This is a genomic window from Enterococcus sp. 1001283B150225_161107_E12 (assembly GCF_015556925.1).
In the GTDB taxonomy this organism is placed as follows: Bacteria; Bacillota; Bacilli; order Lactobacillales; family Enterococcaceae; genus Enterococcus_B; species Enterococcus_B mundtii.
Map to the genome: position 1 here is coordinate 60,763 of NZ_JADNNI010000011.1, position 43,961 is coordinate 104,723.

Here is a 43,961-nt window from a genome sequence, read left to right on the forward strand (position 1 = left end):
GGTGCTTATGGAGATAAGTACTGAAATCAAGGAAAGGAGAAGCCTTTTGTCTGTTGAAACAGCGTTAGGGCTAATGATTAGTTTCGGTTCATTTACCGCTACTTTGATCTTTGGTATCCTAGCCTTGACCAACAAAAATGACAAAAAGAAATAGCCGTCACTTTAGCGAGGGTCGGCTATTTCTACAAAAAATATCTAATTCTTGCCACTAGCTTTTAGCGGTGCTGTCAAAAGGGAACTGTTGACGCAGTTCCTTTTTCGTTTTTATTATAGCACAACTTCGGCTTCTTCTTCAATTCTGATTGATAGATAAGAAGGATTTATGGAGACAACTAATTGGCTGGACCAATAGATTCCGACTTAAAAACGATTACTCAAAATTTATGACAAGCTTTTTATCCAATCCTTGTGCTAGCTCGATCACTAACTCAATACTAGGATTCATTTCACCTGTTTCAACTCGTGAAATGGTTGATTGAGGTTTCCCAATTTTTTGCGCTAATTGTTTTTGTGTTAATCCAGCACTTTTCCTTAATTCTGCTAGTTTTAACGCAATATCTAATTTAGCTTCTTCAATTTCCATTAGATGCAGAAATTCTTCACTTTTTTCCGCTCTTTTTTTTATATAATTTTGTACTTGACTCATCATATCCACCTCTCGTTCTTACTTAAAAAATTGTCTCGCAACTTTCTACCTTTTTCTAACTCTCGTCTGGAAAGCTTATTTGCTTTCTTTCGAAACCCATGAGTAATAAAATATTCATGCCCTTTTCTTTGAAAATATATTCCTCTTAAAGCATTACTACTCATACTTGCTCGCACTTCATATAGATTGCTCTCCAGTTTTTTTACCCACTCTTGCCGCATAGCTGTATGTATATCTGTTTTTTCAATTTTATCAATGATTGATAAAATTTTTGCAGCCTCCTTGTCACTCAATGAATCAAGGAATCTTTCAAATTCATCGCCCCACTTAAATTTAGGATGATTCAACTTATTTCCTCCTAATCATATCATTATATAGCGAATTAGCTATATTTTTTTCTACTATTTGTTAAAAACTTTTTTCTTTAGGCAAATCAAATTTTCATGTTTATTTTTCCCTTCTTTTCATGGTTGATTTATCCTTTACACAATCAATTACGCTAATTAAAGACTATTATTTTGATCTATATTGCTATCTTTAAATCAAAAAAAAAAAAAACGCCTAAAAAGGCGCTTTTGGTAGAAATTTGGAAAACTGTGCTTTCAAAAGTACGTAAACAAAGGTTTTTGTTCCTTGAGTTTTTCCCAGTTTTATTGAGTTTTGCTATCATTTCCGATACATCTTAAACTCCAAGAATAAATCATTATAGATTCCTAAGTATTCCGAACCGAGATTTTCGTAAACTTCAAGATGCGAAATCGTTTCATCCGATGGATAAAATTGTTCATCTTCGGAGATTTCTTTTGGTAGCAATGCTTTGGCAGCTTTATTTGGTGTGGAGTAGCCGATGTATTCTGCATTTTGGGCGGCATTCTCCGGATCGAGCATGAAGTTGATGAAATCATACGCACCTTCTTGGTTTTTAGCTGTTTTCGGCATGACGATATTATCAAACCAAAGATTTGAGCCTTCTGTTGGGATCACATAATGTAAATGTTCATTTTCATACATCATATCTGCCGCTTCACCTGAGAAAGTCACAGCTGCTGATGCCTCTTCGTTGATCATATACATTTTGATCTCATCTGCAACGATTGCTTTGACATTTGGCGTCATTTTATTCAATTTTTGAGCTGCTTCGTTCAGTTCGGTCATGTCTTTGCTATTCAAAGAATACCCTAAACTATTCAAAGACAAGCCCATCACTTCTCTTGCTCCATCAATCAACATCAAGCTGTCTTTCAATTCTGGTTTCCAAAGGTCATCCCAGTGCTTGATTTCTTCTTCATTGAACACTTTATCGTTATACACGATACCCAGTGTTCCCCAGAAATAAGGAATCGAATATTTATTATCAGGATCGAAATCCAAATCCAAGAAACGATCATCGATATTGTTCAAGCCTTTGATCTTACTATGATCTAAAGGCATAACAAGTTTTTCTTCAATCATTTTTTGGATCATGTATTCACTAGGAATAGCAATGTCGTAATTGGTTCCACCCTGTTGGATCTTGGTAAACATGGCTTCGTTCGAGTCAAATGTTTCGTAATTCACTTTATAACCGGATTCTTGTTCAAATTTTGTGATTAAACTAGGATCGATGTAGTCCCCCCAGTTATAGATGGTCACAATTTTCGCGCCGCTCATTCCGCTCGCTTTTTCTAATTGTCGAACACTGACAAGCAATACACCAATGATCAAGATAATACCGATCAGCAAAGACTGTAATTTTTTCATCGTAAACGAGCCACCTCCTCACGGTTGCGGCGATTTTTTCTCAATCGTTTTGGTCGGTTTTCTTTACTGATAAAGTAGTAACCGATCACTAATACCATCGAGAATAGGAAGACAAGTGCGCTCAATGCGTTGATCTCTAAGCTGATTCCCTGCCGCGCTCTTGAATAGATTTCAACGGATAAAGTAGTAAAGCCGTTCCCTGTCACAAAGAAAGTAACTGCAAAATCGTCCAAAGAATACGTGAATGCCATGAAATAACCGGCAATGATTCCTGGAGATAAAAACGGTAAAATGATATTTTTTACGACTTGGAAATTATTCGCCCCTAAATCTCTCGCAGCATCCACCATCGAATCGTTCATTTCTTGCAATTTTGGTAAGACCATTAAAACAACGATAGGGATACTAAAAGCGATATGGGAAAGCAAGACACTTTGAAAGCCTAACCCAAAGCCAATTAGCGTAAAGAAAATCAAAAAACTCGCACCGATGATCACATCGGGAGAAACAAGTAAAATATTGTTCATGCTCAATAGCGCCGTTCGTGCTTGTCGTTTTTTTGTGTAATAGATCCCCATCGCGCCAAATGTCCCGATGATCGTTGCAATCAAAGCCGATAAGAACGCCAGCATAAATGTATTCAATACGATGATGATCAGTCGTGTATCCTCAAATACCGCTTGATAATTCTCCCAAGTAAAGCCGGTAAAGCTGTTCATCGTTCCGCCTTCATTGAAGGAATAAAAAATCAAATAAAAAATTGGTAAATACAATAATAGAAAGACAACTGTTAGATAGAGATACGACCATTTGAATTTTTTTCTCATGAGCGACCTCCTTTTTTCTTCTCACCAGTTAGTAACATCACAACGAACATAGCAATGATCAAAATCACACCGATCGTTGAACCCATGCCCCAATTTTGCGTCACTAAGAAATGCTGTTCGATCGCTGTACCTAGCGTGATCACTCGATTTCCGCCAATCAAACGTGTCAACATGAAAAGCGATAGTGAGGGAATGAAAACTGCTTGTACCCCACTTTTCACGCCATTCAACGACAAAGGAAAAATCACTCGGCGAAATGTTTCAAAATTACTTGCTCCTAGATCTTTACTAGCACTCAATAACGAAGGGTTCATTTCTTCTAACGCGTTAAAAATCGGCATGATCATGAAAGGAATCTCGATATATGTCGCTACGAATAAGAAGCTAAAATCAGTAAATAAAATCTGTTGCGGGCCAATGCCGACAAACTCGAAAAAGTGGTTGACACTTCCATGGATACTGAAAATCCCGATAAAGGCATATGCTTTCAGCAATAAATTGACCCATGTCGGTAAAATGATCAACATCAACCACAATTGCTTATGTTTCAATTTCGTTAAAAAGTAAGCTGTTGGATAGCTGATCAACAATGTGAATAATGTAATCAAGAACGCATACCATACCGAATTGATCGTCATGGCGATGTAAGTTCCTGAAGTAAAGTACGCAGCATAATTGCTTAATGTAAACTGACCACTCATATCAAAAAAAGATTGATAGATGATCATCAAAACAGGCGCAATCACAAATAATCCAAGCCACAAAACATAAGGGATGGAATAGATCCTACGCATTGTTCTCATATTCTCTCCCCCTATTCTTCGTAGCTTTCCAAACGTGCGTCGAAGTCTTCTTCTGACTCATTGAAACGCATGACGTGGATGTCTTCTGGTTCAAAGGCTAAACCGACTTGACTCCCTTCGCGTGCTTTTTTCGTTGAGTGGACCATCCATTCATTTTGTTGCTCATCATAGCAAATGATCTCATAATGGACACCACGAAATAGTTGAGTGTCAACTGTCACGACTAATTTCCCTTTATCCGGTGTTGTGATCGTTAAATCCTCTGGACGAAGCACGACTTCAACTGGTTCATTGACGCGCATCCCACCATCGACACACTCAAATTGTTTGCCAACAAACTCAACCAAGTTATCTTCAATCATCACGCCATTGACGATATTGCTCTCACCAACAAAATCTGCCACGAAATGATTGATTGGTTCATCATAAATATCCACAGGGGTACCACTTTGAACGATTTTCCCTTTGTTCATCACAAAAATCTCATCACTCATTGCTAACGCTTCTTCTTGATCATGCGTCACAAAAATAAAGGTGATCCCTAAACGTTGTTGTAGTTCGCGCAACTCATATTGCATATCTGTACGTAACTTTAGATCCAAGGCTGATAACGGTTCATCCAATAACAAGACTTTCGGCTCATTGACGATAGCTCGCGCGATGGCCACCCGTTGGCGTTGTCCCCCTGACATCTCGCTGATCTCCCGTGTTTCATATCCAGGTAATTGCACCATACGTAATGCGTCTTTGACCTTTTTTTCGATTTCTGATTTAGGCATTTTTTTGATTTTCAATCCAAATGCAACATTATCAAATACATTCATATGAGGAAATAAGGCGTAATCTTGGAAAACCGTATTGACTTGGCGCTTATTCGCCGGTAGATCGTTTAGGCGCTTTCCTTCAAAATAAATATCTCCTTCGGTTGCTTCCGTAAATCCTGCAATGATTCGTAAAATCGTTGTTTTCCCACAACCAGAAGGCCCCAACAATGTATAAAATTTCCCTTGTTCGATCTCAAAACTGACATTCTTCAAAATTGTTTCATCATCATAGCTTTTTACGACTTGATCGAATGATATGATTGGTTTTCCCACTTTTTCTGCCCCCTATATTACAAGTATGATTCGGTTGCGACGATCAATACCTTAGTTTGTTTGTTTTGATGATTGCGTAATTGATGCTGTGTCGTTGCCTGATAGTACATCGATTGACCTTTTTTTGCTACATACTCTCGTTCACCCAAGCTTAGCGCAATCTCCCCTTCCAGAACAAAAATAAATGTCTCTGAAAGTGAAGGTTCAAAGGTTTTATATTCACCAGCTGTATCAAATGTCAATAAAACTGGTTCCATTTCTTTTTCGTTGGAATCTGTCACTAACCATTCCAGTTCGTACCCATTCTCTTCATCGTAATAAACGGTACGATCTTCTTTCGTATAAACGATTTGAAGGTTGGGTGTTTCTTGATGAAAAAATGCTTCTGGGGTAACTCCTAAGACTTCAAGAATAGAGAAAAATGTTTCCATCGATGGCGAACTTAGATCCCGCTCAAGCTGTGAGATATAGCCCTTTGATAAATCTGTCCGCTCCCCTAATTCTTCTTGTGTCAAATTTTTTTGGATACGCAGATTTCGTAACTTCTCACCAATTTCCATTTATCTCTGTCCCCCTACGTAAAGTTTTCTAATAGTAAACTCCAAGTTTACTACCACCTGTATTAGTATACAAATTTCCGCTGAAAAAACAACCCTTTTGCTTGAATTTTCTTTGTACTTTTTCGGCTGTCTCAAACTTTTTTTAGAAGAAATTAATCAGCAAACTACTAGAAAATGAAACGCTTTATGGTATGATTAAGGAAAATTTTGAAAGGAGTACCTTCTATCTAATGAACACATTCAAACAGTTTCAAGTAAACAACGAGCCTACTTTTCATACAAGCATCGTTGACAAAGAATTTCCTGAGCTGACTAATAATGAAGTTTGGGTAAAAATCGCATACTCAGATGTCAATTATAAAGATGCGTTAGCTTGTAGTGAACATGGACAAGTGATCCGTCACTATCCAATGACTCCCGGAATTGATTTTTCTGGTGTCGTCATGAAAAGCTTGGACAAACGATTTCAACCAGGAGATCAAGTTCTAGCAACTGGCTATGGACTAGGTGTTAGCCAACCTGGTGGCTATAGCGATTACCAAAAAGTATCTGGAGATTGGCTTGTCCCTCTTCCAGAAACGATGACCCTACGTCAAGCAATGGTTCTAGGCACCGCTGGTTTGACTGCTGCACTTTGCGTGAATGCTTTACTTACCCAAGGAATGAAAGCAGAGGATAAAGTGATCGTCACTGGTGCCTCTGGCGGAGTTGGTAGTGTGGCAATTGCCATGTTGCATAAAATGGGCTTTCAGCAAATCACCGCATTTTCTCGTAAAGAAGAAGCAAAAACTTGGCTACAGAAACTAGGAGCGACTCAAGTTGTTCATCCAGAAGCCTTTCTGCCAGAAAAAAATAAACCTTTAGATAAACAACAAGTCGATTATGTGATCGATACTGTTGGGGGCGAACAGCTCACACGATTATTGCCTTTGATTGCTTATGATGGCGCAGCTGCTCTCTGCGGCAATGCGGGGGGCATCAAATTGACAACGACTGTTTTACCTTTCATTTTACGTAATATCCAGTTGATCGGTATCGATTCAGTCAATGTTCCTCATGAAAAACGCTTGAATATCTGGCAACAATTAGCAGACCTATCTGTAACTGATCATTTAGTCGTCAACGAGATCACCTTAGATCAATTGGAAGAAACAACCAAAAAAATCCTTGATGGGACACACCAAGGAAGAACACTTGTCACTGTGGGTGAAACAATATGAAGGTATTGATCACAGCCGGTGGCACAAGCGAACGAATCGACCAAGTCCGCTCGATCACGAATCATTCGACTGGACGATTAGGTCAAGCCATCGCAGAAGCCTTTCTTGCTCACGAGACTGTGACGATCGACTATGTGACGACACGATCTGCTGTAAAACCTACTGCTTCTAAAACTTTGACGATCCATCTCATTGATTCTACACAAGACTTACTGGATACGTTAGAACGATTGATGCAAGATAATACCTATGATGCTATTATCCATAGCATGGCGGTCAGTGATTTTACACCGGCTTTCAGTCTTTCTGAACAACAGTTTGCTGAGCGCTTGAGTAAAGAGGCATTGACTCCTGATTCACTGCCGTCATGGCTGGCAGAAACAGAACAAACCGCTAGTAAAGAAGCCAAGATTTCATCTGATACGGACTATCTCTTTTTGACCTTGAAGAAAACACCAAAGATCATTCGTTCGTTACGCCAATGGCAACCAAATGCTGTCATCGTTGGTTTTAAATTATTAGTCGATGTCTCAAAAGAACACTTATTGGACATAGCTAAAAAAAGTTTGATCACCAATCAAACCGATTATATTTTGGCCAACGATTTGACTCAAGTCAGTGAAACACACCATCATGGCTATTTATTATCTAAAAATGGAGAAGTCATAGAAGCCGATACCAAGCAAGAGATTGCAAATTGTATCGTTACCGCGATTCTAAAATAAGGAGGAATTCATGATGAAAAAAATCCTATTAGGCGTATCTGGCAGTATCTCTGCTTATAAAAGTGCAGATATCACAAATCAACTAGTCAAACTCGGTTATCAAGTCGATGTCATCATGACAAAAAGTAGTACCAAATTTATTACACCTTTAACATTGCAATCCCTTTCAAAACGTGCTGTCCATACAGATGTCATGCAAGAAAACGATCCTTCAGTGATCAACCATATCGAGCTAGCCAAACAAGCAGACTTGTTTTTGATTGCACCAGCCACTGCAAATATTATCGGCAAGCTAGCGAATGGTCTAGCAGATGATCTCTTATCGACTGTTGCCATGGCATTATTACCAGAAACACCAAAATTGATTGCACCAGCGATGAATACTAATATGTACCAACATCCGATCAATCAAAGAAATTTAACAACGCTAAAAGAAATCGGTTATCAAGAGATTGAACCTAGAGAATCCCTCTTAGCTTGTGGTGATTACGGAAAAGGTGCTTTAGCGGATAACCAAATCATTATCGACCAAGTCACACTTCTGCTGAATCAGAGGTCGGTCTAGTATCTAAGGAGTTATGATGAAAAATACCAAAAACTTTACTTTAACTGCTATGTTTTTAGCAATTATGATTTTACTCGCTGTCACGCCTCTCGGATTTATTCCGATTGGGCCAATCAACGCAACAACGATGCATATCCCTGTCATCGTCGCTTCAATTATTTTAGGCCCTCGGCTGGGTGCTTTTCTCGGTGGCACATTTGGTTTGATCAGTCTGATTCGCAGTACGTTCATACCAACACCGTTATCTTTTGTTTTCTCACCGTTTATTCCGGTGATCGGCACAGATCAAGGAAGCTGGAAAGCCTTGATCGTTGCCTTAATACCTAGAATCCTGATCGGTGTTGTTCCTTATTTCGTTTATAAAGGAATACAGCGATTGACAAAAAATAAAGTAAGTCCGCTCTCATTGTTTCTCGCAGGAATTGCTGGTTCTCTGACCAATACGATTTTAGTGATGAACTTGATCTATTTTCTATTCCAACAAGATTATGCACAGGTTCTTGGGACAAATATCAATGCAGTCTATTCAGCTGTCTTAGCGGTCATCTTTACTAGTGGCGTACCAGAAGCAATCGTCGCTGGTTTAGTCACAGCTGCGGTATCTACCGTTTTACTACGAATGATTCGTTAATGATCGGATTGAAAAACCAAAAAAGAGTGATGCGGTATGCTAGCTCTTTTTTGGTTTTTTTGTTGATAAGTGTTTAGTCCTGAATTTTTTATCTTTTGGTGTTACCATGATTGATACAGATATGTAGCGAAAGGATGAAGAAAATGAATATTTTTGTAGTAGGAGCAAATGGACAAATCGGGCGTCATTTGATCCAAAAACTCGGAACAACCGAACATCAAGTTTACGCGGGTGTACGAGATGTTGCCAACCAAGCGATTTATGATGAAGAAAATATCGCCTATGTTCCCTTTGATTTAACTTGGTCTTCAGAAAAAATGGCGGAAGCCTTTCAAGAGAGTGAACTTGTCATCTTTGCTGCTGGTTCTCAAGGTAAAAATCTTTTACAAGTGGATTTAGACGGTGCAATCAAAACAATGATTGCAGCAGAGCAAGCAAATATCTCTCGTTATTTGATGATCAGTGCGGCTTTTGCGGATAACCGTGAAAAATGGCCTGAGTCAATGACAGATTATTATATTACCAAATATTATGCAGACGAATGGTTGAAAAATCAGACATCATTAGATTATGTCATATTACAACCTGTAGCTTTGACGAACGACGATGAGGTCACTTCGATCCAATTGACCAAACCAGACGAAAAACCAGCTCAATCGATTACCAGAAAAACGGTAGCAGAAGTTTTAGCAGCGTTAGTGGATCAACCAAACATCACAAAAACAACTGTTGTTCTATCTGAAGGATCAGCTACAGTATCGGATGCTATCAAACAACTTGTTGAGGAGGCTTGATCATGCGTGGAATCTCTATGAAACATCCCGGTTCAGCAGACGTTTTGACTGAAGTGGATGTCCCTAGACCTATTCCAAAAGCTGGGGAGTTATTGTTAAAAGTCCACACCGCTGCGGTCAATCGTACGGATATCATGCGTCGCGAAAATACTGCACTTCAAGCGCCTTACCCGATCTTAGGTGTAGAGGTTGCTGGTGAAGTCATTGAAAATGCAAGTGACCGTTCTGAGTTTTCAACTGGAACGAGAGTCTATGGTTTAGTGAATTTAGGTGGCTACGCAGAATATGCCGTAATCCCAGCAGATCGAGCAATCCTCTTGCCCGATTCCCTTGACTACGTTTCAGCCGCTGGTATCGCTGAAGTTTTCTTAACTGCCTATCAAACCTTGTATTGGTTAGGAAAACTCCAAAAAAATGAGACTGTCTTGATCCATGCTGGTGCAAGTGGTGTTGGTACTGCAGCGATCCAATTAGCCAAACAGTATTCGCAAGCACGCGTCATCGTTACCGCAGGTTCAGCTGAAAAGTTAGCCTTTTGCCAAGAATTAGGCGCAGATGAAATAATCAACTATAAAACGCAAGATTTCGCAGAGGAAGTAAAAAAGATGACTGAGGGGAATGGCGTTGATGTCATCTTAGATTTCGTCGGTGCCTCTTATTGGGAGAAAAATCTGTCATCGATTGCTGTAGATGGTCGCTGGGTCTTGATCGGCACACTAGGAGGCACAACAGTTGAGTCTCTTGATCTAAGAGTTTTGTTACAAAAAAGAATCCAATTGATCGGTACGCTATTGACACCAAGAAGTGACGAGTACAAAGCAAAACTGACTCAAGAGTTTATGAAAAACATCGATCCTTATTTTGAAACCGGAGCGATCCGTCCAATCATCGATCGAACCTTTCCATTATCAGAAGCAAAAGAAGCCCATGAATATATGGAAGCCAACAAAAACGTTGGAAAAATCATTTTGACAGTCAGCGAATCTTAAAAAGAGAACCTAGGGCATGAGCCTTAGGTTCTTTTTTTATATCATTCCTATTATTGTGCAGAGACAAATTTTGCTGCTTGTTGTCCTGCTTGACGTCCGAAAATAATGATTTCCGCTACAGAGTTTCCGCCGATGCGGTTTTCACCATGTAAGCCACCTGTGACTTCACCTGCTGCGTAAAGGCCAGTGATCGGTTGTCCGTCTTTATCCACAACTTCTGTGTTTGTATTGATTTTGATTCCACCCATCGTATAGTGGATACCAGGTGCGATTTTGATCGCATAGTAGTTTGGTTTAGACAGATCATGCTCCATGGCTGTCGTACGACCAAATGCTGTATCGTCTTGATTGGCAACTTCTTCGTTCCAAGTCGTAACAGTTTGTGCTAATGTTTCTGCTGGTAAGTTGATTTTCTCTGCCAATTCTTCAATCGTCTCACCTGCTGTTACATAACCTTTTTCATCATAAAACTCAATGGCTGTTGCGCGATCGCGTACCCCTTGGTCAAATATCAAATAAGCAGATTTTTCTGGCAATGCAGTGATTGCAGCTGATACTTTGTCTCGTGTATTCATTTCGTTGACGAAACGCTCGCCATCTTGATCGACTAAGATCGCTCCTTCACCACGTACCACTTCCCCGATCAAGAATCCTTCGTCTTGTTGAACCGTTGGATGGATCTGGATCTTATCCATATCGACCGTTTGACCGCCTAATTTTTCAATCATCTTGATCCCATCGCCTGTTGATCCCACTTGATTCGTCGTTACATATCCTTCCAGATCTGGACGGTAAGTTTGGATGTATTCCTCACTCGCACCGAATCCACCAGTTGTAACAACTACAGCCTTACCAGTGATTTCTTTTGGTTCTTCCCCTTGCACTTGAACTGTTACTTGGTTGACTGTATCTCCCGTTTTTTGGATATCTGTCACTTCAGTATTTACAAAAATCGGGATTTGGCGTTCGTGGACATTTCGTAATAACCCATCGACTAAATAGCCACCAATCGCAGAACCATCAGAAGGGCGATGTGTTCGTCTTTCGCTCATTCCACCAGTGATCGTCAAGTTATCTAATTTAATGCCATTTTCATCTAACCACTCGATTGCAGCAGCCGAATGATCGACAAAATAGCGTAACATTTCTTTATCATTTGTGCCATTCGCCCCTGCTAATGTTTCTTCATAAAAGGCGTCGTTCGAATCAGTGATACCTTCTTCTTCTTGGAATTTTGTTTCAGATGCGTTCATTCCACTTGAAGATTTTAATGTATTTCCACCAGCAACTGGCATTTTTTCAAAAATGACTGGATTCAAGCCTGCATCTTTTGCTTCGATTGCAGCTGCCATACCAGCTCCTCCTCCACCGACGATGATCAAATCATATTCTTCTTTCATCTCAGCTGGATTTGTGTAAGTTTGAGCAGATGCTCCGGATGATACTTCTGTTGATTCTTTTGTGGAAGAGCTACTGGATGCAGATTCTTTTTCATCAGGCGTACAGGCACCTAAGGCAAAAATTGCTGTAACTGTCAGTAACCCTTTAATTGTTTTCTTCATAGTTGTCCTCCTAAAATTTAACACTTACCCCATCATAAGTGATAGCATTCACAAATTCAACCAACAATTTATATTTTCCGTACTACTGTTATCTTTCTCTTTTATAAATAACCATTAATATTCCAAAATTTTCAAGTTTTCGTTAGTAACTATCGAAAAACAGTCGAGTTTCTTGAATAAATAGTCAGGCAAAAAAAATTTGTTTTTTTGATCCAAACAGAAGATTTGGGCTTTTTTCATTAGACAAGTATAATCGATATGAAACACGAAGGAGTTCATTTATGAAATTTATTAAACATTTTTTTTCAAAAGGGAGTAAGTCCGCCGGGAAGGTCACTCATGCGATTTACATCATTTTACGTATCATTGTGGTGGTCATGCTCGTCGACCAATTGATCGACCGGAACATGGGGAATATCATGCTCTTATTATTAACTTTATTATTGTTTGAAATCCCCTATTTACTAGAAAAATTACTAAAGATCCAAATCCCTAACACACTGGAAATCATCATCTTATCCTTTATTTTCAGTGCCACTGTCTTGGGTGAATTAAGTGACTTTTATGGCTACTTTTCATTATGGGACACAGCGTTACACGCACTAAGCGGCTTCCTAGCAGGTGGTGTTGGCTTTTCTCTTGTCTACCTCTTGAACAAAAACACGAAAACAATGAATCTGACGCCATTACTAGTTGCACTAGTGTCATTTTGTTTTTCCATGACTGTCGGTGTGTTTTGGGAATTTATTGAATTCTCTGCAGATCAAGTCTTACAGATGGATATGCAAAAAGACAATTATGTTGATCAGATCAACAGTGTCAAATTAAGCGAGGATGGCAACACCGTATATAAGATCAAAGATATCCAACAAACAACTGTCACATATAAAGATGAGCATGGCAAAACCAAAGAGTATGTCATGGCAGATGGGTACTTGGACATCGGGATCTTAGATACGATGAAAGATTTATTCGTCAATTTTATCGGAGCCCTTGTCTTCAGCGTTTTCGGTTATCTTTATACACGAAACGATTATCGGAAATTTACGTTCATCCGGAACTTCATTCCTAGAAAAAAAGGTGTGACCACACGGATGGATACTGCTGGAAACAAAAAAGAGTAGCTGGAGAAAAAGTAAAATTGGTTTTTGTTTTTGATCTCAAGCCCAAATAAGCGGCTGGACCATAAAGTGATAATATCCAGAAATAAGGTGAAATCCGCAGAAATTCTAAGAGTAATTTTTGTGGATTCCACCTTATTTTTCAAGACCAAACACTTCTGACCCACCCTTTTTTATTGTGTAGGATAAATAGCCATGATCTTTTGAAGATCTGTTTTTTCTGTCTGTTGTAAACCAATCACAAAAACAATGATTGACACATTTATCTAATGAATGGCCTAAATCATTCGAACGATTAGGATAAATTGCTAAGCTTGGCAGAAATACCTGCTTGGAATCCTACTAAGATATTTTACGCTCGAAATGGACAAGTAATGAACATGAGGTTCTTTTCCGTGCAAAATTTTTTAGTATTTCAGCAAAACGCCTTGCACTTTTTTTGAAAAAACATTAGATAAGCATTTTTTTAATTCGCTTGATACATTGTTAAGTAGACATTGTTTATTTAGCTCTCCTGCCGATTAAAAATGGCCAGACTCTCCTTCTATCCATTTTTTCCTACTACGCAAATTACTTGTTAAAGTTGTAAAACTAATTTTGGCTGATGTTTCTTTTCTTGTCGATTGCTCCTCTCTGAATTGACCTTGACACTTTTTTCTGTACTAGTGACAACAAGATTTAGGAAACTTCGCTTCATCGACGGGGTGACTGATTCCATGCCTGTTCGTTCATTTGGAACAGTCTGATGTTTCATTTCCTGTTGATTGCTCCTCTCTGAATTGACCATGGTACTTTTTTCTGCACTACTGACAACAAGATTTAGGAAACTTCGCTTCATTGATGGGGGGGCTGATTCCATATCTGTCCGCTCATTTGAAACCGATTGCTTTACACGATTAGGCTCTTCTATAGTAGATTCAATACTTGAGAGAGCTCTCCTTGATTGCTCTTTCGTAAACAAGTCTGATTGATCTATCTCTCTTTTCTTTCTAAGGTTTGTTAATTGATGATCGCTTACTTTAGCTGTTACATTCGTTTGACTAGGAATGGTGCTGGCGTGTTCTTGGATCAACGTCTGATTCAATTGGATATATTTGTCAAAGTAGCTATGATCTTGTACATATTCCAGTGCTAAAAACGTCGATAACAAACCGTTACCTAATGTCACATCATCGAGGCCTCTAGCAACACGAACTACACCATCGAAGTCTCTTCCCTCCGCTGCGTCTCTTAGGATCATTGCAACCATATCGGCATCCGATATTTGGACATTCACACGTAATACATTATTTTTTTTTAGCTCATTCCACACTGTCTCTTTCGTTAATCCAGGTTTATTTTGAAATTCAGCGATTTCTTCCACAAGACTTGTGAAACCTTCTGAGTTCAAAATACTCTCAAAATTATTCACATATTCATCCACCATCATTTTTCCAGTTTTTACCACACCTAGCTTCGTTGTTGCATATGCCATGAGATCTACTGTTCCTGAACTAAGATGACTCGTCTCATGAAGTAATGCTCTCACCTTGTTTACTCCTATTTCTTTCCCTTTCGCAAGACTCGGATCTAAGTGAAAAGCATCTGCGAAAATGACTATTCGACATTCTGGATCATAAGGAAACACCTCAGCCTTCGTTTCTATATATTCCTTATATAATGTACGAAATTCTTGTGAGTCCCCTTGGCGAACTAAATCAGAGGAGACGACCAAAATATTTTCATAATCCCAATCCGCTGTTTGCTGGAGGAATTGTCTTCCTTTTTGTACGACAGAGATCAATCGATTCAAACTTTCCAATAAGATTGGCTCTTGATTGGGTACGCTCTCCAGCTGAAAAAATTTCACCAGATAAGTTCCTATTTTCGACTCTGCGATTCTATCTTTTGTCAATGCTTCCGCAAACACTTCGATTGCTTTATCATAATAATCGATTGATTTATCAAAGTCTCTACGCAAGTCAATCAAAAATTTCTGAAGAAACTCAGGACTCTTACTCGCGTCAAGACCGGGATATATTCGAACGCCAATTGCCGGTTCCTTTGGCAATTCTTCAATAATCGTTTTCATAATAAGGTCTTTATTCCATTTTTGATTGTTGTAAACAACTGGTTTCGGCTCAGGAATAAAAGTAGAGATGGGGTTTAGAATATTATCATTGATACGATCGATTTTCTTTTTTGTATCTGGCTTCTTATACTTAGTTTCCGCAGGTATAGTATTTCTCAATTCGTTCCAGTATTGACCTTTCTCCGGTGACTTTGGCATTTTTTTTAACGGTGGAAGTTTTTGATTGCCAAATTTTGGAAAGGTGAATTTCCCACTTCTACTTTTTAATAGATTGTCCGAAATCACCTTCTCTTCAATTGTTTCTAGCCGAAATCTTCCTGTATCCGGCGTATAAGACAAAACTGTCTTCCACTGGTTGACATCTTTTTTCAATAAGTAATACCTATTCTCTCCTTGAGGCATTAATATCAAGGGAATGTAATGATCATTAATTTTGATGTAAGATTCCCCCCACTGATTCCATCTCAGCCCTTTTTCATCTGGAGCAGAAATGAAACTTGGATCCTTTATTGAATCAAATTCATCGATTTTTTTCATCACATCCTCTGCCAATTCTTTCGGAATGGAGGGAGAAGTCGCTTCCTCAAAATACCATTTTTTCCCCTTGCAGTTCACAGGATAGATATTCTCTCCATCGATCACATCATACCGTACTTTGTGATTTTTAACTGGTCGAACCGTTACAGGAACGGTCTGCCCATTCATATCAATGAAATACTTAGTTTCTTGTCCACGACCTGGGATCGTCAATACTGTGCCACTACCATACGCACTAGGATTTAAATTTGTTGCTTCTACAAAAACCTGGTCTGGATTAATGTCTTTCGATAAACGGGTAATCAGTGCTTTTTGTTCCTGCGTAAATGACACAGGACCCGAAATCACTTCCAATTGATTCCCTCTCAAATTAAACGCATTTCCGTAGACATCCCCCGTTGTTAGATCCGTCACAATCATATATATATCATCTTTCATGTGTTTTACAGGAACTTCTAAACCAGCCTCTGGCAAACGAGCGATGCTCACGTCTTTAGGAAACACGGGAGGTTGTGTATTCAAATTTGATGCTTTTTCTAGCATTTTTTTTACGTCACTTGCAACCCAAATTTCATTTTTCAGTGCCACTAACTCTTTGAGAATAAATTTTCCGCCATCACTTATTAGTTCAACTCCTGGATCAATGTATCGTATTAGATGAACGAGCAGCAAATTGGATTCAGAAAAATTTGGAATAAACTGTCCACCTAGACGAATCGCCTGTCTAATCCCTCCGGTCGCAATTGCTTTTGCCATCCCTAAAGCAAATTTCATGTTAAGAGAAGTGACTTGTCCTAAGAAAGGAATCAACAGAAGGGCATCAAGCACGCAAGAAGGAACTGCCACGGAAGCATCTTGATTGCCAATCCCTATCACACAATCGTAAAACGGGATAATCGACTGAAGCACCTCCAACACCTGATCACTGATGGTACGATCATTTCCTGATTGATACAAATTTTGGTATAGATTATCCCGATGTTTACTAGCTAATCCCTCAATGAAAGAGTGTGTTTCTTTCCCCTGAGATAGTCTTTTATCACGATTTATAAATTTATAAAACAAAAATTCACGGTTTCCAATCTGAACGCCGTTTTCTATCTCTTTGTAACCTCCACGCAAATGCTCTTTCTGGTTAAACAACCCGTTTATGAGGTATAACATAGGCTTGTTATCTACTCGATAGAATACATAACCTCCAGATTCATCTAATTTCTTCAATCCATAGCAACGTTCTTCATTTCCTTTCACTGCCACAAACAGATCAGTGTTCTCTAATTCAAGTTCAATGATCAAGTCAGGTGGAAGACGATATCCATTGGGGATCGTTGAAACCTCCATGACATGTTTTAATTTGGCAGTTGCCTCATAGATCTGCGTTTCGGGCGAGAACATAAACTCTTGCTCTTTCTCGTTAAACTTTAACAGAGCAAACTCTATCAGTTTTTGATCGAATGGATAATAGGCGTCTGACACGGCTTTCGTCAATCGCGTATACCACTCTTCTAGATTCGGGGGCGTATAGTTACGGCATGCAGTAAGTGCTCCAGAGAGATAGTCTTGTTCTATCGCATAAGAAGTAAATAATCTTGCTCGATCTTTGTCATATTGAGCGCATAACTGTGCTACTTCTTTGGCTAAAACCTGTTTTCGACGCCAATTGATTGCTTCTTTTTGATATGTGCCATAAGCTTCATAAAGTGATTCCAAACTTTCTCTAAGAATAAAATAACTGTTTTTCCAATAATTCAAGAAAGTGTTCACAGCAACTTCTTGATAATTTCCTTCTTCCAAGGCTTTAAGTAAAAGACCTGGATTTAACTGGGCAACAGCTAACATAGCGGGCGTGACAATATAACGCAATTCATCCAACCTTTTCACACCAGTTTTACTGATTTTTTCCCAATATAGACTACCAAATTTTTGAATTTCTTCTTGGGTGAACGATGTGCGAATTCCTGCATCTTCTAATAACCTCGTTCCTGTGAGCTGCATCAAGGAATTATAATTAGAGATAGGGGTCTCATCGGGTAACATACTGACATCCAGTAAATAATTAGGTAACACTTCTTTGAGAAACAGTACCCATAATTTTTTAACAACTGTGAGTTTGTCTTCAGGGATTTCCAAAACCTTAGTCTCTGCATTCAATTCGTCAATTTCAAATAACTTTCTGAGACTACCAATAGTAAATTGGGATGGATCGGGTGAATCGAGGATTTTCTTGAGCATGTATACCTCAACCGAGCTACCTAGTACATTTTCAAACACCCAATTCATAATGGTCGATCGCGCAGCTCTATCCGAAATTTTTTCTCCTTGTCCACCGCCGTAAAGTTTTAATTGGTTTAAAATCACTTTAGAGAATTTTTGTAGTTTGTCATAACTGAGAACCATCCCTGTTCCTTCTTGTGTAAACCATGTTCCCATTGCAACGAGGATGTTGGCTTGGGTTGCTTCCTCTTTTAATACCCCTTCTTGACGGAAAAACTGTGCTACTTGGGCCTTCAAATTAGGATCACGCCAATTGGGTGCTACATAATTTGGCCTTTGGTTCTCATTCATGTTGGAAGATTGCGTACTCGTTACTATTTTGGGTGTTGTTGTTGCGGGTGTTACTGATTTTGTGGAGGTTTTCTCCTCTTTTGATGGTTCAGCAGGCGTTATAGGGAGGCCACTAGCCATATCATATAACCAGTTTTTAAAGGTCACTTCTGCCTTTTCATCTGCAATCTCTGCACCGGCATTTTTTCCAAGAATAAGATTTGCCAACATTTTCACATTAGTGCTATTGATTTTCACTTCATCGTTCACTTTTATCGTTGCCCATTCTGCTGTTTTTAAAATTAGCTCATTCGGCTTAGTGATGTCCACCTTGATATCTCTCGCAGCTAAAAAATAAACGATTTTTTTCTGTATGTTCTCTTTTTGTTGCTCTGTCAGTTCAAGTATGCTCTCCTTCTGGTCCTCGATAGCAATATCTGTGATAAGAACTGCATTATTTTCACGAGTAAACGCGTCAATCTTTTCTTGCTGCACAACAGTTGTTTCAATTTCACTGATGTCGATAGCATCCCATTCCCTGCTCTCTTTATAGGTATAGTCGATTTGTACATTATTATTCTCCCATTGAAGTATAATATAGCGAGCGTCTTTTGCTGTTACCTCTTCTTCACTGCTCCCATATTCCGCTTGTATGATCCTTGCTATTTGTATTTCCCTTTCGATAATCGCTTCGTACGTAGGTCCTTCAAGAAGCCACACTTGTAATTGTCGAACTAATTCACTTGTAGTAGGATGTTTAAAAGAGATCCCACGATCCCGCAAAAATTTTTTAACAACTTCATTCACCGCAGGCGTTTTTCCTCGTTGATCGAAAATCAACTGATGATGATAGAACTTACTGATTGGCTGCGCTTTAGAAATAGTTGGCGAGCGATCATTGATGAAATCACTAAAAAGTTGCTTACTTTCTTTATTTTGTAAATTTAATCGTACGACGTTCTGATTTTCTATTTTCCCTAATTGATAATGAATCATCTCAGGACTCACTTCCTTGAAAGTATATCCTTCCAATAAAGTATTACTCTTCCATTGATTAAAAATCTCCTGTGTTTTTATAGAGGACCAAAATTCCCCAAATCGAATGTCCGTTAGTCCATATGTTTTTGCGATAAAATATGCTAAGAACTGTTCTCTTTCAGAGGTATCATTGCTTTCACTTGTTCCCCCTTTTTGAATCCATTGAAATTGTGCTTTTTCTAACTCATTGCTCGTGGTGTCTTTGATCTCGATTCCTGCTTTAGAAAAAAACTCCTTCAATTTTTGATTCACCATGTTTGTTTCATCTCGTCTTAAAAAAAGGCCAAAATGAAAATAGAGAATTGGTAACGGTTCGGAATAATGTGTCACAGGAGATACATTCTTGACAATATCGACAACGATTGTATGCACTAATGCTAAATCAGAATCTTCCATAGTGGACGGTATCGCTTTCATCTCACTGGTTTCTGTCACTTTTCCCTTCTCTACTGGTAGCTTTAGCTCAATAAATTGGTAATTACTTAACATATTGTTGGTTTTCCATTGGAAATAAATATTTGTTTCCTCGACAGCAGTTAGATTTTGTCTCACCATTCCGTACCCCGCAAGAATGTTCGGAACAAGTTGTTTTTGCCTTTCTAAAATCTTTGAATCTACCTGCCCATCATTTATCCATTCATGTGCGGCTAGAACGATTCCCTGTGGTGATCGATCATCATTAAAAAACTGTTGACTATAGAGAAATTTCTGCACGAATTGATTGGCGTTCTTTGTTTTTTCCCGATCTTGAAACAGTTCATAGTCGTACCATAAGGGGATAAGCGGTTCTTCTATAGAAATGGGTAAAGGCAATTTCTTCATATAAGCGACATGCATGTTGTTCACCGTTGTCACGATATCCACAGGGAGTGAGCCATAGGTATTCGGCCGAACAGAAGTGATTATTCCAATTAGATCATTGTTTAAGATGTCTACTTCCTCATGTCCCTTGGCTGGAAAAAAATTGTAGTCTCTAAAAATATTATTGTTTCGCCATTGCAATATGATAGCAATCGCACGAGTATCCGCTATCGTTTGACCTGTTAGTCCCGAAGAATTAAGGATGATTTCAGCAACCTGTTTGTTTCTACTTAATTCAACCTCTTTTCCGTCTCTTCTTAGAAACTCTTGTGTGGCAAGAATCAACTGAAGGGGAGATAAATTCTCACAGGGGACTTTTTGTTCACATAGAAATTTTTTGACTGCATCATTGACATTTTGCGTTAGATTGATCTTATTGAACATCTCCTGTTCATACCACATAGGTGCTAATTTCTCAGAAGTTGGTACAGGAGAAGGTTTCCCCTCTAAAAATGCAACAATTATACTATTAATTTTATTCAACCGTTCGCCAAAAGCTTTTTCATCAACTTCCGAATTTTCTTTTGTCGTAGATGCTCCCTTTTTCTTTTGGCGCTTAGCATCGTTCATTTGAGGGAGAATTGCGCCATCTCCTTTTTTTGATATTCTCGTAGGTGTAGTTGACATGGATTGACTAGTATTGAATATTGGTATTACCGTATATGCTTTTTCTAAAGATTTAAATTGATAATTTTTAAAAAGATTATTATTTCGCCATTGCATCAAAATGCTAGCTACCGTCTCATCGGTCAATTTGCGAGGAGGTAATCCTGAAACACGCAGAATAATCTCTGCAACTTGTTTTCTTTTACTTCTCTCCGTTTCCACATCATCTACTCTTTCCCAATGTTGTATTTCAAGAAGCAATTCTTGCCCAGACATAGTTGAACACCGTCGTTTTTTTTGACAGATAAAAACATTCACTGAATCGTTCACTTTGTCAATTGCATCTCGCCTTTCAAAAAGCGCACGATCATACCACAAAGGTGGTAAATTTTCTGGTATCTGCCCCTTCAACATCCCATCAAGCATTTGACCATACATATATTTCGTAAAAACCATTTGTAATTTTATTCGTGTCTCTAGAGGTATTTCTTCGGTTGATTGTAATTGTGGATCAAGCATTACTGGTGGTAACGAAGTAGTTGTTTTTAGTGGAAGGTTCGTGGCTTCATGATTGTCTTCTTCTTTTGCAGTTGATTTTGGCGGCAATGCAAACGTGTAATCTTTAAAAATATTATTGTTTCTCCATTGAATAATAATCTCTTCGCCTCTTTTGTCGGATAACCCTTGACTGGACAATCCCAGAGTCTTCAAAATCAATTGTGCAACTTGTAGTTTTCTAGCTAATTTATTGTTTTCTCCCGCTTTCCTTATCCAGTTCTTTACTGCATTAAATAATTGAAGTGTAGACAGCCCTTCACAAGGGATACTTTGCTCACATAAGAATTTCGTCAGCGCTTGATTAACTTTTGCTATTTCGCCTCGCTTTTCATAGACCTCATAATCATACCAAAACGGTTCAAGTTGGCTAGCTGTAGATTCTGGTGAGGGTGAATTATCAAGGTAAGCCATAATGATATAATTTAACTTCATTAATGTCTCCCTAGACAATACTTGATAAGACTTCATCTCTGGATCGTTAGAAACAGAATGATCGCTTTGCATTTGTCGATCAGTAGGAATGGGTTTAGCTTCGGCTGCTAAAAATTGAAGTCCTACCGTTTTCTGGACAAATCTATCTATCCTTCCTAAAAAGTCACTTGCCAACTGATGTATCTGTGTCAAAACACGCCTTTCTTCCGATTTCAATGCTGGTTGTGTTTCTGATTTTAGGTTTGATATTTTTTCCTGATAGCTATTTTCTGGTTTTTTCTGATTTACTTTCTTTATGAAAGTCTTATGTGAAAGGACATTATCATTGGGATGAGTTTTCATTGAAAGGTTCATATTCTTTTGTGTTTGAGGCTCATCTGGACCATGTTTCCCATAGTCCACAGAAAAAGTACGCAACAACAAGTCAAGAAAATGTGACATCACCGATCCACCATTTGCTCCTGCCTGTTCTTTCGTATAATTCGTATGTTCGTATTCACGGAAAAACTGAGAAAACGTCTCGCTTAATCCATCCCAAAAATGGTCTGTTTCATTGCTCATTTTATCTGTTGATTGACTTTTTTTGTCAGTTGTATTCCCATGTTGGCTCTGCTTATTTTCTAAGGAAGCTTGAAAGATCTCTCTTAGCTTTTCGAGCTTTTCATTTGCTTTAAATTGATTGGCCTCTGGAGTGGAGTTATTTGTCATACGGTGAAAAGAAAAATGTCGGTATTGACTTCTTTGCCTTGGTCTTTCTCCATTCTCTTTCTTTGCTTTTGCGACGGCTACTTTACAAACCGTTCTTAACTGTGTTTGTTCAATCTCTTCTCCCCAGATAATCCATTTTTTCATTTGCGTGGCTCTTTTCGTGAGCGTACAATTCATCAGTTCTTCGATATCATGAGCGATTTTGTGAATAGAAAGGCTGAATTCATGAGCCACTTCCGCAATATCGGCTTTTAGTTCTAAATTTTGGTGCGGATAAAAAGGGAGGGTTTGAGTAGAAGCATTATTTGTAGTATTGACGGTCGGTTCTATCTGTGGATCAGCTAGGAAACTGGGGGGGATATTCTCTATCAAGGGTACTTGGCTTCGGTGGTGGATTAGGTTAGGATTGACGGTAGAACTTGAGTGAAAGGAATGGATCCTTGTCTGATTACCTTCACTTCTCAGATCAATACGGGTGTCTGCTTCGAAAGCTGTAGTAGGAGAACTTCTTTGATTGAGACGATCAACTGGTGGAACGATCGCACCCAAGGTCATCCATGTATACAACCATCCTACTGGGTGTCGGATTCCTTGCTCTGTTAAGGTATGTCCAGAATTTGATGCGATAAAATTTAAAACTTGTTGCGCGTGTTTTTCATTCATTTCATCATTGCGTTTGTTGTTGAACAGACCGCTTTCTCTTCTAAAATCATCTTGTGGCATTTTGATCACTCCTTCGCTAAAATGAGATAGCTAGCTAACTATGTAAACGTGGTTGAGATAGAAATGTTCAACACCTAGAAATAAGCGACAAAAACAGATAATAATTCCCTATTTTTAGCTCCTTGTGGTCAATCAATTTTGCTTATAGAATAGTATGTTTATCAACTTTAGGTGTTGCGAAATGACTACTACTACAGCCCCGATTATTTTAGGTCATAACAAACGAAAACAATGGGTTTATCTTTTTCTATTATTCGTGACACATTCTGACTGATTACCGATTTCCCCACTATGAAACACGTATCTGATTACTAAATATGTCAAATAAATCTAAGTATTACAAGTTTTTTATCGGTTTATTTTCAAATTTTCAAGATAGATTTGACAACTCAACTTTCATTTCTTCTAGAAGTAAAAAATAAATATGGGTGATTCAACTATCTCGGATATCTAATTGACTCTTATTACTAAATCATCTGGACGTTTTGTTGTTTTTTCTATTGACCTGATTATACACACAAACCTATTTCTAAGTTGACCTATTATTTCTTGATATTTAAATAACGTTGGTATATGAACTAATAACTTTAATATCTTAGTTAAGGTTTTCCCGCTTAGCGATCAACCTAATAATTCTCTAACATTGAAGCAATTTGAAGCGTTTGGAACAAAAATGAAATTCCTTTTTATTTCTATCCTTAAAATCGTGTATACGGTATTCGCAAGCCAGCTGCGTCAGAAATAAGCGGTGAAACCCAAAAATTTGAAGAACAATTTTCGGGTTTCACCGCCTATTTCTCGGAGCTGAATACTTCTGTCACCACCTATTTTTTAGGTGCTTTTTTTATTTTCGATGATAAAATATCCATCACTATTTCATAATCAGGATTTTCACTACCATCAAATTTATCAGGGATGAACGTGAAACCTAAACTTTGATAAAGTTTGATCGCTGGGTGACTCCATGTCTGTGTGTGTAAATAGATTGGGCTTTGTGTCGTTATTTGCTGAAAACAACGGAGCACTTCGATCGTCAAACTTCTGGCGATTCCTTTTCCTTGATGTTCTGGCTTGACCGCTAACCAATGAAAAAGCGGATATTCTTTCTCACGAAGCTTCCACCAAGCAGTGCATGTGGCAATGCGTTCACCTTGTTCGTTGACCACAAAATACATACGCTTTGCCAGCTCTTCTGGAAAAGGGGCAAAAGCTTGGTCAAAGTAAGCCAATGCCTGTTCCACGGTGTCAAATTCACCGACTGCTGTTTCAATGATTGCCCAATCCTGCTCTGCTCCTGGTTGATACTTTTCAAAGCGATACTGCTGATTCAAGGGATAAGAAGGCAATTCTTCATTGAGTGGGCGTGTCATCCAAATCTCTGCATAGGGCAATTGCTTATCCAACATCACACCACCTACTTTCCTTTAGCTTCTTTTTTCACCAATGATCCGTACTTCCGTCTCTAATGTAACATCAAACTTCTCTTTGATTACCTCTTGGATATGGGCAATCAACTCTGTATAATCAGTTGCTGTTGCATGGTCGATATTGACGATAAAGCCGGCATGTTTTTCCGAAATCTGTGCGCCGCCCCATTTCAAGCCTTGTAACCCTGCTTCTTGGATCAGTTGTCCTGTGAAGTGTCCTTCAGGTCGTTTGAAGACACTACCGCATGAAGGGTATTCCAATGGTTGTTTTGCTTCACGCAATTCCGTCAATTCGTCCATCCGACCTTTGATCATCTCATGATCACCAGGTGTTAATTGGAAACGAGCTTCTAAGACGATAGCATCCATCTTCTGTAATTCACTATGGCGATAAGAAAAGGCCATTTCTTCATTTGACAGGGTTTGGATCGTCCCATCACTTAATAATAAGTCGACTTCTGCAAACACGTCTTTGATCTCCCCACCGTAAGCTCCTGCATTCATGTAGACTGCACCGCCGATACTTCCAGGAATCCCACAGGCAAATTCGAATCCTGTCAAAGATTCTGCCAAGGCTGCATACGTCGTATCGATCAGTTTTGCACCTGCTTCTGCAATCACCATCGTGCCTTCAACGCTGATTTGGTTCATCTCTGTCAACATGATGACCACGCCGCGAATCCCACCATCTTGGACGATCAAGTTACTTGCATTTCCTAGTACCAACCATGGCACTTGGTTTTCTCGACAATAATCAACTAACTGTTTGACTTCTGATTTGGTTTTGGGAAAAGCTAAAACATCTACCGGTCCACCGGTTTTGGTAAATGTATAATGACTTAACGGTTCATCAAGCAACAGATTCAACTCTGGATTTTTTTTAACGATATCTTCTTTATTCACTGAGGACTTTCCTTTCTTTTCAAACGTCCCCATCATTCTATCACGCTTAAAACAATCTTGCCAGTTTTGCTCAAAGCTGATGACGATAAATATTATTCAACATTTCCTCACAAAGCGCATGGCTGTCGTATACTCCAGCTTGTTTCAACTTTTCTTTGTCAGGTGTCGTTTCTTGCACCTCTTCAAAAAATCGTTCCACCATCGGCACAAAACCACGCTTGCTCAACATTGTTTCCCAATCACCAAATTTCTTTATTTCCACCGTATCTGGTTTACGGATGACTAATTCTGTCAGATCACTCAATTCATAGGTTCCTTGTTTGCTCGTCACTTGATAGGTTTCAGTATTCGCACCACTTCCAAGATCCATCGTCACGATTGCCATTTGGTTCGCAGTTTCAATTTGCAACATCGCTACTTCCATAAGACCTTCCTTTTCTCGGATATGAGAAGTTGTTTTGATCACTGGTTCCTCTAATAAATAAACAGCCGTGTCCACCAGATGCAAGAACAGATCGTAAATGACAAAAGCAGTTGTTTCTTTTGCCGCAATGCGATTTTTTTGTAACTGGATCAACCGTTTTTCTGGAATCGCTTTTAATTCTTCGACCATTGGGGCGAATCGTCGGTTGAAGCCCACCATTAAAATCACTTGATGTTGTTCTGCCAATTCTTGTAACTCTTGGATTTCTTTTAGGTCGACACTTAAAGGCTTGTCGATATAAACATGGATATTATGTTCCAAACATTTTTTAGCTAATTGAAAATGAACGCTTGTTGCCGCATGGATCATACATGCTTCGATTTCCTCTTCAATTAAGTCATCCAGCGACTCATACAAATGAGCAAATCCATAGGTTTTCTTCAGACGATCTTTCGTTACCTGGTTACGTGTCGCAAAATAAAAATCAACCATTCCTTGTTTCTCTGCATATGTGGGTAAATATGCTTTTTCGGCAATATTACCTACTCCTACTACGCCAATTTTCATGGTTTCCCTCCTGCTATCTGTTATTACTCTTATCTTACACTATTTTTAATAAAAATGAGGTACAATATAATCGCACAGACTTGATAGAAAAAGGAGCGTGTTTTTTTGAAACTGATTTCGTGGAATGTCAATGGTTTAAGAGCCATCGTCAATAAAAATTTTCTAGAAACATTTAAGGAATTTGATGCAGATTTCTTCTGTCTTCAAGAAACAAAGCTACAAGAAGGTCAAATCGACTTGGATTTACCAGGTTACCATCAATATTGGAATTATGCGGTCAAAAAAGGCTATTCAGGTACAGCGATCTTCGCCAAAGAACCTGCATTGAACGTTTCTTATGGAATGGGCATTGATGTCCATGATCAAGAAGGTCGTTTGATCACGTTAGAATATCCTGAATTTTACTTAGTCACTTGCTATACACCAAATTCACAAAATGAATTGAAACGCCTCGATTACCGTTTAGAATGGGAATCTGCTTTTTATGATTATTTAGAAGAGTTGAAAAAACAAAAACCGGTGATCGTTTGTGGGGATCTAAATGTCGCCCATGAAAACATCGATTTGAAGAATTGGAAAACGAATCAAAAAAGTGCCGGTTTCTCAATCGAAGAACGAAACGCATTGTCTCATTTACTTGATAATGGTTTTGTAGATACTTTCCGTTACTTCTATCCAGAGTTAGAAGGCGTCTATTCTTGGTGGAGTTATCGTTTCAATGCTCGAAAAAACAATGCAGGTTGGCGTATCGATTACTTCTTGACGAGTGAAGATTTGACACCTCGTTTGGTTGATGCAAAAATCCATACATCGATTCTAGGTAGTGACCACTGCCCTGTCGAATTAATTATCGAATAGCAAGGATAGCAACGGAAGAAATTGGGTTGTCCCGATTTTCTTCCCTTGATCCTTCACTGACACCATATTTACTTGATACATAGTCTGAAAAAGCTATTTCTTTTCATACAAATCTATGTTATGGTTTATTTTTTAAAGGAGGCTTATTTGAAAATGAATTTTATCGCGATGGACTTTGAAACTGCGAACCACCAATCTCATAGTGCGTGTTCCTTAGCCCTTGTCAAAGTGGAGAACAGTCAGATTGTCGATGAATTTTATACCTTGATCCAACCGGAAACGCCATTTTTCTGGCGGAACATCCAGATCCATGGTATCCGACCCGAAGATGTCCAACAGGCACCTAAATTTCCAGATGTTTGGCAGAAAATCGAAAAGTATTTCCAAAAAAACCGATTAGTCGTTGCGCATAACGCCGCATTTGATACAAAAGTATTGGCTGGTTGTTTAGATTATTATCAGTTGCCTCAACCGAACTATCTCTCATTGTGTACCGTCAAAACAAGTCGCCGCTTGTTTCCAGAGATGCCAAATCATCGCTTGAATACAGTTTGTGAAAATTTGGATATCACGTTGAAAAATCACCATGATGCGTTAGAAGATAGTCGAGCATGCGCGGAAATCTTGTTATATCAGGAAAAATTTTTTGGGACAGACCCATTGAAAAAATTAGTCACAGTGAAATAGTTCAATTAGCTAAAATAAGCTAATTCTTTCATTTCTATTTGTTGTTTCCCTCGTACGAAAGAATCAACGATGACGATAAATAAAGAACCTGAAAAGTGGTCAACTACTTTTCAGGTTCTTTGTTTTTGAAATCAATTTATTTCATGCTCAATCGTTCGTTTCATCTTGATTATCGCCAATGATTGACCTTGTCTTCTCGAAGAGTCAACACTTTGGGTTTCCTCTTGAAACCCCATTTTTTGATAAAGATGGACGGCTCGTTGATTGCCCGCCAATACATCAAGAACCAACGTACTAAATCGCATATTTTCTGTAGCCCAAATAATTGCCTCTTCTAAAAGAATCGTGCCTAACCCCATCCCCCAATATTCTTTCAAGATACTGATCCCTATTTCGCCATGTCGGGGCAAACCAGGTTTGGGAGCAACAGAAACAACACCTACCACCTGTTTTTTGACACAGGCTAAAAATAATAAGTGTTCTGCACTTTCTTTTATTCGAGACAATTCAGTTGCAAGTACCTCTTTACTTTTATTAAGTGAATGCTCCTCAACAACAAAATAATCCGTTGCTTGTCTCGCTTGGCGTAGCATCACTAACAATCCTTCAGCATCTGATTTCTCCGCTTCTTTTAACGTCAGTTCAACATCATTAGCCATGAGAATCCGCCCATGCTTCATAGATACGTTTTTCAAACTCTTGACTATTCGGCCCGTATGATTGGAATTTCACATACCTTTTTTCTGATTCTGTATCACTTTTTTCAATAATCAGTTCCAAATAATCTTCAGGTAAAGCATCTTCTAATAGATTTCCCCACTCAATGACTGAAAGTCCATCACCTTCAAAATATTCATCTAGTCCCAAATCAGCACCGCTAGCAGCGACACGATAGATATCCATATGGTACAAAGGCATTTTTCCTTGTGTATATTCACGAATGATCGTATAGGTCGGACTCTTGATCATTTGATCGATGCCTAATCCTTTTGCAATTCCTTTTGTCAAAGTCGTTTTACCAGCACCTAGATCACCAGTCAACACTAGATTATCTCCCGGATGAGCGACTTTTCCAATGATTTCTGCTAATTGGTCTGTCATCGCCACACTTGTTAATTCAATCATCATCATTTCTCCTCATTCTTTTTTGTCAGTATAACGTGTAATCCAACAAAAAAAAAGAAAAGAGTCAGGAATCCTCAGCTCCCTAGCCCTTTTCTTTTTAGATCTACTGTTCGATTAATCTAATAATGTTTGTGCACCTGTAATGATCGCTAATTTATAGACATCTTCTTCATTAGCACCACGAGAAAGGTCACTTACTGGTTTGTTCAATCCTTGTAAGATTGGTCCGATTGCTTCAAAGTTACCAAAACGTTGAGCGATCTTGTAGCCAATGTTTCCTGATTGTAATTCAGGGAAAACAAAGACTGTTGCTTGACCTGCCACTTTAGAATCAGGGGCTTTCAATTGTGCGACTGCTGGAACGTAAGAAGCATCAAATTGTAATTCGCCATCGATCGTATATTGAGGCGCTAATTCTTTCGCGATTCTTGTTGCTTCAACCACTTTATCTACTTCAGGAGCTGCTGCAGAACCTTTTGTTGAAAAGCTCATCAATGCGATTTTTGGATCGATATCGAATAGTTCAGCTGTTTTTGCTGATTCCACAGCAATTTCAGCTAATTCTTGTGCGTTTGGATTCACGTTGATCGCACAGTCAGAAAAGACATATTTTTCTTGATCTCTACCGCGAACCATGATCATAGCACCACTTGTACGACTTACACCTGGTTTTGTTTTGATGATTTGTAGTGCTGGACGTACTGTATCTCCGGTTGAATGGATCGCTCCAGAAACCATACCATCAGCAATGCCCATATATGTAAGCATTGTTCCAAAGTAATTGACATCTTTTAAGATTTTTTCTGCTTGTTCTTTTGTTGCTTTTCCATTACGGCGTTCAACAAAAGCTTCGACCATTTCATCCCATTTTTCATAATCATTTGGATTGATGATCGTGAAGTTAGATGTTTGGATACCACGTGCATTCGCTGCTGCTTCAATTTCTTCTTTGCTACCGATCAAAATCGGTTCAACTAATTCTTCTGCTTTTAAACGTGCTGCTGCTCCTAAAATTCTTGCATCCGTTGCTTCTGGAAACACGATTTTGATGCCGCGACGTACAATTTTAAATCTTAAACTATCAAACAATTCCACAAGATGACCCCCAGTTATTTTTATTAACTACCATGATACACTATTATCAAAAAAAAGAACAGTTTTAAATTTCTGTATCAGTCAGATTATGGATAATAATTAAGTTTTTCACATAATTTGGCAAAACTGCACTATAACAGGAAAGCGCTGTATCATTACACTGTTTTAGGCAGTTGCCAATCAATCGGTGTTTCACCCAGAGCAAGCAATGCATCATTCGTTTTTGAAAATGGTTTTGAGCCAAAAAAGCCACGATGTGCCGATAATGGGCTTGGATGTGGAGCTGTTATTATAATGTGTCGACTTTTATCGATCATTTTCATTTTTTCTTGTGCAGGTTTGCCCCAAAGAATAAACACGATCGGTTTGTCTCGTTCATTCAGCTTCTCAATGATCGCATCCGTCAATTGTTCCCAGCCTTTTCCGCGATGAGAATAAGCTTGCCCTTCTCTGACAGTTAGTACAGTATTCAAAAGCAGAACACCTTGTTTGGCCCAAGTCACTAAATTCCCATGAGGAACTGGTTCGATCCCTAAGTCATTCTTCAATTCCTTGTAGATATTGACCAGAGACGGTGGTGTTTTTACTCCTGGTTGTACGGAAAAAGAAAGCCCATGCGCTTGATTAACTCCATGATAAGGGTCTTGTCCTAGAATCACGACTTTGACTTCTTCGTAGGGAGTCAGCTCTAACGCTTCATAAACATGATACATATCCGGATGGATTTTTTGAGTTGCGTACTCATTTTTTAAAAATATTCTCAACTGCTGATAGTAGTCTTTTTCAAATTCATCAGCTAATACTTCTTGCCAACTATTGTGGATGATTTTCTTCAAATTTCCCACCTCCTATTTTCCAGAATAACTCACAAATTATTTGTTAACAAGTCAAAATCTTCCATCTTATCTCGCATTAGTATGTTAAACTAGGAGGGAGAAAAGGAAAGGAACGGTAATCACATGATCAAATTAATTGCCTCTGATATGGACGGCACTTTACTCGATGCACATATGAGTATCTCAACAGAAAATACTGAAGCAATCCGCATGGCAAATGAGCTGGGTATTGAATTTATGGTCGCTACTGGACGTAACGCACAAGAAGCACGAGCAGCCTTAGATGAAGCAGGAATCGATTGTGCGATGATCACTTTGAATGGCGCGCAAGTTTTTGACAGATCCGGTAAGTCGCTTTTTACAGTGCCAATTCCAAGTCCCCAAGCCATGACAGTCATGGATATTTTAGATGCAAATGGTATTTATTACGAGGTAGCGACAAACCAAGGATTGTATTCGGAAAGCCAACCAAAAAGAATCGAAAGCTTTGCTTCTTCCATTGCGACCCATATGCCCCATTTGACTTACAAAATGGCGATCGCCATGGCTTCAGCTAATCTTGAACTCTTACACATCACTTATGTTGATAGCATTCGCGAATTACTACTTGATGATACACTTGAAGTCCTAAAAATCATCTGTTTCCATACTGAAGGCCCACGTATTTTAGGCCCTGTAGGGAAAGAAATCAGTAATTTAGGCGAACTGGCAGTGACCTCTTCTGGTCAAAACAATCTTGAAGTCAACCATAAAAATGCTCAAAAAGGAATCGCAGTTGCTCATGTCGCTCATGAACGAGGGATCACTTTAGATGAAGTCATGACGATCGGTGATAATTTTAACGATGTCAGTATGTTGCAAACCGCCGGCGTTAGTTTCGCCATGGGAAATGCAGAGATTGAAGTCAAAGATTACGCTAAATACTTAACAGACACAAATCTTGAATCAGGTGTTGGCAAAGCCATCTTACGCGCAATCAACGAAAACCTATAGTTGTTTGAAGAAAGAGGGGAACAAATATGTCAGAATTTTTCATTCAGGAAAAACAGCTGAGTCGTGCGACTCGGACGATCGTCAAAGACGAAAAAGGTAAATCACTTTTTTTGATGGTCGGCCGCTGGGGAACGAAAGGAGATGCCTTGTCTCTTTATGCCATGAATGGTGATCTAGTCGCACATATCAAACAAATCAGTCTGACATTTGGTACACGCTTTGAACTTTACAAAGATTTCGAAAAAGTCGGTACGATGCAAAAGATTTTCAATTGGCCAGGAGATTTTTATTATATTCGCCGATTGCATTGGACTGTTCAAGGAGATATCTATAATCATCGTTATCAGATCCAGCATTTCAATGAACTAATCATGGAGATGGACAAAGCAACCCTCTTTACCGGTGATTATTATGTTCTTGATATCCCTTGTGAAGAAAATGCGCCTATCTGTATCTGTATTGCTGCTGTCCTTGATTATTGGCTCTATCGAAAAAACAAAGACAAAGAAACACCTCTTTCTTATCGCTTTGATGTCAACTAAAAACAAGGTTGTGACAGAAGTGTCCAGCTCCGAGAAATAAGCCAGAAAACTCCGAAAATTGTCTTTCAAATTTTTGGAGTTTTCTGGCTTATTTCTAAAGGAGTTACTTCTGGAACACCGTTTATTCAAGTTTAAGGGGATAAGACAATTAATGTCACAGCTTCGTTTTTTCTTTTATACCTGTTTTCTTCTATAGAAAAGAAGTGTCACTACATAGATAAGCACTGCACCTACCATGATCCACAAATTATTTCTTTCTCCATTTGTTTTAGGGAAAAGCTGTTGATTTTGTGATTGTTCATTCTTGGTCGAAGGATCATCATTATTGGTGTTTGATTCAACGGCTAGCGCTACTTTATTTTCACGTCTATCGTTCATCTGCATCGTACCTGTTCCATCGTTTTCAACTGTCCCATCTTCACTGATCACAGGCTTGTCAGAGTTGTTTGTTGATGAAACACTGCTAGAACTACTTGTTGTGGTATTAGTTGTGGTACTTGTATCTGATTGCTTTCCATTTTTACCTGGATAGGTACTGCTCTCAGTTGTGCTTGGTTCTGTACTACTTTCACTTGTGCTTGGCTCTGTACTACTTTCGCTTGTACTTGGTTCTGTACTGCTTTCACTCGTGCTTGACTCTGTACTGCTTTCACTCGTGCTTGACTCTGTACTGCTTTCGTTTGTGCTTGGCTCTGTACTGCTCTCGCTTGTGCTTGGCTCTGTACTGCTCTCGCTTGTGCTTGGCTCTGTACTGCTCTCGCTTGTGCTTGGCTCTGTACTACTTTCACTCGTGCTTGGTTCTGTACTGCTTTCACTCGTGCTTGACTCTGTACTGCTTTCACTCGTGCTTGACTCTGTACTGCTTTCACTCGTGCTTGACTCTGTACTGCTACTTGTTGTATCTGTTGTGTCATCATGCGTATTTGGTACAGCAAAAATTTCATTTGGGTCCCACCGATTTGTTGTGGCATTCAAGATCACATTTTTTCCTATGATCGTTCCATCTTGACTTTGATTGACTGTAATATCCGCACAAGGTGCAATAATCGTTCCTTGGAAAGGCGCATTGATTTCTAGTTTTTCTGTTAGATTACCAAAATTCCAAGAAATATTGGCATCAGAAAAATCTTCTGTTTGATGATTGGAACGATTATTATATTGAATTTGGGATTGTACAGAAAAACTAGTCGGTGCATCTACAACATTCATTATAAGCACTTTTCCCTCAGGATTGTTGATCCGTAAGGGGGTATTCTGTGCCAGAACAGAAGCAGCAACATTGATGACATAGGGCTGATCCCCAACCAGATCTGTACAGTCAATCACACGATTATTCATATCGGGGAAATCATCTGGTGTATAAGTTTTTAATGGATCTAACGACATCAACATATTTGATGTCAGCATTAAATTTTCAAACTCTTTGTTAAAATCAATGTATTGAGCATCTTCTCGATCTTGATAGAACTCATCCACTGATAAGTGATCCAATCTTGTTCCATTGACAACTATTTTATCATTTTCCGTCGTGATCACATTGTTTGATCCGACAACAAATTTATTGGATCGTTTATCAAAAGCCGCAGTTTCTGCTGAGCTAATGATCGTCTCAACAGATTGTGCATAATTGATCTCTTTATTTAAATCCCCTGTACTGATTGATGTACCGAAGTTATTCGTTGCTGATAAAACACTCGTTGCTACATTACCCTCTGTATGCGCATTGATGGTCGTTTTTTCTTTTGCGAACACATGGAACTGAGAAGCAATCCCTAACACCCCATAATCACCGGTCAAATCATCATAGACACTGCCTGGATCTTGTGGGAGATATGTTTCGGCAATTACTTGGATTGGAAAAAATAAATGGAGAAGCAAAACAGACATTAGGGAAAGATTCACAACTTTATTTTTAAACATTTTTTCATCTCTTTTCGCCAATATATGAAATTTCATAACATAAAAATATTTGTTATTATAATCCTAAAAAGTGATAAAAGAAATGATTTTCTGAAAACATTCCGGAAAATTACATCAATTTCATAGGTTTATCATTAAACATAACGTATGATTCTCATGCTGTATTATCGCTATTCTTTATTTTATGTGATTGTCCTCACTTTTTAGGTAAAAAAAAGACACGCCTTTTTAGGCATGCTTTTTTTATTAATCGGTTAATGATCAATTGAATAAAAAAATATCACTCGGTAATTTTCTTTTGCATATGATCATACAGATGTCCACTGATCGTTCGTTCCCCGATTACTTTGAACCCATGGCGCTCGTACAATTTCCTAGCTTGCGGGTTTTGCTTATCGCAACTTAGTCCAATGACATCGCGGTTTTGTTTTTTGACGATTGGTGGCAATGCTTCTAACAAAGAGGAACCGATTCCTTGTCCTCTAAATTCTTCTGAAACACAGATAGAATCTAAATACCATTCATCAGGGAATGTTTCTCTATCCGTAAACATTTTTACTTGCTCGTAAATGCCATGCTTTTGTAAGATTTTTTCTAACGGCTGGTCGATGATTGATTCTTCTTCGTCTGTATAACCGTAAACGATCCCTGCTACCTTACCCTCTCGCACATCAACGATCCCTCTTGTATAGCTGTAACGATAGTCTGGGTCTGTAATGGCTTCTTCCAAGACTTCTAATGTTTTTTCTTCACCGTACTTTAAAAGAAACGGTAAGTCCATATCTTTCAATATAACTAAAATAAGCGGAGCAATAGCTGCCGCATCTTCTTTTTTTGCATTACGAATCATTTCTGACACTCCTTTTTTTCATTTTACCATAATGAAATCTCAGAGCAAAACAGCTAATTCAAATAATCTTCAATTTTTTGTGTCACGAAATAACCATTTGAAACGATTGTTTTTGCTTCAAAACGACAGTAGGGGCAAACAATCGGCATCTCTTTTTTTACGTGTTCGACGATATGATTTACTTCTTCATAAGTGAATTTTTTCCCACAGTTTGGACAAACCATTTTTTGCATGATTCCCTCAATCCCTTCTTTGTTTTACACTTTTAGATTACTCTTATCTAGAAAAAAAGAGAAGTGAAACCACTTCTCTTTCAAGCACTGATCAATACATCTTCTAAATGATTCGTTCCATCGACGGCTACAGAATAATACAATTGACCACTTTTTGTCGTGATTTCCCAACTTTTTGCTTTCCCGTGATGTTTTCCGACTTTATGGACTGCTTCTTTCATTGCTGCCTGTGGATGTTTCACTTGATGGATCGTTTTCAAGTGAAAGAATTGCCCTGGTTCGTTTCGGCTTTCATCAACAACCATCGTCTTTCCTGAGATTGGATTCACTGTGATCACTCGATTGGGCGTATAAAAAATATATTCATACATCTTTTTATTACTTTGTTCTTCGTCTGATTGGTTGAACTGGATACGACTGACTTTCTCTTCATGGTACTCATCACGCAAAATAGACACTGCCTTTTGCAATGAGATTTGATATTCTTGGTCACTGATATCATCAAAAGAAAAGTTTGCATCCAATAGTCCTAACGAAGCCGCTAAGCTAATAATGATAGCAATCGATGCTGCAATGATTATTTTTTTCATTCCATTCTCTCCTTGTTTTTTTCTAGAATAACAAGAAATAGGAAAGAAAAAAATCGAATGAACGGAAGAAAAAGTGACAAATTTGTTACCTTTATTCGTGTAACTCCAACGGCAATCCGTCCGGATCAAAAAAGAAAGTCATTTTTTCGCCTGTAAAGGTATCGATACGGACTGGTTCAGTTTCAATCCCCAATCCTTGTAGTTCCGCGACTGTTTCTTCGATATGTTCCACTTTGAATGCTAAGTGCCTCAAACCACAAGCTTCTGGATAGCTCGGTCTTTTAGGTGCATCTTTGATACCGAAAATCTCAAGCTCCATATCTCCTAGTTTTAAATCTAACTTATAATCGCCACGGTCTTCTCGATAATTTTCACGAATAACTTCAAAACCTAGCAAATCAACATAAAATGCACGTGACTTTTGATAATCCGACACAATGATCGCAACATGGTGAACGGTTGTTAAATTCATTCTCACACTTCCAATCTTTTTGTTTCCTTTATCTTATCAATAGTTTTAGACATAGCAAAGATTTTTCTCCCGCTGCACAAAAAAAGAGAGACCACATCAAATGGCCTCCTACTTTTCAACGTTTGGAAAATTAATGTTTCTCGGAAAACAATCAAATCGAATAATAACATATATTTTTTTAAAATGAAAGACTAGAAATAAATTTTAAAAGGAATACAATAATTTGTGTCTCTAAAATAAACAGACACTATATATTGTGTTTTAAGGAGTTTTTTATTATGAGTAATTATTTCAGATTTTTGATTCATCAATTGAAAGGCTGGCCTCAACAAAATTATTATCTATTCTATTTTAGCCTAGGTTGCCAAGTCATGACACTTGTGAATCAGCCAATCACTTGGTTGTCGATCATTACCTTTATCGGGACAAATCTAGGGGTGTTGTGCATTTTATCAATCAATGCCGCTAAATCAGTCAACGGTATTCTAGGAATTCTGTCTGCTATTTGTTTTATCGTCGTTGGCTTTTCTGCCAAAAACTATTTAAGTATCGGCGAACAAATTGCTTATATGGTCACATTGGATATCCCAGTTTTATTAAGTAAAGAATGGAATCATAATATGGCTTCTAAAATTCGAGAATTTAGTGGAAAAAGTTGGTTGATTGCATTAACCGGGACTGTTTTCGTTTACTTGATTTCAGGTTATTTGATTGGTACGTATACAGACGACCCTCGTCCTTGGATCGATGCCATTGCTTTTTCGATCAGTCTTTCTGCCGGGATCATTAGCTTCCTTCGCTACAACAATCAGTATTATTGGTGGCTTGCTTCTGGTCTTGCACAAATGGTCTTATGGTATGTTTCCTATACCCATGGCTCTGCTAGTTTAGCGATGTTTATCAATAGCTCAGTTTACTTGATCAATGACTTATTAGCCTTTACTGTCTCTCCTTGGTACAACAAAAAAGAAAGAGCGCGCATGCAACGCATGGAAGCAGAATATTTTTCGCATCATGTTTCTTAATGGAAAACAATAAATAAACTTGTACTAGAAATCGGTTTGTTTTTTAAACCTCTTACTAAAGCGAGAAAGTCACCCAAAATAGGATGGGACTTTTCTCGCTTATTTCTAGGTATCGTCATACCAAGATTCTCTCAGCGGTTCGCGTCAACTAAATCAAATCCTTGAGCAACATTCTAATGTCTACATCCATCGTTTGTATCACTGATTCCAATTCTTGGAACTTTTTTAATGCAAGCTGTTGTTCTGAAGTAAATACATAGTCTGCTTGTTCATATTCTTGTATCAAAGAGGCGACTGATTGCTTTTTGATTTTCTTTGCAAGTTCTTGCCATTCAGTTTCTGTCACAGTTTTTGTTGTAGCTCGCCGTTTTTCTTCGCGTTCTTTGCGTAAAATCTTTAGAAACCCATTTCTCATCACCCGAGGGATACTATCGAAAAAACCAGTTGTAAATCCATAACGCTGATAGTGTTGCCAGACTAAATGATAAATTTGCGGTTGGATAAAACGTTGTTCTTTTGCTAATCGATCGACGTCTACAGCTTCATTCTTCGATCCTTCTCGCAGATTCGCGATAAACTCTTCAAAAAAAGCGACAGATGGTTGGCTTGTCTCAGCTATTGAAACAGACGACCAATCTTTTTGGAGAAATAGTTGATAGTTATTCAAGAACGCTTCAACATCTTTAGTCAAATCTTCTGAAAAATCCTCAAACAATGATTTTTTCTCAAGGATTTTTTTCGGCTTTTCTTTTGCCTGATAGCTCACTTGTTGGATGTACTTTTCCATTGCTTGATAGTCTGCCAGATAAATCGGTAACTGAGCATGACGAAATTCGGCGATTCGTGTAGTTCGCTTTTTATCTGGTAAAATCGGTTGTTTCAGCCGGCGATTATGATACAACATTAGACAATATTCTTGCCAGAGTTGTTCAGGAAAGGCAATATTTTGTTGTTTCAGCCAGAGGATCTCATCCAGCGCTAGATCCACTTTAGTCATTCCTTGATTGATCGACGCTGCAACTGTTGGACTAACGTGCAAGTGTTCTGCAAAATGATTGATCCCTAGTTTTAATTCCTTACCCGTTTTAGGGGAACGAACGATATATTGGACTTTCAGTTCACGGCCACATTCACAATAAAGTTTTTGTTGTCTACGTGATGTGCGATAAAATGGATTGATCTTAAAGTCAGAAAAAATCCAATCCGTTGCTGCTAAATAGTTTTCTTCCAAAAATCGCGAGTGGATCAAATAACGACGATGTTGATCCATGACAATTCGTTGTTGTTTCGTCAATCGTTCATAGATTTCCCATCGTTGGCTACTTGTATATTGTTTGGAGATTTTTATTGGGTAGTGTTGCTTAATTTCTTTTGGGAACCATTCGTCAAAAATCGCTTGCCAACTTTCATTCATCCCTTTCACCTGCCTTTCTAAATTAAGAGAGTAAAAATAAATTCGTTCAAAGAGCAACAAAAAAGCCGAAAATAATGTGAGCTATTTTCGGCTTTTCGCTTTTTTCATACGTGAAGCTGAGGTTGTGACAGCAGTGTCTTGCACTTGCTGTTGGCGGTCAACCATTTATCTGGTTATAGGGGCATAAGATGACGAATGTCCTAGACCTCATCTACCACTTGCTTCGCTTCAGCTATCTATCAGTGAGTTGTTCCTGCGTTACCTGAAATATCTTCTTTGTTGTTGACTGCTGCTTCTACCGCATAAGTCAATGAAGCCGCAATATCATCAAGTGACATTGCCGGTGTCCCTACAGGGCGATCGATGACTTGATCTGGTGAGAATGGCACATGGATAAAGCCTCCACGAATCGTTGGGAACTCTGTTTCGATCAAGTGTAACAATCGATACATGATGTCGTTGCAAACAAACGTACCAGCTGTATAAGAAATATAGGCTGGTAATCCATGTTCTTGGACATTTTTTGTCATTGCTTTGATTGGTAATGAAGTAAAGTAAGCAGCTGGGCCGTCTGCTTCTAACGGCGTATCAAATGGCTGGTTACCTTCATTATCTGCAATACGTGCTTCAGCTAGATTGATTGCTACACGTTCAAAAGAAATCGCTGAACGTCCACCTGCTTGACCAACACAAATCACGATTTCAGGTTGATGTTCTTGGATTGCTTCTTTTACGACTTGACCACTTTTACCAAAAACAGTGGGAACTTCTAATTTGATGATTTCTGCACCGGCAATCTCAGACGGCATTTTTTTGACTGCTTCATAGGCAGGATTTACTTTATCTCCACCAAATGGATCAAAACCAGTTACGAGTACTTTCATTTTTCATTCCTCCATTATTCTATAAAATGATGCGTTCAATTCATCCTTCAAAGATTTATCTAAACGTTAACAATTGATTGTTTCTCACTCGTGTATTTAGCACTTTCAATGAGTCATTCCTATTAAAAGGACTCAGTGTCTATCTATTTTAACAAAAAACAGTCAATAATGAAATGCTTAGCTGTTCAGAAAAAGAATCAATCTTCTCCATGTTTTATGGAAATCATTGATTCTTTTTCGCTCAAGATACTATTTAAATAAAATCATATAGACGATTTGGAAAACCAGCATGAATACAGCAACGAATAGTTGATTCTTGATCACGCCGTATTTATCTTTCATTTCTAACATCGCCACTGGTACTACGTTAAAGTTAGCAGCCATCGGTGTCAACAACGTTCCACAGAAACCGCATGTCAACGCGACCATACCGATCAATGCTGGATTAGCCCCTTGACTAAAGACAAAAGGCGCACCGATTCCGACTGTCATGACGGTGATTGCCGCAAAAGCATTCCCCATGATCACTGTAAATAGAACCATTCCTAACGCATAGATGATGATACCAATATTGACATTACCTTCTGGAACGATCGTACCAACTGCACTAGAAATCACTGTACCAACACCTGCGCTCGTGAAGACCGCACCCAGTGAAGCTAAGAGCATCGGTAACATACTTAAAGGTCCAACTGTCCCTAACATGTCTGAAGCATCATCCAAGAAAGTCGTCGGGCGATTATCTCTTGAAAAGAACATCAAGATCAACATCGCGACAAATACCCCAACACCGACACCGACTAAAGCACCTAAATCAGTGAATAGTGCGAATAAAATGGCAAAGATCCCAATACTCAATGCCGGAATAAAGATTTTCATCCCTAATTTATCTGACATTTTTTCCATGTATTCTTTTGATGGCAAACGACTTGCACCTTTACTCACTCTTTTTGTGATTGCTGGGATCGTCATCGCGAAAATCAAGATTCCGTTGTAAGTTGGAGATATCCAACGCCCAGCAGCAATCACGACTCCTAAAACTGTCCAGAAAAAGGCTGATCCAAAGCGATGCGGGTTGCTTTTATCAAAGGCATTACGAAGACCCGTGTAGATCAAGACTAGCCCCATCAAGATATATAAGATTTCTAATAATTTTTCACTGAGTAATACTTCAGAATTTGTAAAAAAGTCCATCTTATTTCTCCTTTCCTGAATAGTATTTCTTCGCTAATTTCTTTTCTTTTAAATAAAAATAGACACTCGCAACGACTAGAGCAGTGATGGCAACTGGTATCTGTACCAATGCCAACTGACCAAGAGTTACCTCGTAGCCTAAGTCTTTCAATGTGGATTGTACTAATAAAGCACCTGCCCCACCGATAAATAGTACTTGACCAAAGAACCAACAAATATTTTCCATCGCTGAAGACATTCCTTTTAATTCCTCTTCATGTTCCGGATTGACAGTTAATCCTTTTGATTCAACGGTACCTAACGCCATTGGCATGATGATTGGACGGACAAAACCGGCCACCCCACCAAAGCTGACATTGAAAGCTGCAAAGATCATTCGGAAAACACCATAAATATCGATGATCATTCCAGCGGATACCTTCTTGAAACGTTTGATCAACGTTGCAGCAGACTCCTTCAGACCATTGCGTTCTAACGTACCAGTTGCTAACATAATAATAATAAAAATTGCCATTCCTCGGTTATTTACAAAACTTGTACCTAAAGTTTCCAGCATACCTTCAAGTCCTAATCCACCAGTAAATGCGGTCACGACTAACGCAACCATAACGATCAAGATCGAATCTAACTTGAAAGCAAAACCAAGAATAACAATCAGTACGCCTAACAGGCTAAGATAATTTTCCATCTGTTTTCCTCCTAAAAATTACATGATATTTTTTCATTATAAAATAAAATTGATTGAAAATATAGAGAATTCTTACAAAAAAAATATTATATTTTAAAAATTCTGTCAATTTCATAACAACAAATGACTTGAAGTCTTATTTATACTGGTAATTTTCTTGAACTACATAACATTTCTTTACCTCTAACTAAGGGATCAAAATTGTAATGTTTGAAACAACTCATAAAAACAAATAAGACGTGTCTGGAACATTAGTCCTCTCTCCCCTAAAACCGAATAAACAACAGGATCAGAAGTAACCTCTTCGAAAAAACAAGACGCCATCCACAAGAATTTGAAGAACAATTTTTGTGGATGGTGCCTTATTTCTTGAGGCTGAACACTTCTATCCAGACCTCGCCTCATTTGTTGAAACTAGCTAGTCAGTTGTTTCTTAATGAATAAAAGATAAAATCAAATAAATGATCCATAGATGTAACGGATAAAACAAGTAAAAAAAGTATTTGTCGAATGCGTGTCCGGTTCCACCTAGTTTTCCATTATAAAGAATGATAAATGGGATGACGGTGACCATCATAAATTCATTATCAAACGTTAAAAATTGATACACTGATTGATAATCAGGCATTTGTGTGTAGGATAAAATGGCTAGACAAAATAAAATCAGCGTATAAACAAAAATACCTAGAACCAATTTTCCTCGTTCTTTTTTCTCGCGGAAGAAATACATCAGCAACAACATTGGAACTAAATACAGACCACCTTCTGAAAAAGCAATCGTGATCATGACCAATAAAAGTGCCACTGCCACGAGCATTCCTTTTCTCCAAAGTGTTTTTCCTTTTATTGTAGAAAGAAGCCACATCAAGCAAAACAGCAAGAATAATGTCAAAAAGATATTATGTGGACCTAAAAATAAATAATAGTCTGGCTGATGATCATATTCACTGATGTAATTTCCTGTTAATAACTGATAGATGATATTTCCAATCGCTACTACGAATGCAGCTATTCCTAATCGCTTCGCATACTGATATTTACTATGCGTATACTTGAAACCTTCAACTAATAAAAATACAAATAATGGCGCAACAAAACGTCCCAACCACGAGACCCAACTTGGCAACCCTAATTGCATCCCGAAATAACTGTTGATATGATCAACGACCATAAAAACAATTGCTATCCATTTCAATTGATAGCTCGTCAACCCTTTTACTCTCATATATTCCCTCCATTTTTTATGCCTCAAGGAATAAGTATAGCCAATCGCCACCTATTTCGACCATCTTTCTCTCAACCTTTTCACTTACAAAATTGTTTGTTTGGATCATCATTAAAACAGTAACTCCCTCAAGGTGTCAAAATGTGACTATGCAATCATGCCTCTTCACTGAAATGAAACGAACAATCGTGGAAAAACGTTGTGAGAAAGTCACGTATCGTTTTCATCGAAGAAACGGCGAACAGGCAACATGAAAAAACACCTAAGAAATGCAGCGACCCCCAAAAGTTAGACCAAAAAATCTAACTTTTGGGGGTCGCTATTTGTATGGCAAAATATCATTTTGAATTAAAGATAAAAATCGTTAAAGAATATCTTAGTGGCGGGGGTGGGTATCGGCATCTTGCCAACAAATATGGTATTTCAAACAAGACACAAGTAAGTAGTTGGGTGAATACCTATCGTGAATACGGAGAAAAAGGTCTATTCAGAAAGCGTCAAAAGCAGAAATATTCTGTTCAATTTAAGTTAAATGCGATAGAGTTATATCAAACAAGTGAGATGTCCTATCGAGTGTCCTATCGAGAAGTTGCCAACGCTTTAGAAATGAGCAACCATGCGCTTATTGCCAATTGGATGCGCAATTTCAGA

The 43,961-nt window shown here is 38.5% G+C and carries 40 protein-coding genes; 14 read left to right on the forward strand and 26 right to left on the reverse strand.

Annotated features, from left to right (window positions below):
- Positions 1–7: 7 nt before the first annotated feature.
- Positions 8–154 (forward strand): putative holin-like toxin, encoded by a 147-nt coding sequence (locus I2F89_RS09755; protein WP_071868080.1) that lies wholly within the window; start codon positions 8–10, stop codon positions 152–154.
- 216 nt (positions 155–370) lie between these two features.
- Here the strand turns inward: I2F89_RS09755 and I2F89_RS09760 are convergent, their stop codons facing one another.
- From I2F89_RS09760 to I2F89_RS09790, 7 genes are all read right to left on the reverse strand, one after another.
- On the reverse strand, positions 371–646 hold the full coding sequence (locus I2F89_RS09760; protein WP_071868081.1) for a helix-turn-helix domain-containing protein: 276 nt from the start codon (positions 644–646) through the stop codon (positions 371–373).
- Complete coding sequence (locus tag I2F89_RS09765; RefSeq protein WP_071868082.1) at positions 646–993, reverse strand: type II toxin-antitoxin system RelE/ParE family toxin; 348 nt, start codon at positions 991–993, stop codon at positions 646–648. The genes I2F89_RS09760 and I2F89_RS09765 overlap by 1 nt, the downstream gene beginning before the upstream one ends.
- A 319-nt stretch (positions 994–1,312) precedes the next feature.
- Complete coding sequence (locus tag I2F89_RS09770) at positions 1,313–2,386, reverse strand: ABC transporter substrate-binding protein (protein ID WP_071867898.1); 1,074 nt, start codon at positions 2,384–2,386, stop codon at positions 1,313–1,315.
- Positions 2,383–3,213, reverse strand: a complete 831-nt coding sequence (locus tag I2F89_RS09775; protein ID WP_071867899.1) for an ABC transporter permease — start codon at positions 3,211–3,213, stop codon at positions 2,383–2,385. The genes I2F89_RS09770 and I2F89_RS09775 overlap by 4 nt, the downstream gene beginning before the upstream one ends.
- Positions 3,210–4,016, reverse strand: a complete 807-nt coding sequence (locus I2F89_RS09780; protein ID WP_019723761.1) for an ABC transporter permease — start codon at positions 4,014–4,016, stop codon at positions 3,210–3,212. Before I2F89_RS09780 ends, I2F89_RS09775 begins: the two co-directional genes overlap by 4 nt.
- 11 nt (positions 4,017–4,027) lie before the next feature.
- Positions 4,028–5,113: an ABC transporter ATP-binding protein gene (locus I2F89_RS09785; protein WP_010734779.1), complete on the reverse strand. Its 1,086-nt coding sequence runs from the start codon at positions 5,111–5,113 to the stop codon at positions 4,028–4,030.
- 17 nt (positions 5,114–5,130) lie between these two features.
- A complete protein-coding gene (locus tag I2F89_RS09790; RefSeq protein ID WP_065095581.1) occupies positions 5,131–5,673 on the reverse strand; it encodes a helix-turn-helix domain-containing protein in 543 nt (180 codons plus the stop codon).
- Positions 5,674–5,903: 230 nt separating this feature from the next.
- Between I2F89_RS09790 and I2F89_RS09795 the strand changes: the two genes are divergently transcribed.
- From I2F89_RS09795 to I2F89_RS09820, 6 genes are all read left to right on the forward strand, one after another.
- Positions 5,904–6,893 (forward strand): acryloyl-CoA reductase, encoded by a 990-nt coding sequence (locus I2F89_RS09795; RefSeq protein ID WP_065095580.1) that lies wholly within the window; start codon positions 5,904–5,906, stop codon positions 6,891–6,893.
- Complete coding sequence (locus I2F89_RS09800) at positions 6,890–7,618, forward strand: phosphopantothenate--cysteine ligase (protein ID WP_161642026.1); 729 nt, start codon at positions 6,890–6,892, stop codon at positions 7,616–7,618. The genes I2F89_RS09795 and I2F89_RS09800 overlap by 4 nt, the downstream gene beginning before the upstream one ends.
- A gap of 13 nt (positions 7,619–7,631) precedes the next feature.
- Positions 7,632–8,183 (forward strand): phosphopantothenoylcysteine decarboxylase, encoded by a 552-nt coding sequence (coaC, locus tag I2F89_RS09805; RefSeq protein ID WP_034690286.1) that lies wholly within the window; start codon positions 7,632–7,634, stop codon positions 8,181–8,183.
- 16 nt (positions 8,184–8,199) lie between these two features.
- Positions 8,200–8,814, forward strand: coding sequence for an ECF transporter S component (locus I2F89_RS09810; protein WP_074800222.1), 615 nt, complete (start codon positions 8,200–8,202; stop codon positions 8,812–8,814).
- 143 nt (positions 8,815–8,957) lie between these two features.
- Positions 8,958–9,608 (forward strand): NAD(P)-binding oxidoreductase, encoded by a 651-nt coding sequence (locus I2F89_RS09815; protein WP_161642028.1) that lies wholly within the window; start codon positions 8,958–8,960, stop codon positions 9,606–9,608.
- Between the two features lie 2 nt (positions 9,609–9,610).
- Complete coding sequence (locus I2F89_RS09820) at positions 9,611–10,597, forward strand: NAD(P)H-quinone oxidoreductase (RefSeq protein ID WP_115358099.1); 987 nt, start codon at positions 9,611–9,613, stop codon at positions 10,595–10,597.
- Positions 10,598–10,647: 50 nt separating this feature from the next.
- Here the strand turns inward: I2F89_RS09820 and I2F89_RS09825 are convergent, their stop codons facing one another.
- The gene (locus tag I2F89_RS09825) at positions 10,648–12,159 is read right to left on the reverse strand and encodes a flavocytochrome c (RefSeq protein ID WP_034690277.1); all 1,512 of its coding nucleotides are present in this window, start codon (positions 12,157–12,159) and stop codon (positions 10,648–10,650) included.
- 281 nt (positions 12,160–12,440) lie between these two features.
- Between I2F89_RS09825 and I2F89_RS09830 the strand changes: the two genes are divergently transcribed.
- Entirely contained in the window at positions 12,441–13,283 is an 843-nt protein-coding gene (locus I2F89_RS09830) for a hypothetical protein (protein ID WP_023520102.1), read from the forward strand.
- Positions 13,284–13,857: 574 nt separating this feature from the next.
- Here I2F89_RS09830 and I2F89_RS09835 read toward each other — a convergent pair.
- From I2F89_RS09835 to I2F89_RS09850, 4 genes are all read right to left on the reverse strand, one after another.
- Positions 13,858–23,358 carry a QWxxN domain gene (locus I2F89_RS09835; RefSeq protein WP_195514273.1) on the reverse strand — a complete coding sequence of 3,167 codons (9,501 nt, stop codon included), beginning with the start codon at positions 23,356–23,358 and terminating at the stop codon, positions 13,858–13,860.
- Positions 23,359–24,182: 824 nt separating this feature from the next.
- Positions 24,183–24,764: a GNAT family N-acetyltransferase gene (locus tag I2F89_RS09840; RefSeq protein ID WP_195514274.1), complete on the reverse strand. Its 582-nt coding sequence runs from the start codon at positions 24,762–24,764 to the stop codon at positions 24,183–24,185.
- A gap of 18 nt (positions 24,765–24,782) precedes the next feature.
- On the reverse strand, positions 24,783–25,688 hold the full coding sequence (gene murB, locus I2F89_RS09845) for a UDP-N-acetylmuramate dehydrogenase (RefSeq protein ID WP_066026226.1): 906 nt from the start codon (positions 25,686–25,688) through the stop codon (positions 24,783–24,785).
- 70 nt (positions 25,689–25,758) lie between these two features.
- Positions 25,759–26,679: a Gfo/Idh/MocA family protein gene (locus tag I2F89_RS09850; protein ID WP_195514275.1), complete on the reverse strand. Its 921-nt coding sequence runs from the start codon at positions 26,677–26,679 to the stop codon at positions 25,759–25,761.
- A 105-nt stretch (positions 26,680–26,784) separates the two neighbouring features.
- Between I2F89_RS09850 and I2F89_RS09855 the strand changes: the two genes are divergently transcribed.
- Together I2F89_RS09855 and I2F89_RS09860 are read left to right on the forward strand one after the other, a co-directional pair.
- The gene (locus tag I2F89_RS09855) at positions 26,785–27,537 is read left to right on the forward strand and encodes an exodeoxyribonuclease III (RefSeq protein ID WP_023520106.1); all 753 of its coding nucleotides are present in this window, start codon (positions 26,785–26,787) and stop codon (positions 27,535–27,537) included.
- A gap of 153 nt (positions 27,538–27,690) precedes the next feature.
- Complete coding sequence (locus I2F89_RS09860; RefSeq protein ID WP_071867786.1) at positions 27,691–28,224, forward strand: 3'-5' exonuclease; 534 nt, start codon at positions 27,691–27,693, stop codon at positions 28,222–28,224.
- Positions 28,225–28,355: 131 nt separating this feature from the next.
- Here the strand turns inward: I2F89_RS09860 and I2F89_RS09865 are convergent, their stop codons facing one another.
- The 4 genes from I2F89_RS09865 to I2F89_RS09880 all read right to left on the reverse strand — a co-directional run bounded on the left by I2F89_RS09865 (position 28,356) and on the right by I2F89_RS09880 (position 31,280).
- On the reverse strand, positions 28,356–28,883 hold the full coding sequence (locus tag I2F89_RS09865) for a GNAT family N-acetyltransferase (RefSeq protein ID WP_195514276.1): 528 nt from the start codon (positions 28,881–28,883) through the stop codon (positions 28,356–28,358).
- Entirely contained in the window at positions 28,876–29,349 is a 474-nt protein-coding gene (tsaE, locus tag I2F89_RS09870; protein ID WP_071867788.1) for a tRNA (adenosine(37)-N6)-threonylcarbamoyltransferase complex ATPase subunit type 1 TsaE, read from the reverse strand. The genes I2F89_RS09865 and tsaE overlap by 8 nt, the downstream gene beginning before the upstream one ends.
- A gap of 114 nt (positions 29,350–29,463) precedes the next feature.
- Entirely contained in the window at positions 29,464–30,444 is a 981-nt protein-coding gene (gene pta / locus I2F89_RS09875; protein WP_010734762.1) for a phosphate acetyltransferase, read from the reverse strand.
- 155 nt (positions 30,445–30,599) lie between these two features.
- Positions 30,600–31,280 (reverse strand): uracil-DNA glycosylase, encoded by a 681-nt coding sequence (locus I2F89_RS09880; RefSeq protein ID WP_195514277.1) that lies wholly within the window; start codon positions 31,278–31,280, stop codon positions 30,600–30,602.
- 123 nt (positions 31,281–31,403) lie between these two features.
- Between I2F89_RS09880 and I2F89_RS09885 the strand changes: the two genes are divergently transcribed.
- On the forward strand, positions 31,404–32,273 hold the full coding sequence (locus I2F89_RS09885; protein ID WP_115358108.1) for a Cof-type HAD-IIB family hydrolase: 870 nt from the start codon (positions 31,404–31,406) through the stop codon (positions 32,271–32,273).
- 26 nt (positions 32,274–32,299) lie between these two features.
- On the forward strand, positions 32,300–32,815 hold the full coding sequence (locus I2F89_RS09890; protein ID WP_071867790.1) for an LURP-one-related/scramblase family protein: 516 nt from the start codon (positions 32,300–32,302) through the stop codon (positions 32,813–32,815).
- A 174-nt stretch (positions 32,816–32,989) separates the two neighbouring features.
- On the opposite strand, the gene I2F89_RS09895 is transcribed toward I2F89_RS09890, so the two are convergent.
- The 5 genes from I2F89_RS09895 to I2F89_RS09915 form a co-directional block, all read right to left on the reverse strand.
- Positions 32,990–34,735 (reverse strand): hypothetical protein, encoded by a 1,746-nt coding sequence (locus I2F89_RS09895; protein ID WP_195514278.1) that lies wholly within the window; start codon positions 34,733–34,735, stop codon positions 32,990–32,992.
- A gap of 280 nt (positions 34,736–35,015) precedes the next feature.
- Positions 35,016–35,585, reverse strand: a complete 570-nt coding sequence (locus I2F89_RS09900; RefSeq protein WP_195514279.1) for a GNAT family N-acetyltransferase — start codon at positions 35,583–35,585, stop codon at positions 35,016–35,018.
- 53 nt (positions 35,586–35,638) lie between these two features.
- On the reverse strand, positions 35,639–35,818 hold the full coding sequence (locus I2F89_RS09905; protein WP_010734755.1) for a hypothetical protein: 180 nt from the start codon (positions 35,816–35,818) through the stop codon (positions 35,639–35,641).
- An 80-nt stretch (positions 35,819–35,898) separates the two neighbouring features.
- Entirely contained in the window at positions 35,899–36,408 is a 510-nt protein-coding gene (locus I2F89_RS09910) for a hypothetical protein (protein ID WP_195514280.1), read from the reverse strand.
- A 91-nt stretch (positions 36,409–36,499) separates the two neighbouring features.
- On the reverse strand, positions 36,500–36,880 hold the full coding sequence (locus I2F89_RS09915) for a VOC family protein (RefSeq protein ID WP_010734753.1): 381 nt from the start codon (positions 36,878–36,880) through the stop codon (positions 36,500–36,502).
- A 278-nt stretch (positions 36,881–37,158) separates the two neighbouring features.
- Here I2F89_RS09915 and pnuC point away from each other — a divergent pair, with 278 nt between their 5' ends.
- The gene (gene pnuC / locus I2F89_RS09920; protein WP_010734751.1) at positions 37,159–37,905 is read left to right on the forward strand and encodes a nicotinamide riboside transporter PnuC; all 747 of its coding nucleotides are present in this window, start codon (positions 37,159–37,161) and stop codon (positions 37,903–37,905) included.
- Between the two features lie 148 nt (positions 37,906–38,053).
- Here pnuC and I2F89_RS09925 read toward each other — a convergent pair whose 3' ends face one another.
- The 5 genes from I2F89_RS09925 to I2F89_RS09945 form a co-directional block, all read right to left on the reverse strand.
- On the reverse strand, positions 38,054–39,319 hold the full coding sequence (locus I2F89_RS09925; RefSeq protein ID WP_195514281.1) for a hypothetical protein: 1,266 nt from the start codon (positions 39,317–39,319) through the stop codon (positions 38,054–38,056).
- Positions 39,320–39,558: 239 nt separating this feature from the next.
- Positions 39,559–40,203 carry a pyroglutamyl-peptidase I gene (pcp, locus tag I2F89_RS09930; RefSeq protein WP_065096414.1) on the reverse strand — a complete coding sequence of 215 codons (645 nt, stop codon included), beginning with the start codon at positions 40,201–40,203 and terminating at the stop codon, positions 39,559–39,561.
- A gap of 249 nt (positions 40,204–40,452) precedes the next feature.
- Positions 40,453–41,397, reverse strand: coding sequence for a DUF979 domain-containing protein (locus tag I2F89_RS09935; RefSeq protein WP_071867796.1), 945 nt, complete (start codon positions 41,395–41,397; stop codon positions 40,453–40,455).
- 1 nt (position 41,398) lies between these two features.
- A complete protein-coding gene (locus tag I2F89_RS09940) occupies positions 41,399–42,085 on the reverse strand; it encodes a DUF969 domain-containing protein (protein WP_023520114.1) in 687 nt (228 codons plus the stop codon).
- Positions 42,086–42,518: 433 nt separating this feature from the next.
- Complete coding sequence (locus I2F89_RS09945) at positions 42,519–43,310, reverse strand: TraX family protein (protein WP_195514282.1); 792 nt, start codon at positions 43,308–43,310, stop codon at positions 42,519–42,521.
- Between the two features lie 327 nt (positions 43,311–43,637).
- Between I2F89_RS09945 and I2F89_RS15515 the strand changes: the two genes are divergently transcribed.
- Positions 43,638–43,961 (forward strand): transposase (locus I2F89_RS15515; RefSeq protein WP_229078103.1); only part of this gene is annotated, 324 nt, incomplete at its 3' end.

Bases quoted from the DNA above. Each gene is read 5' to 3' on its own strand.
- I2F89_RS09900 (WP_195514279.1), bottom strand. From the start codon at position 35,585: ATGATTCGTAATGCAAAAAAAGAAGATGCGGCAGCTATTGCTCCGCTT.
- I2F89_RS09810 (WP_074800222.1), top strand. From the start codon at position 8,200: ATGAAAAATACCAAAAACTTTACTTTAACTGCTATGTTTTTAGCAATT.
- coaC (WP_034690286.1), top strand. From the start codon at position 7,632: ATGAAAAAAATCCTATTAGGCGTATCTGGCAGTATCTCTGCTTATAAA.
- I2F89_RS09835 (WP_195514273.1), bottom strand. From the start codon at position 23,358: ATGCCACAAGATGATTTTAGAAGAGAAAGCGGTCTGTTCAACAACAAA.
- I2F89_RS09850 (WP_195514275.1), bottom strand. From the start codon at position 26,679: ATGAAAATTGGCGTAGTAGGAGTAGGTAATATTGCCGAAAAAGCATAT.
- I2F89_RS09945 (WP_195514282.1), bottom strand. From the start codon at position 43,310: ATGAGAGTAAAAGGGTTGACGAGCTATCAATTGAAATGGATAGCAATT.
- I2F89_RS09860 (WP_071867786.1), top strand. From the start codon at position 27,691: ATGAATTTTATCGCGATGGACTTTGAAACTGCGAACCACCAATCTCAT.
- I2F89_RS09925 (WP_195514281.1), bottom strand. From the start codon at position 39,319: ATGAATGAAAGTTGGCAAGCGATTTTTGACGAATGGTTCCCAAAAGAA.
- I2F89_RS09905 (WP_010734755.1), bottom strand. From the start codon at position 35,818: ATGCAAAAAATGGTTTGTCCAAACTGTGGGAAAAAATTCACTTATGAA.
- I2F89_RS09895 (WP_195514278.1), bottom strand. From the start codon at position 34,735: ATGTTTAAAAATAAAGTTGTGAATCTTTCCCTAATGTCTGTTTTGCTT.
- I2F89_RS09915 (WP_010734753.1), bottom strand. From the start codon at position 36,880: ATGAATTTAACAACCGTTCACCATGTTGCGATCATTGTGTCGGATTAT.
- I2F89_RS09865 (WP_195514276.1), bottom strand. From the start codon at position 28,883: ATGGCTAATGATGTTGAACTGACGTTAAAAGAAGCGGAGAAATCAGAT.
- I2F89_RS09820 (WP_115358099.1), top strand. From the start codon at position 9,611: ATGCGTGGAATCTCTATGAAACATCCCGGTTCAGCAGACGTTTTGACT.
- I2F89_RS09940 (WP_023520114.1), bottom strand. From the start codon at position 42,085: ATGGAAAATTATCTTAGCCTGTTAGGCGTACTGATTGTTATTCTTGGT.
- I2F89_RS09760 (WP_071868081.1), bottom strand. From the start codon at position 646: ATGAGTCAAGTACAAAATTATATAAAAAAAAGAGCGGAAAAAAGTGAA.
- I2F89_RS09935 (WP_071867796.1), bottom strand. From the start codon at position 41,397: ATGGACTTTTTTACAAATTCTGAAGTATTACTCAGTGAAAAATTATTA.
- I2F89_RS09890 (WP_071867790.1), top strand. From the start codon at position 32,300: ATGTCAGAATTTTTCATTCAGGAAAAACAGCTGAGTCGTGCGACTCGG.
- I2F89_RS09825 (WP_034690277.1), bottom strand. From the start codon at position 12,159: ATGAAGAAAACAATTAAAGGGTTACTGACAGTTACAGCAATTTTTGCC.
- I2F89_RS09790 (WP_065095581.1), bottom strand. From the start codon at position 5,673: ATGGAAATTGGTGAGAAGTTACGAAATCTGCGTATCCAAAAAAATTTG.
- I2F89_RS09800 (WP_161642026.1), top strand. From the start codon at position 6,890: ATGAAGGTATTGATCACAGCCGGTGGCACAAGCGAACGAATCGACCAA.
- tsaE (WP_071867788.1), bottom strand. From the start codon at position 29,349: ATGATTGAATTAACAAGTGTGGCGATGACAGACCAATTAGCAGAAATC.
- I2F89_RS09795 (WP_065095580.1), top strand. From the start codon at position 5,904: ATGAACACATTCAAACAGTTTCAAGTAAACAACGAGCCTACTTTTCAT.
- pnuC (WP_010734751.1), top strand. From the start codon at position 37,159: ATGAGTAATTATTTCAGATTTTTGATTCATCAATTGAAAGGCTGGCCT.
- I2F89_RS09755 (WP_071868080.1), top strand. From the start codon at position 8: ATGGAGATAAGTACTGAAATCAAGGAAAGGAGAAGCCTTTTGTCTGTT.
- I2F89_RS09830 (WP_023520102.1), top strand. From the start codon at position 12,441: ATGAAATTTATTAAACATTTTTTTTCAAAAGGGAGTAAGTCCGCCGGG.
- I2F89_RS09885 (WP_115358108.1), top strand. From the start codon at position 31,404: ATGATCAAATTAATTGCCTCTGATATGGACGGCACTTTACTCGATGCA.
- I2F89_RS09780 (WP_019723761.1), bottom strand. From the start codon at position 4,016: ATGAGAACAATGCGTAGGATCTATTCCATCCCTTATGTTTTGTGGCTT.
- I2F89_RS09775 (WP_071867899.1), bottom strand. From the start codon at position 3,213: ATGAGAAAAAAATTCAAATGGTCGTATCTCTATCTAACAGTTGTCTTT.
- I2F89_RS09815 (WP_161642028.1), top strand. From the start codon at position 8,958: ATGAATATTTTTGTAGTAGGAGCAAATGGACAAATCGGGCGTCATTTG.
- I2F89_RS09840 (WP_195514274.1), bottom strand. From the start codon at position 24,764: ATGTTGGATAAGCAATTGCCCTATGCAGAGATTTGGATGACACGCCCA.
- I2F89_RS09910 (WP_195514280.1), bottom strand. From the start codon at position 36,408: ATGAAAAAAATAATCATTGCAGCATCGATTGCTATCATTATTAGCTTA.
- pcp (WP_065096414.1), bottom strand. From the start codon at position 40,203: ATGAAAGTACTCGTAACTGGTTTTGATCCATTTGGTGGAGATAAAGTA.
- I2F89_RS09770 (WP_071867898.1), bottom strand. From the start codon at position 2,386: ATGAAAAAATTACAGTCTTTGCTGATCGGTATTATCTTGATCATTGGT.